The sequence below is a fragment of the Kitasatospora sp. NPDC048715 genome (assembly GCF_043198905.1).
GTDB classification, from domain to species: domain Bacteria; phylum Actinomycetota; class Actinomycetes; order Streptomycetales; family Streptomycetaceae; genus Kitasatospora; species Kitasatospora lactacystinica.
In genome coordinates this window covers 170,258-225,177 of sequence record NZ_JBICVH010000018.1, presented here as the reverse complement: position 1 = coordinate 225,177, position 54,920 = coordinate 170,258, and the positions used below count along the sequence as shown (strand labels likewise).

55 protein-coding genes, 1 other RNA gene and 1 riboswitch (2 of these 57 running past the window's edge) are annotated in these 54,920 nt (G+C 74.9%); of the genes, 24 read left to right on the top strand and 32 right to left on the bottom strand.

What is annotated here, in order from left to right:
- Positions 1–78: the end of a hypothetical protein gene (locus ACGFSC_RS31100; protein WP_359907147.1), read on the top strand. 402 nt of this gene lie to the left of the window's left edge; the window shows 78 of its 480 coding nt (coding positions 403–480); its start codon lies beyond the left edge, outside the window; it ends in the stop codon at positions 76–78.
- A 14-nt stretch (positions 79–92) separates the two neighbouring features.
- Here the strand turns inward: ACGFSC_RS31100 and ACGFSC_RS31095 are convergent, their stop codons facing one another.
- Positions 93–584: a MarR family winged helix-turn-helix transcriptional regulator gene (locus tag ACGFSC_RS31095; protein ID WP_380352564.1), complete on the bottom strand. Its 492-nt coding sequence runs from the start codon at positions 582–584 to the stop codon at positions 93–95.
- Between the two features lie 20 nt (positions 585–604).
- On the opposite strand from ACGFSC_RS31095, the gene ACGFSC_RS31090 reads away from it, so the two are divergent.
- Positions 605–1,042 (top strand): cupin, encoded by a 438-nt coding sequence (locus ACGFSC_RS31090; protein ID WP_359907142.1) that lies wholly within the window; start codon positions 605–607, stop codon positions 1,040–1,042.
- Positions 1,043–1,144: 102 nt separating this feature from the next.
- The gene (locus ACGFSC_RS31085) at positions 1,145–1,468 is read left to right on the top strand and encodes an antibiotic biosynthesis monooxygenase (protein ID WP_117487522.1); all 324 of its coding nucleotides are present in this window, start codon (positions 1,145–1,147) and stop codon (positions 1,466–1,468) included.
- A gap of 76 nt (positions 1,469–1,544) precedes the next feature.
- On the opposite strand, the gene ACGFSC_RS31080 is transcribed toward ACGFSC_RS31085, so the two are convergent.
- The 5 genes from ACGFSC_RS31080 to ACGFSC_RS31060 all read right to left on the bottom strand — a co-directional run bounded on the left by ACGFSC_RS31080 (position 1,545) and on the right by ACGFSC_RS31060 (position 6,789).
- On the bottom strand, positions 1,545–2,423 hold the full coding sequence (locus ACGFSC_RS31080; RefSeq protein ID WP_359896849.1) for a LysR family transcriptional regulator: 879 nt from the start codon (positions 2,421–2,423) through the stop codon (positions 1,545–1,547).
- A gap of 233 nt (positions 2,424–2,656) precedes the next feature.
- Positions 2,657–4,060 carry a hypothetical protein gene (locus ACGFSC_RS31075; RefSeq protein ID WP_359896851.1) on the bottom strand — a complete coding sequence of 468 codons (1,404 nt, stop codon included), beginning with the start codon at positions 4,058–4,060 and terminating at the stop codon, positions 2,657–2,659.
- Positions 4,061–4,212: 152 nt separating this feature from the next.
- Positions 4,213–4,626, bottom strand: a complete 414-nt coding sequence (locus ACGFSC_RS31070) for an NUDIX hydrolase (RefSeq protein ID WP_359896853.1) — start codon at positions 4,624–4,626, stop codon at positions 4,213–4,215.
- Between the two features lie 95 nt (positions 4,627–4,721).
- Positions 4,722–5,372, bottom strand: coding sequence for a M15 family metallopeptidase (locus tag ACGFSC_RS31065; protein ID WP_359896855.1), 651 nt, complete (start codon positions 5,370–5,372; stop codon positions 4,722–4,724).
- 94 nt (positions 5,373–5,466) lie between these two features.
- Positions 5,467–6,789 carry a helix-turn-helix transcriptional regulator gene (locus tag ACGFSC_RS31060; protein ID WP_359896857.1) on the bottom strand — a complete coding sequence of 441 codons (1,323 nt, stop codon included), beginning with the start codon at positions 6,787–6,789 and terminating at the stop codon, positions 5,467–5,469.
- A 374-nt stretch (positions 6,790–7,163) separates the two neighbouring features.
- Between ACGFSC_RS31060 and ACGFSC_RS31055 the strand changes: the two genes are divergently transcribed.
- The 3 genes from ACGFSC_RS31055 to ACGFSC_RS31045 all read left to right on the top strand — a co-directional run bounded on the left by ACGFSC_RS31055 (position 7,164) and on the right by ACGFSC_RS31045 (position 9,466).
- Positions 7,164–7,316: a hypothetical protein gene (locus ACGFSC_RS31055; RefSeq protein ID WP_359896859.1), complete on the top strand. Its 153-nt coding sequence runs from the start codon at positions 7,164–7,166 to the stop codon at positions 7,314–7,316.
- A gap of 13 nt (positions 7,317–7,329) precedes the next feature.
- Positions 7,330–8,418 carry a methyltransferase domain-containing protein gene (locus tag ACGFSC_RS31050; protein ID WP_359896861.1) on the top strand — a complete coding sequence of 363 codons (1,089 nt, stop codon included), beginning with the start codon at positions 7,330–7,332 and terminating at the stop codon, positions 8,416–8,418.
- Between the two features lie 232 nt (positions 8,419–8,650).
- Positions 8,651–9,466: a helix-turn-helix domain-containing protein gene (locus ACGFSC_RS31045; protein WP_359896863.1), complete on the top strand. Its 816-nt coding sequence runs from the start codon at positions 8,651–8,653 to the stop codon at positions 9,464–9,466.
- On the opposite strand, the gene ACGFSC_RS31040 is transcribed toward ACGFSC_RS31045, so the two are convergent.
- From ACGFSC_RS31040 to ACGFSC_RS31015, 6 genes are all read right to left on the bottom strand, one after another.
- Complete coding sequence (locus ACGFSC_RS31040; RefSeq protein WP_359896865.1) at positions 9,463–10,299, bottom strand: ECF transporter S component; 837 nt, start codon at positions 10,297–10,299, stop codon at positions 9,463–9,465. The two genes, ACGFSC_RS31045 and ACGFSC_RS31040, sit on opposite strands and share 4 nt — an antisense overlap.
- Entirely contained in the window at positions 10,296–11,897 is a 1,602-nt protein-coding gene (locus tag ACGFSC_RS31035; protein WP_359896867.1) for an ATP-binding cassette domain-containing protein, read from the bottom strand. The genes ACGFSC_RS31040 and ACGFSC_RS31035 overlap by 4 nt, the downstream gene beginning before the upstream one ends.
- The gene (locus ACGFSC_RS31030) at positions 11,894–13,000 is read right to left on the bottom strand and encodes a CbiQ family ECF transporter T component (RefSeq protein WP_359896869.1); all 1,107 of its coding nucleotides are present in this window, start codon (positions 12,998–13,000) and stop codon (positions 11,894–11,896) included. Before ACGFSC_RS31030 ends, ACGFSC_RS31035 begins: the two co-directional genes overlap by 4 nt.
- Positions 13,001–13,018: 18 nt before the next feature.
- The gene (locus ACGFSC_RS31025) at positions 13,019–13,720 is read right to left on the bottom strand and encodes an SCO2322 family protein (protein ID WP_359896870.1); all 702 of its coding nucleotides are present in this window, start codon (positions 13,718–13,720) and stop codon (positions 13,019–13,021) included.
- Positions 13,720–14,988, bottom strand: a complete 1,269-nt coding sequence (locus ACGFSC_RS31020; RefSeq protein ID WP_392864253.1) for a prenyltransferase/squalene oxidase repeat-containing protein — start codon at positions 14,986–14,988, stop codon at positions 13,720–13,722. Before ACGFSC_RS31020 ends, ACGFSC_RS31025 begins: the two co-directional genes overlap by 1 nt.
- A 106-nt stretch (positions 14,989–15,094) precedes the next feature.
- A riboswitch (cobalamin riboswitch) is annotated at positions 15,095–15,179 on the bottom strand.
- A gap of 113 nt (positions 15,180–15,292) precedes the next feature.
- Positions 15,293–15,889, bottom strand: a complete 597-nt coding sequence (locus ACGFSC_RS31015; RefSeq protein ID WP_359896874.1) for a TetR family transcriptional regulator — start codon at positions 15,887–15,889, stop codon at positions 15,293–15,295.
- Positions 15,890–16,145: 256 nt separating this feature from the next.
- Between ACGFSC_RS31015 and ACGFSC_RS31010 the strand changes: the two genes are divergently transcribed.
- The 3 genes from ACGFSC_RS31010 to ACGFSC_RS31000 all read left to right on the top strand — a co-directional run bounded on the left by ACGFSC_RS31010 (position 16,146) and on the right by ACGFSC_RS31000 (position 19,442).
- On the top strand, positions 16,146–17,456 hold the full coding sequence (locus ACGFSC_RS31010; RefSeq protein WP_359896876.1) for a glycosyltransferase family 4 protein: 1,311 nt from the start codon (positions 16,146–16,148) through the stop codon (positions 17,454–17,456).
- A gap of 184 nt (positions 17,457–17,640) precedes the next feature.
- A complete protein-coding gene (locus ACGFSC_RS31005; RefSeq protein WP_359896878.1) occupies positions 17,641–18,384 on the top strand; it encodes a methyltransferase domain-containing protein in 744 nt (247 codons plus the stop codon).
- The gene (locus ACGFSC_RS31000; RefSeq protein ID WP_359896881.1) at positions 18,381–19,442 is read left to right on the top strand and encodes a prenyltransferase; all 1,062 of its coding nucleotides are present in this window, start codon (positions 18,381–18,383) and stop codon (positions 19,440–19,442) included. Before ACGFSC_RS31005 ends, ACGFSC_RS31000 begins: the two co-directional genes overlap by 4 nt.
- Before the next feature lie 168 nt (positions 19,443–19,610).
- Here ACGFSC_RS31000 and ACGFSC_RS30995 read toward each other — a convergent pair whose 3' ends face one another.
- The 5 genes from ACGFSC_RS30995 to ACGFSC_RS30975 form a co-directional block, all read right to left on the bottom strand.
- Positions 19,611–20,516 (bottom strand): hypothetical protein, encoded by a 906-nt coding sequence (locus tag ACGFSC_RS30995; protein ID WP_359896883.1) that lies wholly within the window; start codon positions 20,514–20,516, stop codon positions 19,611–19,613.
- 187 nt (positions 20,517–20,703) lie between these two features.
- A complete protein-coding gene (locus ACGFSC_RS30990) occupies positions 20,704–21,747 on the bottom strand; it encodes an N-acetylmuramoyl-L-alanine amidase (protein ID WP_359896884.1) in 1,044 nt (347 codons plus the stop codon).
- A 7-nt stretch (positions 21,748–21,754) separates the two neighbouring features.
- Positions 21,755–22,996 (bottom strand): hypothetical protein, encoded by a 1,242-nt coding sequence (locus ACGFSC_RS30985; RefSeq protein ID WP_359896885.1) that lies wholly within the window; start codon positions 22,994–22,996, stop codon positions 21,755–21,757.
- A 137-nt stretch (positions 22,997–23,133) separates the two neighbouring features.
- On the bottom strand, positions 23,134–23,787 hold the full coding sequence (locus tag ACGFSC_RS30980) for a class I SAM-dependent methyltransferase (RefSeq protein WP_359896888.1): 654 nt from the start codon (positions 23,785–23,787) through the stop codon (positions 23,134–23,136).
- 160 nt (positions 23,788–23,947) lie between these two features.
- Complete coding sequence (locus tag ACGFSC_RS30975; RefSeq protein WP_359896890.1) at positions 23,948–25,348, bottom strand: M48 family metallopeptidase; 1,401 nt, start codon at positions 25,346–25,348, stop codon at positions 23,948–23,950.
- A 148-nt stretch (positions 25,349–25,496) separates the two neighbouring features.
- Between ACGFSC_RS30975 and ACGFSC_RS30970 the strand changes: the two genes are divergently transcribed.
- Positions 25,497–26,579 carry an alcohol dehydrogenase catalytic domain-containing protein gene (locus ACGFSC_RS30970; RefSeq protein WP_359896892.1) on the top strand — a complete coding sequence of 361 codons (1,083 nt, stop codon included), beginning with the start codon at positions 25,497–25,499 and terminating at the stop codon, positions 26,577–26,579.
- A gap of 164 nt (positions 26,580–26,743) precedes the next feature.
- Here ACGFSC_RS30970 and ACGFSC_RS30965 read toward each other — a convergent pair whose 3' ends face one another.
- The 3 genes from ACGFSC_RS30965 to ACGFSC_RS30955 all read right to left on the bottom strand — a co-directional run bounded on the left by ACGFSC_RS30965 (position 26,744) and on the right by ACGFSC_RS30955 (position 30,314).
- Complete coding sequence (locus ACGFSC_RS30965; RefSeq protein ID WP_359896893.1) at positions 26,744–26,917, bottom strand: hypothetical protein; 174 nt, start codon at positions 26,915–26,917, stop codon at positions 26,744–26,746.
- Between the two features lie 392 nt (positions 26,918–27,309).
- On the bottom strand, positions 27,310–29,301 hold the full coding sequence (locus ACGFSC_RS30960; RefSeq protein ID WP_359896895.1) for an alpha/beta fold hydrolase: 1,992 nt from the start codon (positions 29,299–29,301) through the stop codon (positions 27,310–27,312).
- Positions 29,298–30,314, bottom strand: coding sequence for a hypothetical protein (locus tag ACGFSC_RS30955; protein ID WP_359896897.1), 1,017 nt, complete (start codon positions 30,312–30,314; stop codon positions 29,298–29,300). The genes ACGFSC_RS30960 and ACGFSC_RS30955 overlap by 4 nt, the downstream gene beginning before the upstream one ends.
- Positions 30,315–31,121: 807 nt before the next feature.
- On the opposite strand from ACGFSC_RS30955, the gene ACGFSC_RS30950 reads away from it, so the two are divergent.
- From ACGFSC_RS30950 to ACGFSC_RS30940, 3 genes are read left to right on the top strand one after another with little or no spacing between them, the layout of a single operon-like run.
- On the top strand, positions 31,122–31,958 hold the full coding sequence (locus ACGFSC_RS30950) for a Nif3-like dinuclear metal center hexameric protein (RefSeq protein WP_359896898.1): 837 nt from the start codon (positions 31,122–31,124) through the stop codon (positions 31,956–31,958).
- Between the two features lie 23 nt (positions 31,959–31,981).
- Positions 31,982–32,725: a C4-type zinc ribbon domain-containing protein gene (locus ACGFSC_RS30945; protein ID WP_359896899.1), complete on the top strand. Its 744-nt coding sequence runs from the start codon at positions 31,982–31,984 to the stop codon at positions 32,723–32,725.
- Between the two features lie 4 nt (positions 32,726–32,729).
- Positions 32,730–33,863, top strand: a complete 1,134-nt coding sequence (locus tag ACGFSC_RS30940; protein ID WP_359896901.1) for a bifunctional RNase H/acid phosphatase — start codon at positions 32,730–32,732, stop codon at positions 33,861–33,863.
- A 20-nt stretch (positions 33,864–33,883) separates the two neighbouring features.
- Here the strand turns inward: ACGFSC_RS30940 and yaaA are convergent, their stop codons facing one another.
- Positions 33,884–34,669 (bottom strand): peroxide stress protein YaaA, encoded by a 786-nt coding sequence (gene yaaA / locus ACGFSC_RS30935; protein WP_359897126.1) that lies wholly within the window; start codon positions 34,667–34,669, stop codon positions 33,884–33,886.
- A gap of 183 nt (positions 34,670–34,852) precedes the next feature.
- Between yaaA and ACGFSC_RS30930 the strand changes: the two genes are divergently transcribed.
- From ACGFSC_RS30930 to rnpB, 4 genes are all read left to right on the top strand, one after another.
- Positions 34,853–35,218 (top strand): hypothetical protein, encoded by a 366-nt coding sequence (locus tag ACGFSC_RS30930; protein ID WP_359896902.1) that lies wholly within the window; start codon positions 34,853–34,855, stop codon positions 35,216–35,218.
- The gene (locus ACGFSC_RS30925; protein ID WP_359896904.1) at positions 35,215–35,586 is read left to right on the top strand and encodes a type II toxin-antitoxin system death-on-curing family toxin; all 372 of its coding nucleotides are present in this window, start codon (positions 35,215–35,217) and stop codon (positions 35,584–35,586) included. The genes ACGFSC_RS30930 and ACGFSC_RS30925 overlap by 4 nt, the downstream gene beginning before the upstream one ends.
- Positions 35,587–35,756: 170 nt before the next feature.
- Positions 35,757–37,238 (top strand): DHA2 family efflux MFS transporter permease subunit, encoded by a 1,482-nt coding sequence (locus tag ACGFSC_RS30920; RefSeq protein WP_359897128.1) that lies wholly within the window; start codon positions 35,757–35,759, stop codon positions 37,236–37,238.
- Positions 37,239–37,251: 13 nt separating this feature from the next.
- An RNA gene (gene rnpB, locus ACGFSC_RS30915) (RNase P RNA component class A) lies at positions 37,252–37,649 on the top strand.
- A 39-nt stretch (positions 37,650–37,688) separates the two neighbouring features.
- Here the strand turns inward: rnpB and ACGFSC_RS30910 are convergent.
- On the bottom strand, positions 37,689–37,946 hold the full coding sequence (locus tag ACGFSC_RS30910; RefSeq protein WP_359896907.1) for a Prokaryotic metallothionein: 258 nt from the start codon (positions 37,944–37,946) through the stop codon (positions 37,689–37,691).
- Between the two features lie 101 nt (positions 37,947–38,047).
- The gene (locus ACGFSC_RS30905; RefSeq protein ID WP_359896909.1) at positions 38,048–38,446 is read right to left on the bottom strand and encodes an ACT domain-containing protein; all 399 of its coding nucleotides are present in this window, start codon (positions 38,444–38,446) and stop codon (positions 38,048–38,050) included.
- Between the two features lie 171 nt (positions 38,447–38,617).
- Here ACGFSC_RS30905 and ACGFSC_RS30900 point away from each other — a divergent pair, with 171 nt between their 5' ends.
- Positions 38,618–39,295, top strand: coding sequence for a PadR family transcriptional regulator (locus tag ACGFSC_RS30900; protein ID WP_359896911.1), 678 nt, complete (start codon positions 38,618–38,620; stop codon positions 39,293–39,295).
- A 116-nt stretch (positions 39,296–39,411) separates the two neighbouring features.
- On the opposite strand, the gene ACGFSC_RS30895 is transcribed toward ACGFSC_RS30900, so the two are convergent.
- Positions 39,412–39,609: a hypothetical protein gene (locus ACGFSC_RS30895; protein ID WP_359896913.1), complete on the bottom strand. Its 198-nt coding sequence runs from the start codon at positions 39,607–39,609 to the stop codon at positions 39,412–39,414.
- An 81-nt stretch (positions 39,610–39,690) separates the two neighbouring features.
- Positions 39,691–39,921: a hypothetical protein gene (locus ACGFSC_RS30890; protein WP_359896915.1), complete on the bottom strand. Its 231-nt coding sequence runs from the start codon at positions 39,919–39,921 to the stop codon at positions 39,691–39,693.
- A 534-nt stretch (positions 39,922–40,455) separates the two neighbouring features.
- On the opposite strand from ACGFSC_RS30890, the gene ACGFSC_RS30885 reads away from it, so the two are divergent.
- On the top strand, positions 40,456–41,151 hold the full coding sequence (locus ACGFSC_RS30885; protein WP_359896917.1) for a bifunctional DNA primase/polymerase: 696 nt from the start codon (positions 40,456–40,458) through the stop codon (positions 41,149–41,151).
- Between the two features lie 42 nt (positions 41,152–41,193).
- On the opposite strand, the gene map is transcribed toward ACGFSC_RS30885, so the two are convergent.
- Positions 41,194–42,039, bottom strand: a complete 846-nt coding sequence (gene map / locus ACGFSC_RS30880) for a type I methionyl aminopeptidase (protein ID WP_359896918.1) — start codon at positions 42,037–42,039, stop codon at positions 41,194–41,196.
- 112 nt (positions 42,040–42,151) lie between these two features.
- Here map and ACGFSC_RS30875 point away from each other — a divergent pair, with 112 nt between their 5' ends.
- On the top strand, positions 42,152–42,379 hold the full coding sequence (locus tag ACGFSC_RS30875) for a hypothetical protein (protein ID WP_359896920.1): 228 nt from the start codon (positions 42,152–42,154) through the stop codon (positions 42,377–42,379).
- Between the two features lie 17 nt (positions 42,380–42,396).
- Here the strand turns inward: ACGFSC_RS30875 and ACGFSC_RS30870 are convergent, their stop codons facing one another.
- A complete protein-coding gene (locus ACGFSC_RS30870; protein WP_359896921.1) occupies positions 42,397–43,734 on the bottom strand; it encodes an MFS transporter in 1,338 nt (445 codons plus the stop codon).
- A 95-nt stretch (positions 43,735–43,829) separates the two neighbouring features.
- On the bottom strand, positions 43,830–44,453 hold the full coding sequence (locus tag ACGFSC_RS30865; protein WP_359896922.1) for a hypothetical protein: 624 nt from the start codon (positions 44,451–44,453) through the stop codon (positions 43,830–43,832).
- A 47-nt stretch (positions 44,454–44,500) separates the two neighbouring features.
- Here ACGFSC_RS30865 and npdG point away from each other — a divergent pair, with 47 nt between their 5' ends.
- On the top strand, positions 44,501–45,193 hold the full coding sequence (gene npdG, locus ACGFSC_RS30860; RefSeq protein WP_359896923.1) for an NADPH-dependent F420 reductase: 693 nt from the start codon (positions 44,501–44,503) through the stop codon (positions 45,191–45,193).
- 112 nt (positions 45,194–45,305) lie between these two features.
- Complete coding sequence (locus ACGFSC_RS30855) at positions 45,306–45,491, top strand: hypothetical protein (RefSeq protein WP_359896925.1); 186 nt, start codon at positions 45,306–45,308, stop codon at positions 45,489–45,491.
- Between the two features lie 32 nt (positions 45,492–45,523).
- Here the strand turns inward: ACGFSC_RS30855 and ACGFSC_RS30850 are convergent, their stop codons facing one another.
- Positions 45,524–46,339 (bottom strand): site-2 protease family protein, encoded by an 816-nt coding sequence (locus ACGFSC_RS30850; RefSeq protein ID WP_359896926.1) that lies wholly within the window; start codon positions 46,337–46,339, stop codon positions 45,524–45,526.
- Positions 46,340–46,534: 195 nt separating this feature from the next.
- On the opposite strand from ACGFSC_RS30850, the gene ACGFSC_RS30845 reads away from it, so the two are divergent.
- Positions 46,535–49,963, top strand: coding sequence for a BTAD domain-containing putative transcriptional regulator (locus ACGFSC_RS30845; RefSeq protein ID WP_359896928.1), 3,429 nt, complete (start codon positions 46,535–46,537; stop codon positions 49,961–49,963).
- Between the two features lie 202 nt (positions 49,964–50,165).
- On the opposite strand, the gene ACGFSC_RS30840 is transcribed toward ACGFSC_RS30845, so the two are convergent.
- From ACGFSC_RS30840 to panB, 3 genes are all read right to left on the bottom strand, one after another.
- On the bottom strand, positions 50,166–50,999 hold the full coding sequence (locus ACGFSC_RS30840; protein WP_359896930.1) for an ABC transporter permease: 834 nt from the start codon (positions 50,997–50,999) through the stop codon (positions 50,166–50,168).
- Positions 50,996–52,018 (bottom strand): ATP-binding cassette domain-containing protein, encoded by a 1,023-nt coding sequence (locus tag ACGFSC_RS30835; protein ID WP_359896932.1) that lies wholly within the window; start codon positions 52,016–52,018, stop codon positions 50,996–50,998. The genes ACGFSC_RS30840 and ACGFSC_RS30835 overlap by 4 nt, the downstream gene beginning before the upstream one ends.
- 243 nt (positions 52,019–52,261) lie before the next feature.
- Positions 52,262–53,131, bottom strand: a complete 870-nt coding sequence (gene panB, locus ACGFSC_RS30830) for a 3-methyl-2-oxobutanoate hydroxymethyltransferase (protein WP_359896934.1) — start codon at positions 53,129–53,131, stop codon at positions 52,262–52,264.
- A 302-nt stretch (positions 53,132–53,433) separates the two neighbouring features.
- On the opposite strand from panB, the gene ACGFSC_RS30825 reads away from it, so the two are divergent.
- Positions 53,434–54,920: the 5' portion of an MFS transporter gene (locus tag ACGFSC_RS30825; RefSeq protein ID WP_359896936.1), read on the top strand. It continues 112 nt past the right edge of the window; 1,487 of the gene's 1,599 nt are visible here — the first part of the coding sequence; it begins with the start codon at positions 53,434–53,436; the stop codon falls past the right edge of the window.

Sequence of the window (54,920 nt, the reverse complement as noted above, 5' to 3'; positions counted from 1 at the left end):
TGGTTCGGCGCCGAGATCACCGGCGTGAAGGCGTACAAGAACCAGACCCTCGCGACCCTCGGGCTCCCCGGGTCCTGACCTCGGTGCCGGGGTTACGGCGCCCCGAACCAGCGCGGGGTGTCGAGGCGGAACGGGTCGCCGGGGGCGAGCCGGCGCAGGCCGTCCTCCAGCTGCCGCAGCTGCTCCTCGCCCAGGGTCGCGGCCCACTCCTCGCGCAGCTCGTCGAAGATCCGGGCGGAGCGGACCAGGCAGTCCACCCCGCGCCCGGTGAGCCGGACCAGCTTGCGCCGGGTGTCGGAGGGGTCCGCGGCGCGCTCGACGTAGCCGAGCTGCTCCAGGTTGTCGACGGTCTTGCCCGCCGCCTGCTTGGTGACGCCGAGGCGGCGTCCGAGTTCGGAGGCGGTGGTGCCGTGCGGGCCGATCGCCTGGAAGACGAAGCCGTGCATCGGGCGCAGGTCGGGATGGCCCTCGCGGGCGATGCGCTCGTGCAGCTCGTCGATGATCGTCCGGAAGGCGAGCAGCAGGCGCAGCGGCAGCTCGAAGCCCGGCGGGGGCGCTTCACTTGACACGATAGACAACCTCATTGACCATATAGACAACTTCATTGACCATCTTAGGGGGTTCCTTCACCATGCCCGTGATCCGCCGGACCGACGCCCGCCGCACCGCGACCCCGAACGCCGTCATGACCACCTACGCCTCGCCCACCCAGGGCTCCGCCGCCCTCGCCGTCTGGCACGTCGACATGGCCGCCGACACCAAGGGCCCGCTGCACGCCATGGACACCGAGCAGGTCTGGACCCTGCTCACCGGCGCCGCCCGGGTCGACCTGGCCGGGGAGGCCTTCACCCTCGCCGCCGGCGACACCGCCGTCCTCCCCGCCGACACCGTCCGGCAGATCGCCACCACCGACGGCTTCACCGCCGTCGTCGCCTCCCCGTCCCCCGCCCACGCCTACAACCCCGACGCCCGCACCCCCGAGGGCGCCTGCGGCCTCGCCCCGCGCGACGACCAGCGCGTCCTGCCGCCGTGGATCGCCTGAGCCCGGCCCGCCCGCGCCCACGGGGGACGGCCGGAGGCCCGCCCCGGCCGTGAGGTGTAGCAGACTGCTGCCGTAAGCAGTCCCCGGAGCAGAAGGAGCCCCATGTCCGTCGTCAAGATCAACGTGCTGACGGTGCCGGCCGAGCAGCGCGAGGTGCTGGAGCAGCGCTTCGCCTCCCGCGCCGGCGCGGTGGAGAACTCGGACGGCTTCGAGTGGTTCGAGCTCCTCCGCCCCGTCGAGGGCACCGACCAGTACCTCGTCTACACCCGCTGGCGCAGCGAGGAGGACTTCAAGGCCTGGATGGAGGGCCCGATGAAGGCGGCCCACCAGAACGGCCCCTCCGGCGAGGCCCCCAAGCGCCCCGCCGCCTCCGGCTCCACCCTCTGGTCCTTCGAGGTCGTCCAGTCGGCGGGCCCCAAGGCCTGAGGTTCGTCCGGCAGCAGCGCGCCCCGGGGTTCCGCGGAACCCCGGGGCGCGCTGCTGTTCGAGGGCCCGGGGGAGTTCAGGCCGGGGTGGTGCGAAGGAGGGGGCGCAGGGCGGGGAGGGGCGCGTGGTCGGCGCGCCAGAGGAGGCGGAGATGGAGGGGCGGGGGGTCGAGGGGGAGGCGGGTGAGGACGCCGGTGGCGAGGTGGTCGTGGACGGCGTGGGTGGGGAGGAGGGCGATGCCGAGGCCCTGTGCGGCGCAGGCGCGGGTGGTGGGGACGGCGCCGGTGCGGAGGCGTTGGACGTGGTGGCCGAGGAGGCGTTCGCCGGCGAGGTGGTAGGAGCAGGCGGGGGTGTCGACGAGGAGGCGGTGGCCGCGGAGGTTCTCGGGGGCGAGGGTGGTGGCGCGGGCGAGCGGGTGGGTGGGGGCGGCGACCAGGGCGAGGTGGACGGCCTGGAGATCGAGGTGGTCGAGCGGGGCGGGCGGCAGGGGGAAGCCGAGTGCGCCGAGCGGGCCGGGGGCGTCGAGGACGAGGGCCGCTTCCAGGGCTCCGGCGGCGACGCCGTCGAGCAGGACGTCCCGGGTGGCGTCGGTGTGGAGGGATATGTCCAGACCGGGGCGGCGGTCGGTGAGGCGGGCCAGGACGGTCGGGAGGTGGGTGGCGGCGACGGCCGCCAGGACGCCGAGGCGCAGGCGGGTCCGGGTCACGACGACCTCGCGGCGGGCCTGTTCGGCCTGGTCGAGGAGCCGTCGGGACCAGGGCAGTAGTCGTTCCCCGGCCGAGGTGAGGGTCAGGTCGTGCCTGGCTCGGTCGAACAGGTCGGTGCCGAGGCTGTGTTCGAGGGTGCGGACCTGTTCGGAGACGGAGGCCGGGGCGAGTCCGAGTGCCACGGCCGCGCCGGTGACGGTGCGGTGGGTGACGACGGCGTCGAAGACGCGCAACTGACGTAGTTCCACTGGTTTCCCCGGTTCCCCCGAAGGTCCGTACCGTGCCCGTGCGAGTGCTGCGGGACAGGGTACGGGGGTGTACCGGGGGGTGGATGGGGATTCCGGCCGGTTCGGTGGCTTCGGCGGGCCGCGTGCTGCCCGGCCGCGGCCCGCAGGCCCGGCTTCGGGCTCCTGCAGCGAGCAGGGGACTCCTCCTCGCTGCCCCGGCCGGTGGGTGCCGGGCGGAGCACCGGGGGCGGTGGTCACCCGGCCGGGTTCTCCGTCCGTACGGCGAGGGCGTGGGCCTCGTGCAGGGTGCCGGTCGCCTCGGCGTGGTCGCCGTGGACGAGTTGGGCCATGGCCAGGTCGGTGAGCGCCCTGACCAGGCGCCGGGTGTCGTGGGCGGGGCCGGTCGCGTGGAGGCGGCGTTCGATCCGGACGCTCCGCCGCAGTCGGGGGAGCGTGAGGTGGGCGTAGTAGCTGGGATGGTCTCCACGGACCGCCCGGCGCAGGTCGAGCCGCCGGGTGAGGGTGCCGAGGGTGGCGAGCAGGTCGCGGTCCTCCGGCAGGGGCAGTGAGCCGTCGGCTTGCTCGGACGGGCCCTCCTCGTCGGGCAGGCGGTCGGTGGGCTCGGGCGTGCCCGTGATGGCCTCGACGGCCCGCGCGAGGGTGACCAGTCCGTCCTCGAAGGACGCGCGCAGGCTGAAGGACCAGTGGTGGAGGTCCAGGCCCAGCACCGGTTGGAGGCGCCGTCCCGGGTCGACGCCGAGCGCGAGCGGGTCCGGGGCGTCGGCCGCGGCCTGTTCGTCCCGTACGCCGGAGCGGGCGAACAAGGCGCTCCGCAGGCCCTCGTTGAAGCCGAAGTCGCCGGCGTCGCCGCGGGCGGGCAGGCGCTCGCAGGAGCGGGCGGCGTCCGCGAGCAGCCGGTGCGACTGTTCGGTGCGGCCCAGATCGGCGAACCACAGGGCGGCGCCGGCCGCCCGTAGGGCCGGGACGGGACTGCGGGCCGGTTCCGTGCGGCCCTCGCGCAGCCAGGCGAGGGCCTCGTGTTCGATGGCCACGGCCTCCTCGGTGCGGTCCGCGAGGCGGAGCAGCACGGTGAGGTCGAGCAGTCGCCACGTCAGGTCGCTCCCGCCGGCCTCGGTCACCGCCAGGGAGCGGTCGGCCACCGCGCGGGCGGCGTCCACGGCCTCGTCGAACCGTCCCGCCTCGGCGAGGCCGTGGGCGAGGTCGGCGTGCAGGACGGCGGCCTGGCCGAAGCCCTCCACCGGCTGGTCCGCTTCGGCGCGCCGGGCCAGGTCGGCCGCCTCCTGCCGGGCGGCGAGGGCGGGACCGTCGGCGTGCGCCCGGGAGTGGTGCAGGGCGAGGGAGGACAGCGCGCGGGCGGCAGCGGCCAGGTGTTCGGTGCCGCCGTCGGCGACCAGGGCGCGGTAGATGCCGGCGGACTCCTCCAGGAACGGGACGGCCTCCTCGGGCCGGGGCCGGGGCTCGCCGTAGGCCCGGCCCCTCAGCGCTGCGGCCAGCGCGGGCAGGCCCGAGGCGGGGTCGGTGCGGGCCGGGGCCCGGAGCCGGGCGACCGTCTCGTCGGTGACCGGCTCCCGCCCCGGGCGGCGGGCTCGCGGTACGGCGTGGTCGTGGTCGGGCGGGGCTCCGTGCGCGGTTGTCACGCGTTTCCTTCCGGGGCGGGGACGAGCGGTCTCCCGTCCGAACGTCCGAACGCCCCTACGGCGGGGATGAGTTCCGGACACTGGTGGTGGTGCTCGTGCATGGGAAGTCGGACGGGCCGACTTCTCGCGCGGGTTCGTCCGCCGTTCCGCGCCTACCCGGCGAGCGTGCCGTCCAGGTACTCCCGCACCGGTGGGAACAGCGGGAACGGCACGTACTCGGCCAGCTCGGCGCGGGACGCCCAGACCACCCGGTCCAGCTCGTCGGAGTCCACCACGGTGGCGGTGCCGCCGACCACCTCGCAGGCCGTGTACGCCATCCGCCGCCCGTTCTGCGGGTGCACCCGCTCGCCGAGCAGCCGGGCGGCGGCGACATGGAGGCCGGTCTCCTCGGCGGTCTCGCGGACCGCCGCCGCCTCGGGGGACTCGTTCGGCTCGACCTCCCCGGCCGGGAACTGCCAGGACAGCTCGCCCTCGGCGACCCGCCGCCGCACCATCAGTACCCGGCTGTCCTTGACGACGATCGCGACGGCGACGGCGGGGAGTTGCTCGGGGGTCTGCTCGGTCATCGCTCTGCTCCTCGGGTCTGCGCCGGTGTCGACGCCATCCTGGCCCGGGGCCGCAGGTCCGCTCGGCAGGCTCCACGGGCCGCGTGTCGTGTCGGCTACCCGTGCGCCGGCCCGTAGAGCGCGGCCGGTGCGCCGGTGGCCAGCGCCCAGTAGCGGTCCCCGTACGACCAGTGCCACCACTCGGTGGGGTAGTTGACGAGCCCGGCGCCGGTCAGGACGTCGCAGAGGAGTTGCCGGTTGGCGCGGGCCTCGGCGCCGATGCCGTCCGCGTCGGTGTAGCAGGCCCCGGCGCTCTCCTCCGGGCTGGCGTTGACCCTGGTGCCGAGGTCGAGTGCACGGCCGTCGGCGTCGACGAGGGTGAGGTCGACGGCGGCCCCGGCACTGTGCGGCGCGATCTCCGGCGGCGAGACGTAGCGGCTCGTCGCCGACCTGATCAGGTCGTCCGGCCAGTCGGGGTTCGCGGCCCGCAACTCGGCGGCGTACTCGTCGAAGTAGCGGCTCTGGAGAGCCGGTGGCCGGTAGCCCTCGACGAACAGCAGCCGCAGGTCGTCCGGCAGGGATTCCTGGGCGTCGAGCAGGCGGTCGAGCACGCCCGCCCGCAACTGCGCGAAGGCCCCGGTGCCGTCCTGCTTGCGCTCGTCCACCGGCAGCCCGCCGCTGCTCCGTACATCCGACAGTCGCTCGCCGCAGTCCTGGACGGGGACTGCGGCGACCTTCGGGTCGGACATGAGGATGATCTCGTTCAACACGCCTCCTGGCGAAGGAAGTCGGGGCTGTGCGGCCGATCAGGACGATCAAGCCCCTCCAGTCTGGCATCGCGAGCCGTGCCGCCGCATCGGTTCATGTGGCCCGCAGGCGGTCCAGGAACTCCGGGACGCCGTCGACCCGGCGGTAGGGCTTGAAGGCCGGCGCGAGTTCGCGGACCAGGGCGGCGCAGCGGGGCGCGCCGATGCGGGTGGCCAGGTCGAGGGACTTGGTGGTGACGGACAGCGCCTGCTCGATGTCCTTGGCCTTCAGGTGGCTCCGGGCCTGGTATGTCAGGAAGATGCCGCGTGTCTTGTCCCTGGCGCGGGGCAGCAGTGCCATCCCCTCTGCGATGAGGGCATGGGCCTCGCTCGACCGGTCCAGGTCGAGGAGGCACTGGCCGGAGTCCACGGCCAGGTCGGCGGGGCTCATCCAGGCGCACCACCCGGGAGCGGGGTCGGTGACGTCGACGGCGAGGGCGGATTCGGCGTCGGAGAGGTCCTGGTAGCAGGCGGAGCGGTCGCCGAGTGCCGCATGGGCCCTGGCGCGGCGGAGGAGGAGCAGGGATCGGGCGGTGGGGTGCGAGACGCCGGACAGGGCGTGTCCGAGCTGGTCGACGGAGACCTTCGCCTCGCCGAGCCAGTTGGCCTGGTAGGCGAAGTCGGACAGCACTCCGGCGCCGTGGTCACGGTCGCCGGCGGCGTTCGCGGATTGGAGAGCGGCTTCCCAGAGCTTCCCGGCCGCCCAGTGCCGGCCTCGGTCGAAGCGGTGCCAGCCGCTGGTGGTGGCGAGTGAGGCGGCCAGGCGGTGGAGGCGGCGGCCCGTCCTCTCGCCGTAATGGCCCTCCTTGATCAGGTCCGTGACGGTGGTCAGGTGGGCGTCCACCAGCCGGGCGGTGTGCTGACGCTGTTCGGTGGGCATGGCCGTCAGCGTCCTGCCCGTGCCCTCCAGCCAGTCCACGAGTGCGCCGTCCACTCGCTTGCCGCTCAGGGCCGAGGCGAGGCGTTCGGGCTCGGCGGGCTCGGCGGCGGCCCACTGGGCGGCCAGGCCGCCCAGCGAGATCGCGCTGAAGGTCATGAAGGTTCGGCGGTCCATGGCGGCCCTCTGTGCGTCGTGGAGTGCGTGAACGGTGTGAGCGGCTCCCAGTGGCAGCGGTTCGTCGCGTCCGGGTAGCCAGTAGGGCCAGCCGAACGCCTCCAGGTCCGAAAGCGGGACGTCGAAGGCCTCGGCGATGAGGAGTTGGGAGTCGGTGTTCGGCGTCTTGCGCCAGTGCTCCCACCGACTGATGGCCGTCTTGTCGGCACCGGAGAGGAGTCCGTGCCGGCGAGCGGCCTTGTTCAGCTCCGCGACGAGGTCGCTCTGCGACCAGCCGTGCAGCTCACGTGCGTAGGCGAGGGGGTGCCGGATCGGGTCGTCCACGGGGCCAATCCCATCATCGACAGTGACCGAGAGCTTACTGCCGGCGACGGCGGGACAACCCCGGGACTACGGACAATGCCTGGTCGACGGCCGCGACTTGGGCTGTACTCGATTCACGCCGACAGAGTTCCGGCACAAGCGGAAGCGTCTGTCCGTGAAACGTCGCGCTGCGGTCATCGGGCTTCGGCCGCCAGGTCCTTCCGGCCGCCTGCCCGGCGGCCCAACTCGTCCGCCTCTCGCCCCGAAAGGAGTACTGCGATGCCTTGCCAGGAGCCGAAACCGCCCCCGCCGAGGCCGGTGGGCCCGCGCACCCCCCGCCCGCCGGACCGGTAGGCCGGCGATCACGATTTCCAGCACGTCGAGAGGAGCAGAACATGGGCAAGCACGGTGGAGGGTCCGGCAGCGACGGGCCAGGTGCGGCGGGCGGAGGCAAGGGCGGCAGCCACTCCGGGAAGCCGGACACGGCGTCGCAGGACGGCAAGCGGGACGCCCCGCCCACCAACCTGCCCAAGCCGTCGAAGCCTTGAGGGGGGCGGCCGAGTGAAGTGGAACGTGCTCAGCGATGCGCTCCGGGAGTCCGGGGCGCTGTCGGCCGACTGGGAGCCGGTGTTCCGAGGCGTGCCCCGCCGACTGTTCGTTCCGGACCGGATCCGCCACGGGGGTGAGTGGATCGACCGCAATGAACGCCCGGTCGAGTGGGGCGAGCTGGTCGGCTCCGACATCCCGCTGGTGACCCGGCTGGACGAGGACGGTCGCACGCCGTCCTCGTCCAGCTCGATGCCCACCGTCGTGGCCCAGATGCTCCGGCACCTGCAAGTCTCCGACAGTATGCGGGTGATGGACATCGGTACCGGTACGGGCTGGACGGCGGCGCTGCTGGCCCGCCGGCTCGGGGTGGAGAACGTCACCACCGTCGAGCTGGACCCTGAACTGTCCGGTGCCGCACGGCGCCGTCTGGCGGCGAACCGCCTGCCGGTCAGGGCCGTGGTCGGCGATGGCATGCTCGGCCATCCGGCGGCCGCGCCGTACGACCGGGTTCATGTCACCGCCGCCGTGCAGCGTGTCCCCGGTGCGTTGATCGAGCAGACGGTTCCCGGGGGCGTGATCGTCGTCCCGTACGGCACGGCGTTCTGCAACGGCGGGCTGCTGAAGCTCACCGTCGCCGACGACGGCCGTTCCGCGAGCGGGCCGTTCGTCGAGGACGTCGCCTTCATGTGGGTGCGGGGCCAGCGCCCCGGGAGCGGCGAGTTCGAGATCGAGGACGTCCGGCACGGCCCGTCCGAACTCGACCCCGCTGTCGTGGCGGAGGACACCGACGCCGCCTTCGCGATCGGGCTGCGGTTGCCGGGGCTGTTCCGGCAGGAGGTGTCGGCGGGCTACGACCGGCTCGGTACCGGCCGGTTGGAGGTGTGGGACGGGGTCTCGTACGCCCACTGCCGCCTGGCCGACTGGGACGGCAGGCACGCCGTCGCGCAGTCCGGCCCCCGCAACCTGTGGGACGAGGTGACCGCCGCCCACGCCCGGTGGCAGGACCAGGGCGAGCCGGGCCTCGACCGGTTCGGTCTGACCGTCACGGTCGAGGGCGAGCACCGGGTGTGGCTGGACGAGCCGGGCCACGTGGTCGGTTGATGCGAGGCAGTGAGGATCGCGTCCCGGGCTCGCGAGCTCGGGACGCGCTGGGTTGTGCGCGCTCGCGCCGCCCGAACGGGTGATGAGGAAAGGAGTTTGACGGGGCGTTACGGAATTACGGTGAAGATTGCGGTGCCGGGTGCTCGGAGGGGCACTCGGTGCGTGAGCAAAAGAGTTACCCCGGCGGTGCGCCAACACCCCGGGGTCCGACACCAGGAGAAGAGACCTCCAGATGCAGATCCATCGTATCCCTCGGCATGCCCCCGGGTACACGATCCTGGACAACGGTCACGTCGTCCGCAAGCACTCGCTGAGTTGGGCCGCGCGCGGGCTGCTGAGCTACCTGCTCAGCCTGTCGGACGGGGCGCGCGAGGACGTGCGGACCCTCGCCGCGAAGAGCGTGGAAGGGCGGACGACCGTCGCGCGGGCGCTCAGGGAGCTGGAGGCGGCCGGGCACTACGTGCGGCGGACCCAGCGCGATCCGCTGACCGGGCAGGTGCGGACGGTCGTTTCCTTTCATGAGGTGCCGGTGACGGGCAAGGCGGTGCACACGGTGCCGCCGCTTCCCGTGCCCCCGGCCGCCGGTGTCCCAGCTCCGGGCCATCCAGTCGCCGGGACGGCGGGAAGCCCTTCCAAGGAATCGAGGAAGAAGGAAGCGGAACAACCTTCCGTCCGTCCCTCCGAGAAGTTGACGGCCGGGATGGCACTGCTGCTCGAACTCGGGCGCAGGGAGCCCCGGATGGCCCTGGCGGGGAAGCCGCTCAGCGACCAGGCCGCGCGGGTGGAGGGGTTGCTGGCGGGCGGGTGGAGCGGTGAGGCGCTCGCCGGGATCCTGTCGGCGCCCCTGCCGGACAAGGTCACCCGCAGTGTCGGGGCGATCGTGGCGGCGCGGATCGCCGGGCTGCCGGCCGTTCCGGCACCCCGACGGGCGGGCGACGGGCCCCGCAGGGCGGACGACGGGCCCCGCAGGCACGAGTGCCCCGGGCGCGGCGGGCTGTGCGGGCGGCCCGTGGCCGGGCCCGGGCAGGTGTGCGGGGCGTGCCGTTAGCGCTCCGGCGGCCGGAAGGTGACCGGAGCGTCGAAGGCGGCGCGGCGGGTCGTGCGGCGCAGGGCGCGCAGGACTGGGGTGCCGAGGGTGAGGCAGAGAACGACGGTCAGGGCGGCCCGGGGGAGGTCCCAACCCAGGGACGTGGTGAGGCAGTAGGCGGCGAAGCGGACCAGGTTGGCGGGCAGCGGGTCGCCGGGGTGGAAGGAGATGGAGCCGGCCAGGCCGCCGATGTACGGCCAGCCCTGGAGGTTCATGATCGTGCCGTACAGCAGGGACGCGGCGGCGCCGTACCCCGCGAGCAGCCAGAGCTCGCGGCGGCCGCGCAAGGAGGCGGGGCCCGGCAGCAGCCCCGCGCCCAGGCACACCCACCCCATCGCCAGCATCTGGAACGGCAGCCACGGCCCCACCCCGCCCGTCAGCAGCGCGGAGGCGAACATCGACAGTGAGCCGAGCACGAACCCGAAGCCCGGTCCGAGCACCCGCCCGGAGAGCACCATCAGGAAGAACATCGGCTCCAGCCCCGCCGTGCCCGCGCCGAGCGGCCGCAGTGCCGCGCCCGCCGCGGCCAGGACGCCCAGCAGGGCGACGGACTTGGCGTCCAGCCCGGGCGCCCCGCCGCCCGCCGAGCGGCCTTCGGAGATCTGGGCGATGACGACGGCGAGCAGCAGCGGCAGCAGCAGGGCGAACAGCCACGGCGCGTCCGCGGAGTGGCCGACCAGCGCCGACTTGGTGGAGGCGAGCAGCGGCCAGCCGAAGGCGGTCACGCCGACGGCCGTGACGAGGAGCAGCGCGGTGACGGACCGGCGCCCCAGGGGGACGGGACGAGTGCTCATGCGCCCAGCGCCTCCGCGACCTGCCCGACGGTGAGCCACGGCCCGGGCGCCAGCACCTTGGCGACCTGCGGGGCGAAGGCCGGGGAGGAGACCACCACCTCCGCGGTCGGCCCGTCCGCGACGATCTCGCCCTCGGCCAGGATCACCGTGCGGTGGGCGAGTTCGGCGGCCAGTTCGACGTCGTGGGTGGCGAGGAGTACGGCGTGGTCCTCGGCGGCGAGGGCGCGCAGGATCTCCACCAGCCGGGCCTTGGCGGCGTAGTCGAGGCCGCGGGTCGGCTCGTCCAGGAGCAGCAGCGGGGGCCGGGCGGTGAGCACGACGGCGAGGGCGAGGGTGAGCCGCTGGCCCTCGGAGAGGTCGCGCGGGTGGGCGTCGTCGGCGATGCCGGGCAGCAGGCGTTCCACCAGGGCGCGGCAGGTGCCGGCGGCGGCGCCCGCGTCGGTGTCGGCCGCGGCGCACTCGGCGGCGACCGACTCGCCGTACAGCAGGTCGCGCGGTTCCTGCGGGACGAGGCCGACCTCGCGGATCAGTTCGGCGGGGCGGGTGCGGTGCGGGGTGCGGCCGCCGACCCTGACGCTGCCGGAGGCCGGGGCGTGCAGGCCGACCAGGCTGCCGAGCAGGGTGGACTTGCCGGCGCCGTTGCGGCCCATCAGGGCGGTGATCTCGCCGGGGCGGAGCGCGAGGTCCACGCCGCGCAGGGCGGGGACCGGCCCGCGCCGGACGGCGAGGCGGTCGGCAACGGCGATGGGGGTGCCGGACGAAGAACCGGCAGCGGCGGGTGTCCGGCCGTCCAGTTCGGCGCGCAGCGGGGCGGCCTTGCGGCGCGCGTCGCGGACCGAGAGCGGCAGCGGCCGCCAGCCCGCGAGCCGGCCGAGGCCGACCACCGGCGGGTGCACCGGGGAGTGCGCCATCACCTCGGCGGGCCCGCCGAGGACGGGCGGGGCGCCGGGGGTGAGCAGCAGCACCTGGTCGGCGTACTGGACGACGCGTTCCAGCCGGTGCTCGGCCATCAGCACGGTGGTGCCGAGGTCGTGCACCAGCCGCTGGAGGACGGACAGCACCTCCTCGGCCGCGCCCGGGTCGAGTGCCGAGGTGGGTTCGTCCAGGATCAGTACGCGGGGGTGCACGGTGAGCACCGAGCCGATCGCGACGCGCTGCTGCTGGCCGCCGGAGAGGGTGGTCAGCGAGCGGTCGCGCAGGTCGGCGAGGCCGAGCAGGTCGAGGGTCTCCTCGACCCGGCGGCGCATCACGTCGCCCGGCAGGCCCAGGGACTCCATGCCGTAGGCGAGTTCGTCCTCCACCGTGTCGGTGACGAAGTGTGCCAGTGGGTCCTGCCCCACGGTGCCGACCAGGTCGGCGAGTTCGCGCGGCCGGTGCTCGCGGGTGTCCCGGCCGCCGACGGTGACCCGGCCGTGCAGCACCCCGCCGGTGAAGTGCGGCACCAGGCCGCTGACCGTCCCCAGCAGGGTGGACTTGCCGGAGCCGGACGGGCCCACCAGCAGGCAGAGTTCGCCCTCGGGGACGGTGAGGTCGACGCCGCTGAGCGCGGGCGCCGCGGAGTCCGCGTACCGGACGGAGACCTGCTCGAAGGTGATCACGATGCCCTCCGGGGCGGGGTCGGGGCGGCGAACGCCGGCACCAGGCCGAGCAGGACGGTCAGCACGGCGGTCAGGGGCAGCGCGGGGACGGTCGGCGGGACGACGGTGGGGGCGAAGGCGGCCGGGTCCCGCGCGGCCAGGTAGACGGTGAGGGCCGCCACGGCCGCCCCGGAACCGGCGGTCAGCCATTCCGGAAGGGCCCACGGGTCCGGCCGGTAGCGGCTTCTGACGGAGCGTCGGCCGCCGAGCAGCAGCCCGGCGAAGGCGGCGGCCAGGCCGAGCAGCAGGACGGGCGGCGCCCAGCCCGCGCCGCCGGCCGTCAGCAGCCCGTACGCGGCCAGGCAGACCCCGAGCAGCCCGGCCAGGGTGAGCGCGGCCGTCGCCCGGGCGAGCCGGCGCGGGACGTCGGCGGTGCGGCCGAAGCCCCGGGTGTCCATCGCGGCGGCCAGCGCGATGGACCGCTCCAACGCGCCCTCCAGCACCGGGATTCCGACGCTCAGCACGGCGGCGACGCCCTTGTCGGTGCGGCCGCGCAGGCGCCGTGCGGCACGCAGCCGGCGGACGTCCGCGACCAGGTTGGGTGCGAAGGTCATCGCCACGACGACGGCGACGCCCGCCTCGTAGAGCGCGCCGGGCAGGGTGCGCAACAGGCGGGCCGGGCTGGCCAGGGAGTTGGCGGCGCCGACGCAGATCAGCAGGGTGGCCAGCCGCAGCCCGTCGTACAGTGCGGCGAGCAGCCCCTCGGCGGTGACCCGGCCGCCGATCCGCACGCCCTGCGCCCAGACGGGCAGCGGGAGTTCGGGCAGGGTGAACAGCACGTGGGTGCCGGCGACCGGCGAGCCGAGGAACACGGCGAACACCAGCCGGATGCCGAGCACCAGCAGGCCCAGCCGCAGGAACGCCCCGTACGAGCGCGACCAGGGCGCATCGCCGCGCCGGGCCGCGACCACGTACCCGGCGACGGCGGCGAGCAGCAGCAGGATCGCCGGGTTGGTGGTGCGGGTGGCCGCCGCGCCCAGCCCGAGCGCCCACAACCACCAGGCCCCGGGGTGCAGTTGACGGGGGCCGGTGGGCGGCCGGGTGCTACGGGCGGTGCTGCTCACGGTGTTTCCTGGGGGGGACTAGGAGTGACGGCGGCGGCGCGCCTGCCGGACGGCACCGCCGGCGAGGACGGCGAGCAGCGCGCCACCGGCGATCAGGCCGATGTCGGGGCCGCTGCCGCTGCTGCCGCCGCCCTGGTCGGCGGTCCGGGCCGCGCCCGCCGCGCCGATCCGGTCGCCGCAACCCGCTTGCGGGTACCCGGCGATGGCGCACAGCAGCCCGTTGGTGTCGTAGCGCAGCGGCGGGGCGACGGCGGCCAGCACCTCGGCCGAGGTGGCGCGGGGCGCGACGGCGGCGCAGGCGGTCCGCTGCCCGGGCACCGGGGCGGCGGGCGAGCCGGCGTCCTCGGCGGTCCCGAAGTCCAGCACGACGGCCACCCGCTTGCGGCCCTCCTGGGCGGGTGTGTCCGCGCAGATCTCCGTGAAGCTCCCGGCGGTCCGGGGCTTCGCGGCGTCCTGCCCGCCGTCCGGGCTCAGCGCGTACCGCCACCCGTCCACCGAGCCGTCCGGCGGCACCGCGACGGCGGGCCCCTGCTGCTGGTACGTCCAGGCTCCGCCCTCGGCGCCGCGCCAGAACGACCAGTAGCGGTAGCCGGCGGCCTGCGCGGGAGCGGCGGAGGCGAGCACCAGCACCGCCCCGAGGAGGGGCAGCAGCAGCGCGGCGACGGCCCGGCGGGTGCGGACGTCGGCGCCCGCCGGGGCGGGGCGGGGTGCGGGGCGCATCAGAGGTGGGGGTTGCGCTTGCGCTGGAGGCTGAGCACGAGGCCGCCGCCGATGCCGACGAGGAGGCCGACGCCGATGAGCCAGTACTGGCCGATGCCGCCGTCCTTCTTCTCCTTCGGGGCCTCCGTCGCCGAGGCGGCGGCTTCGGCGGCCTTGGGCGCCGGGCCGAGGGCGGTGAGCTGGCCGGTCAGGGCGGCGGTGTCGCGGTGGGCGGCCTGGGCGACCAGCAGGAGGGTGGCGGTGGCGCCGGCGTCGGTGCCGCCCTTGGTCCAGGTGGCGCCCTCCTTGGTGAGCCAGTCGACGGCGCCGGCGGCCTGCTGGGGGTGGCCGCTCTGGCTGAGGGCGAGGGCGGCCCAGGCGGTGGCGGTGTAGTCGGGGGTGGGGGCGGCGCCCGGGGTGGTGAGGGTGAGGTGGTCGCCGCCGGCCGCGAGCTGGGCGGTCAGGTAGGCGCCGACGGCCTCGCCGGACTCCGCGTGCGTAACCGGGGCCGAGAAGGCCGAGGAGCCCTGGGCGGCCGGGGCGTCGGAGGCGCACGCCAGGGCCTTGGGCGCGGCGTCGGCGTGCACCGAGCCGGCGACCGGCAGGTGGCCGCCGCTCGCGGCGAGCGCGGCCTGGGCGCTGGCCAGGGCGTTCGGGGTGAGGGCGCCGACGGCCGGGTCGAACTGGTAGGCGAAGGCGCCGCGCTGGTCGGCGGGGGCGGCGCAGCCGAGCTGGAAGAGGGCGAGCCCGTCGAAGGCGGACCGGCCGGCCTTGGCGACGCCGGCCGGGTCGGTCTTGGCGGCGAACAGCGCGTTGACGGCGAGGCCGGTGGAGTCGGCGTCGCCGGGGCTGCCCGGGTTGTAGGCCCAGCTGCCGTCGGCGTTCTGGTTGGCCTTGAGCCAGCCGACGCCCTTGTCGACGGCTTCCTGGTGCCCGCCGAGGGCGGCCAGGGCCTGGACGGCGACGGCGGTGGCGTTGCTGTCCTCGGTCTTGGGGTCGCAGGCCGCGCCGGCGGCCCGGTACGACGGCCAGCCGCCGTCCTCGCACTGCTGCCCGGTGAGCCAGCCGACGGCCGAGTCGGCCGGGGTGACCTTGGCCGCCGCCAGCGCGGTGAGCGCGAGCGACTGTCGCCAGACGCCGTCGTACGTCGGGTCGCCCTTGCCGTACAGCCCGTCGGGGAGGGCGGCGGGGGTCGGCGCGGGGCTGTCGGCGAGGGCCGGGCCGGCGGCGATGCCGGTGAGCAGCGCGGCGGACAGGGCGGCGGCGCCCAGGCGGGCGGCGGTCAGCATGGTGCGGGTGTGCCTTTCGGTGAGCGGTGGTGGCCCGGGCGGGGCCGTTCCGTAGTCCTCGACGGTGCCGGGCGCGTGCGTCCGGACGGGCCGCTCGCCCCTCCCCGGGTGCTCCGACTCGTCCGGGCGGCCGAGGGCGGGCACCGGTCTCACGGCTGCGGGGTCAGCGCCGGATTCGCACCGGCTTTCCCCGGGGGAGGAGCGGGATGGAGTTGTGCCGACTGTCGACTCTAGCCGCCGCAGCACGACGAGCGGCCCGGGGCGGGCAGGAACAGGTTCCAGTCGGCGGCGGGAGGAGGACGGTTCACGGCAGGGTGAGCAGCCGGGCCGCGGTGTGCAGGTCGGCCCGTACCTCGGCGATCGAGGCGCGGCCGGAGAGCCAGGCGACCAGTGCCGAGTGCCAGGTGTGCTCGATCACCCGCACCGCCGCGCGCTGGCTCCCGGTGGGCGGTCCGGACTGGCCGATCGCGTCCAGGATGAGCTGTCCGGTGGCCACGCTGACCTGGTCCACCTCGGCCCCGACCGAGCGGTCCGCGAAGGACAGCGCCCGGACCATGGCCTCGGCCAGCAGCGGCTCGCGCTGCAGCGCGTGGAAGGCCCGGGTGAGGGTGTCGGCGACCCGCAGCGCCGGTTCGAGGTCGGTCGGCGGGTGGCGCCGGATGTGCTCGTGGAGGCCCTGCAGCTGCTCCAGCATCACCGCCACCAGCAGGTGCACCTTGGACGGGAAGTACCGGTAGAGCGTGCCGAGGGCGACCTGCGCGCTCTCCGCGACCTCCCGCATCTGCACCGCCTCGTACCCGCCGCGCACCGCCAGTGCGGTGGCGGCCCGCAGGATGCGCCGGCGCCGTTCGGCCTGGCGCGCGGTCAGCGGCGGCTCGCCCGGAGGGGAGACCGGCGGCAACGTCGAAGGAGGGGGTGGCGGCAAGGGTGCTCCCGGGCGGGCGAGAGTGGCGGCGTGCTCCACATGGTCGGCAGGATTCGGCGTGGCGGGAATCACCAGCCCTGGCTCCTGGGGAAAAGCTACGGGCCGGTATCTTCGAGGTCTCTCATTGTTCACGTGGTCGACGACGAGTTCCCCAGCCATTGAAACCTGATCTACTTTAGCGACCGGAAGCACGACCGGCAGCACCGATAGCAGCTAGAGAAGAGGGCCCAGGATGACCGCGCAGCCGCTGCGGATTGCCCTGCTGTCGTACCGCGGTGACCCCTTCTGCGGGGGTCAGGGCGTGTACGTACGACACCTCTCCCGCGAGCTGGCGCGGCTCGGCCACCACGTGGACGTGATCGGCGCCCAGCCCTACCCGGTGCTCGACGAGGTCGACGGCCCCGGCTCGGTGCGCCTGGTGGAGCTGCCCAGCCTGGACCTCTACCGCGCCGACGACCCCTTCCGCACCCCGGCCCGGGGCGAGTTCCGCGGCCCGGTGGACGTGCTGGAGTTCGCCACCATGCGCACCGGCGGCTTCCCCGAGCCGCTCACCTTCTCGCTGCGCGCCCGCCGGTACCTGGCCGCCCACAAGGGCCGCTACGACGTGGTCCACGACAACCAGACCCTCGGCTACGGCCTGCTCGGCCTGGCCCGGCACGGCTTCCCGCTGGTCACCACGATCCACCACCCGATCACCGTGGACCGGCAGCTGGAGCTGGACGCCGCCACCACCCGGGGCAAGCGGCTCTCGCTGCGCCGCTGGTACGCCTTCACCCGGATGCAGCGCCGGGTCGCCGCCCGGCTGGACCACGTGATCACCGTCTCCGGGACCTCGCAGCGCGAGATCGCCGAGCACCTGGGCGCCGCGCCGGACGCGATCTCGGTGGTGCCGATCGGTGCCGACACCCGGCTCTGGTCGCCCTCGGCGGAGATCGGGCGCGTCCCCGGCCGGATCGTCACCACCTCCAGCGCGGACGTCCCGCTGAAGGGCCTGGTCTTCCTGGTCGAGGCGCTCGCCAAGGTGCGCACCGAGCGGGACGCCCACCTGGTGGTGGTCGGCAAGCCGCAGAAGGAGGACGGGCCGGTGGCCGAGGCGGTGCGCCGCTTCGGGCTGGCCGGGCACATCGAGTTCCGCAGCGGACTGACCGACCGCGAGCTGGTCGACCTCTACCGCTCGGCCGAGGTGGCCTGCGTCCCCTCCCTGTACGAGGGCTTCTCGCTGCCCGCCGCCGAGGCGATGGCCACCGGCACCCCGCTGGTCGCCACCACCGGCGGGGCGATCCCCGAGGTGGCCGGGCCGGACGGGGAGACCTGCCTGGCGGTGCCGCCGGGGGAGGCGGACGCGCTGGCCGCCGCGCTCGGCCGGCTGCTGGACGACCCCGAGCTGCGGGCCGGACTCGGCGCGGCCGGACGGCAGCGGGTGCTCGCCCGGTTCACCTGGGAGCGGGCCGCCGAGCTGACCGCCGAGGCCTACCGCGCGGCGATCGCCACCGGCGCCGGCGCCCGGGCCCGCTCGGGGCCGGGCTGGCGGTACGTGGCCTAGGGCCCTGTCGACGCGCACGGGCGGACGGCGCCGTCCCGGTCGGCCGCCCGGCCGGTGGCGGCGGGTCGGTGACGACGGGTCGGTGACGGCGGGTCGGGGCCCGCCCGGCGCAGTGCGACGTGCTGAACGAAGGCCTGACGAGGCGTCAAGAACGCTTGGCAGCAATAGGAATGGGAGTCCAGCAGTGCTGACCGTCGATTTCTCGCGCTTCCCGCTCGCCCCTGGCGACCGGGTGCTCGACCTGGGCTGCGGCGGGGGCCGGCACGCGTTCGAGTGCTACCGCCGCGGCGCCAACGTGATCGCCCTCGACCAGAACGCCGGGGAGATCGCCGAGGTCAGGAAGTGGTTCGCGGCGATGGAGCAGGCCGGTGAGGCCCCCGAGGGGGCGTCGGCGGTCGCGATGGAGGGCAACGCGCTGGCGCTGCCGTTCGAGGACGAATCCTTCGACAAGATCATCATCTCCGAGGTGATGGAGCACATCCCGGACGACAAGGGCGTGCTCAACGAGATGTTCCGGGTCCTCAAGCCGGGCGGCCTGCTCGCCGTCACCGTGCCGCGCTGGCTGCCCGAGAAGATCTGCTGGGCCCTGTCCGACGAGTACCACGCGAACGAGGGCGGCCACATCCGGATCTACCGGGGCGACGAGCTGCTCGGCAAGCTCAAGGACGCCGGCCTGGAGCCGTACGGCACCCACCACGCGCACGCGCTGCACTCGCCGTACTGGTGGATCAAGTGCGCGGTCGGCGTCGACAACGACAAGGCGCTGCCGGTGAAGGCGTACCACCAGCTGCTGGTCTGGGACATCGTCGGCACCCCGGTGATCAGCAGCCTCACCAAGGCCGCCGAGCGGGCGCTCAACCCGGTGATCGGCAAGAGCTTCGTCGCGTACGCCTCCAAGCCCAACCGCGCGCCGGGCAGGACGGCATGACCGCCGCCGTCCCCGAGGTGCTGCTGCTCGACGGGGTGCTCGACGCCGAGCAGGCCGCCGACACCGTCCGCAGCATCCTGGCCGAGCAGCGCCCCGACGGCGCCATACCGTGGTTCGCCGGCCACCACCTCGACCCCTGGGACCACACCGAGGCCGCGATGGCCCTCGACACGGCCGGCGAGCACGCCGCCGCCGAGGCCGCCTACCGCTGGCTCGCCGCCGCCCAGAACCCGGACGGTTCCTGGTTCGCCGCCTACACCGACGGCGTGGTCACCGACCGGGCCAAGGAGAGCAACTTCTGCGCGTACGTCGCGGTCGGGGTCTGGCACCACCACCTCAGCACCGGCGACGACGCCTTCCTGGAGTGGATCTGGCCGGTCGTCCGGCGCGCCCTGGACTTCATCGTCGGACTGCGGCTGCCCGGCGGCCCGATCGCCTGGCGGGTCTCCGAGGACGGCACCGCCACCGACGAGGCGCTGCTCACCGGCTCGTCCAGCATCCTCCACGCGCTGCGCTGCGGCCTGGCCGTCGCCGAGTACCTGGAGGAGCCGCAGCCCGACTGGGAGCTCGCGGCCGGGCGGCTGGGGCACGCCGTCTCCCACCACCCCGAGCGGTTCCTGGACAAGGACCGCTACTCGATGGACTGGTACTACCCGGTGCTCGGCACCGGCCTGCGCGGCGACGCGGCGGTGGCCCGGATCGAGCGGGACTGGGAGCGCTTCGTCGTCCCCGGCCTCGGCGTGCGCTGCGTCAGCGACCGCCCGTGGGTGACCGGCGGGGAGAGCGCCGAGCTGGCGCTCGCGCTCTGGGCGATCGGCCAGTCCGACCGCGCGGTGGACATCCTGCGCTGGATCCAGAAGCACCTGCGGCACGAGGACGGCTCGTACTGGACCGGGTACGTCTTCGAGGACGACGCGATCTGGCCGGAGGAGCGCACCACCTGGACGGCCGGGGCGCTGCTGCTCGCGGTGGCCGCGCTCGGCGGGGACCCGGCGACGGTCTCGGTCTTCGGCGGGGAGCAGCTGCCGGCCGGGCTGGTGGTCGAGGACTGCTGCTGAGCCGGGCGCGCGTGCGGTAGCCGGACGCGCGTACGGGCAGCCGGGCCTGCGAGCGGGCAGTCGGACGCGTACGGCGATCGAGCGTACGGACGGAAGGCGAGCGCTCATGCGGAAGGGGCGGGACCGGAGAACCGGTCCCGCCCCTTCGCGGTACGTGCCCGCGGGCGGTCAGCCGCGCTGGATGCCCGTGGTGTCGGCCAGCACGCCCTGGCTGCCGTCCGGCAGCTGCGCGACCAGCGCGGCGCCGCGCTGCTCGACGGCCAGGTACCAGGTGCCCGGCACGACCTCGCCGACCGGGGCGCCGGCCGGGTTGTCCTTCGGGGCCAGCTGGCGCGGGGCCGGGACGGCGAACCAGAACGGCTGGAAGTCCGCCGCCGGGGCGGCCGCCTGCTGCTGCGCGGCCGGGGCCGGCTGCGGCACCGGGGTGCCGGCGTCGTGCGGCTGGACCGGCTGGCCGGGCTGCGGCTGGCCGGCGCCCGGGTAGCCGTAGCCGCCCTGGCCGCCGAACGCCGGGTCGTGGCCCTGGGCCGGGTAGCCGTACTGACCGGGCTGGCCGGGCGCACCCGGGTGACCGGGCTGGCCCGGGTAGCCGTACTGGCCGGGGACGGCCGCCGGGCGGTCGGAGACCAGCGGGGCCTTCAGCGCGGGCACCAGGGGGCTCGCGGCGGCCGCGCCGGCGAGCACGATCAGCGCGATGAAGCCGAGCCAGGCGCCGAAGCCGTGGCTGACGTTCGGGCCGTACGGGCTGGCGCCCAGGGACCAGACCGAGGTCCACAGCGCGGCGACCGCGAAGGCGATGCCCCACTGGTCCAGTCGCAGGCCGAGGACCTGTCGGTTGGCCGCGGCCTGGCCCTGGAAGCGCTGCACCAGGATCAGCGCGGCGGCGACGATGCCGAGCAGGTAGATCGAGGGCAGGACGGGGAACAGATCGGTGCTCCACGCGTTCTTTGAGGCGTCCGCACAGAGCCGACCGCTGCAGTCCGCGGCCAGATAGGGCAGGAAGGAGGCGATGAAGAGCAGGACGGCCGCGCCTGCGACGGCGGCGTCTCCCCTGGTGAGAGCGCGCAGATTCACTAACGTTCCCCTCGTTGACGTGTCGTGGACGGTGGTTCGTGCGGTCGGGCCGACCGGCCGAAACTCCCGAACGGACCAGAAGCCTAGGCCCATCCGTCCTGCCGGTGCACGGCGGGACCGGGAATGGGGCGAAGTCGTTGCAAACCGTGCGGTCCGGGCGGAGCGTCGTCCTCCGGGGGTGTGCGGTTCAACTCCCGTGTCGCTCTTCGGTCTTCTCTTGGGTCGTCAGGAACGCGGTCAGTGCGTCGGCGATCCCCTGGGCCGCCTGTTGGCGCCACTGAGGGTCCGTCATCCGCTTCGCGTCCGTCGAGTTGCGCATGTTACCGCACTCGATGAACACCTTGGGGACGGTGGAGAGGTTGAGGCCGCCCAGGTCGGAGCGGGTGTCCAGGCCGTCCTTGGCGGTGTAGTCCGCGTACGGTTCGCCGGTCGCGGCGTGGAACCGCTCGCGCAGCAGGAGGCCGAGCCGGTGCGAGGGATCGACGATGGCCGCGTTGTCCGCCTTTCCGGCCACCACCCTGGCGGGCATGATCACGTGGAATCCGCTGCCGCTCGCCGGGCCGCCGTCCCCGTGCACCGAGAGCGCGACGTCGGCGTGCGCGTCGGCGCCCGCGCGGGCGCGTTCGTCGATGCACGGGCCCCAGGGGCGGTCGCCGTCCTGCGCCAGCACCACCTTGGCGCCCCGGGCGGTCAGGATGGCGCGGGCCCGGCGGGAGACGTCCAGGGTGTACTCGGCCTCGGAGTAGCCCGCGTTGGTCTCGGTGCCGGTGGTGTCGCACTCCTTGCGGGTGTTGCCGATGTCCACCTGGCGGTTGATCTCGGCGGTGTGGGCGGAGTTGCCGGGGTTGTGGCCGGGGTCGAGCAGGACGGTGCGGCCGGCCAGGTCGGTGGCGGTGTCGGCGGGCGGGGCCGGGGTCCCGGCCGAGGGGGCGCCGCCGGTGGGGCCGCTGTCGGTGGGCGCCGGTGCGACCGGAGGGGTGAGGGGTGTGCCGGTGGCGGCCGGCTGGTCCGTGGCCGGCTGGTCCGTGGCCGTCGGAGCCGGGGGCTCGGCGGCCGGGGCCGAGCCCGGGGACGACGTGGCCGGGGCCGCCGCGGCGCCCGCCGGGCCGGAGTGGTCGAGGGCCCGCCAGCCGAACCAGCCCGCCGTGCAGAGCGGAACGGCCACGGCCGCGGCCGTGGTGGCGCGCAGCAGGGCGGAGCGGCGGGGTGGTCGGGCGGCGGAACCGGTCACTGGTCGGTCAGATCCTGTCCTGGGTGCGCGGAGTCAGACCGTAGTTCTTCGCGATCACGTTCCACTTGGTCATGAAGTCCGTCTTCGCCTGGGTGGCCTTCGGGTTGAGCTCGTCCGCGCGCTTCTTGTCAGGGGTGGCCGGGGCCCTGCCGGTGCAGCCCTGGGCGGCGACGGCGCGCGCCCAGCTCGCGTACGCCTTGTCGATGTCGGCCGACAGCTGCCAGGCGGACTTCAGCGAGTTCACCGCGTCCGCGCCGCCCGGCACGTCCGTGACGGTCAGTTGGGAGAGCTTGGCCAGCAGGGCGGCCCGCTGGCTCGCGCCGTTGTCGAAGTCCTGCGCGGCGCTCTCGATGTCGGCCTTCGGCGGGCAGCTGGTCACCTTGGCGACGGCGCTGCCGATCGGGGCCTTGGCGTTCTCGCCCTCGCTGAGCAGACTGTCCAGCGCCTGGGCCTGCGTGCCGGCGGCCGGACCGGGGCCGGTCGCGGTCGGGGACGGCGTGCCGGCGGGCGAGCCGGAGGCGCTCGCGGCGGCGCTCGGCGCGCCGTCCGTGCCCGTGGGCGCGGGGGCGGGCGGCAGGTTGTCCGGGCCGGTCGCCGGGGCGGAGGCCGGGGCGGGCACGGCCCGGTCGTCCTTGTCGCCGCCCTGGAGGGCGAACAGCAGGCCGCCGCCGATCGCCAGCACCAGCAGCAGCGCCGAGCCGATCAGCAGCGGGGTCCTGCGGTTGGTGGGCCGGTCCTCGTCGTCCCCGTGGCCGGTCGGATAGTCGGGCTGGGTGCCGTAAGGAGGCTGGGCGCCGTACGGGGACTGCGGCGGGGCGGCGGGCGGCTGCAGGAGGTAGTCGTAGCCGGCGGCCTGCTGCGGTGCCTGCTGCGGGGCGTGGGACTGCGGACCCGCATGGGAGGGGAACGGCGAGGCCGGAGGCGGGGCGGCCGGGGGCGGCGGAGCGGCGGGGAACAGCCGGGCGGTCGGCGGATCGTAGCCGGGCGAGGCGGCCAGGTACGGGCGGGCGCCCAGCGGCGGGCCCTGGTCGCCGACGGCGCCGGGCACGGACGGCGGGGCCGTCGGGCCGGGGTGGGCGGCGGCCTGCGGAGCCGCGGACTGCGGGGCCGCGGGAGGCTGGGGGGCGGCGGGAGCCCCGGGGGCGGACTGGGCTTCGGCCGGGCGCTGCGGGCCGCGCACCCAGCCGCCGGCACCGCCGCGCGCGGTGGGGTCCCAGACCGCCGGAGCGCTGTTCTGCTGGTCCGTCATGTCGCTGCTGGCCCCCACCGTCCGCCGATGATCTGCGCTCTGCCTGGTGCTGCGCGGCCACCGTACCGTTCGAACCCCCGCCCGACAGCCCCGGCACGACGTTAGAGCATCGGTGCGGGGACGCGGGAAGGAACGCGCTACCGGGCGGCTCGGCGCAGGACCCGCAGGGAGCCCGTCACCGAGACCTCCTCGAAGCCCTCGGCCAGCGCCCGCAGGTACACCCGGTACGGGGCCTGGCCGCCGTCCGCCGGATCCGGGAAGACGTCGTGCACCACCAGCAGGCCCTCCGGCGCCAGGTGCGGCACCCAGCCCTCGTAGTCGCCGGTCGCGTGCTCGTCGGTGTGCCCGCCGTCGATGAACACCAGGCCCAGCGGGCGCCCCCACAGCGCGGCGATCCGCGGCGAACGGCCGACCAGCGCCACCACGTGCTCCTCCAGCCCGGCGGCGTGCAGGGTGCGGCGGAACCTCGGCAGGGTGTCCATCAGCCCGACCTCGGGGTCGACCAGCGTCGAGTCGTGGTACTCCCAGCCGGGCTGCTGCTCCTCCGAACCGCGGTGGTGGTCGACGGTCAGCGCGACCGTCCCGGCCTCCCGCGCCGCCGCCGCGAGCAGGATCGCCGAGCGGCCGCAGTAGGTGCCGATCTCCAGCACCGGCAGCCCGGTGCCGCGTGCCACCGCCACCGCCGCCGCGTACAGTGCGAGCCCCTCGTCCACCGGCATGAACCCGGTGGCCTCCTCGAACGCCGCCAGCACCTCGGGCGCCGGCTCGGCGCTCAGCAGCAGGTCGGACATGCGGTGCTCCTCGGGGGTCGGGACGCGGGCGGACGTGCACGGACCCTACTCGACGGTAGCGGCGGCGACGGCGCCGGGGCGGCCGGGGCGGCCGGGGCCGCGCGGGCTCACGGTGCCCGGCCCGCGAGCAGTCGGTGCCCGCCCAGTGCCCGTCCGGTGCTCAACCGGCGAGCAGCTCGGCGGCGATCCGGCCGCGGTGCGGGGCCAGCTCGGCGGCGATCGCCCCGGCCTCGGCGGGGGCGGCGGTGACGGCGGCCGGCCGGGCCTCCGCGCGCTCGACCAGCGCGATCCGCAGATGGGTCGGCGGGTGGGTGGAGTCCACGGCGACGCGGTCACGGGCGCTGAGCCGCAGCAGGCGCTCGCGCTCGGTGGCGGGGACGGAGCCGAGGTGCTCGCGCAGGCGCTCCCAGAGCAGGTCCGGGGCGGGCGGCTTCGGCGGCTCCGGCTGCTCGGCCGTCCGGCCCCGGCCGCGGCGGACCGTCCGGGGACGCCGGCGCTCCTCGGCGCGGATCCGGTCCACGGCCGTGCACACCGGGCCGAACAGCAGGAAGGTCGAGAGCATGCCACCGGCCGCCTCGCTGCCGCCGACCCGGACGGCGAGGGCGTCCGCTCGGTACTCGGCCTGCTGTCCGGCGCGGGAGGTGAGCCGGTCGAACAGGTACAGGCCCTGGAGCAGCAGCCAGGCGACGGCCCGCAGGGCGACCGCGCCGACCATCGCGCCGATCCGGATCAGCAGCGAGACCTCGTCGCCGGGCCGGCGGCCCGGACGGTCGGGCCGGACCATGTCGTACCAGGCCGCGAGCGCCACGATCGCGCTGTGCAGCCAGAACGAGCGCCGGTGGTCGCCGTTGACGTGATGGCCGAACTCGTGGCCGAGCAGGGCGATCCGCTGCCGGTCGTCCAGCACCTCCCAGAGCGGCAGACCCAGCCGGAGGACGGGACGGCGGCGCAGCCCCACCAGCCCGTAGGAGGCGTTGAACTCGTCGGTGACCTGGATGGCGGCCACCGGCGCGGCACCGAGCTCGGCGGCAACCCGGTCCGCCAGCCCGTACAGCGCCGGAGCCGAGGCCCGGTCGAGGACGTTCTCGCGCGGCAAGCGGCCGAGCCGGGGGCGCAGCGCGACCGCGATCACCAGCGCCACCGCGCCCGCGCAGCGCTGCACCGTGTTCCCGGTGACGAGCAGCCAGAGCGCCAGGAAGAACAGGCCGACGGTGACCAGGTGGATCGGAACGGCGGCGGCGGAGGCCAGCAGCCAGTCGCGGCGGGCGGTGGGGGAGTCGCCGCCCGCGGCCTGCTCCTCGAACAGCCGGTCGGTGCGGTCGGCCGCCGCCCGCTCGCGCCGGGTGGGCGCGGCGGTGCCGTCCTGACCGGGGGACAGGTTCCAGTCGCAGGCCGGGCACCAGGCGGTGAAGCGCCGGTCGGCGGTCAGCGCGGCGTCGCAGCGGGGGCAGGGCCCGCCGTGGGCGGCCGGCTCGGCGGAGATCGGCGGCGACGTCAGTGGGGACGTCGGTGGGGACGTCGGTGGGGACGTCTGCGGGGGTATCGACACGGTGGTGATCATGGCGTGTTCCGGTGGTGGAAGGACAGTGGATCCGCACAGTTCCGCCGGCCGCTTGTTGTGGAACGCGTTCTCGTCGCGCCGCGCCGCCCGTGCCAGAATCGGCGCGACCGCCGATCCGAGGAACACCAGGCACCCCGGGAGCAGCACCATGCGCGCAGCCGTCCTGCACAAGACCGGCCAGGAGACCCTCGACGTCCGCGAGGACGTGACGGCCGTGGGCTTCGGGCCGGGCACCGTACGGGTCCGGATGCGCGCCGCCAGCCTCTGCCACTCGGACCTCTCCGCGATGAGCGGCGTGCTGCCGCAGCCCGCGCCGTTCGTCCCCGGGCACGAGGGCGCCGGGGACGTGGTGGAGGTGGGCGAGGGCGTCACCGGCCTCGCCGCCGGTGACCGGGTGGTGCTCTGCTGGATGGCCCCGTGCGGCCGCTGCGACCACTGCCGCCAGGACCGCGGCCACCTGTGCATCGCCAGCCTGCGCGGCCTCGGCGCCCCGGGCTTCCGGATCGCCGAGGGCGAGCTGAACGCCTCAGGCTTCTACGGCACCGGGGCCTTCGCCGAGGAGGTCGTGGTCGCGGCGAACGCCGTCATCAAGGTGCCCGCCGACCTCCCCTACGAGGCCGCCGCGCTGATCGGCTGCGGAGTGACCACGGGCATCGGCGCCGCCGTGAACACCGCCCGGGTCGAGCCCGGCGCCTCCGTCGCGGTGATCGGGGCGGGCGGGGTCGGCGTGGCCACCGTGCAGGGCGCCCGGGTCTGCGGCGCCGGCCGGATCACCGTCGTCGACCCGGTGGCCTCGCGCCGCGAGCGCGCCCTGGCCTTCGGCGCCACCGAGGCGATCGCGCCCGAGGAACTGAAGGCGGCGGCCAAGAAGCTGCCCGGCGGCGGCTTCGACTACGTCTTCGAGGCGGTCGGCCGCGCGGCCACCGTCCGGGCCGGCTACGAGGCCGCCCGGCGCGGCGGCGCGGTGGTGGTCATCGGCGCGGGCGCGCAGGACGACCTCGCGCAGTTCACCATGGGCGAGCTGTTCTTCAACGAGAAGCGCCTGCTGCCCTCGCTGTACGGCGGGGCGACGGTGACGCGCACCATCGGGCTGGTCGTGGACCTCTGGCGGGCCGGGCGGATCGACCTCGACGGGATGGTCACCCACCGGGTGGGGCTCGCGGACGTCAACGAGGCGATCGCGCAGATGCGCAGCGGCGAGGCGCTGCGGACGGTCGTCACGATGGACTGAGGGCCGGGCCGGGGGCGGGACGCGGGGACGGCCGGGCGGGGCCCGGGGAAGAGCGAGGGCCCGCCGGGGGAGTCCGTGCTCTCCCGGCGGGCCCTCGGGCGCGGCACCGCCGTGCGGTGCTGCTGCGCGGTGCCCTTGGTGCCGACGCCCTGGTGGTGGTGCGGTCAGCCCCGCGCGCCGGCCGCGCGGTGGCGGCCGTGCGGGTCGGTCTCCGGGCTGTCGTCGTCGGCGGAGCCACCGCGGTGGCGGCCGTGCGACCCGGCGTCCTTGGCCGTCTTCTCGTCGGCGTCGGTCCCGGTAACCGCGGGTCCGGTGGTGTCGGTGAGGGTGTCGGACATGAGATTCGTCTTTTCCGTGCGGAGGGTGCGGGTCATCGGCGCCCGGCCGGCGCCGGTGGCGCACGGTCGGGTCCCCGATCGGGTGCTCGGTACGCGCCCGTAGCCGGTGATCACGGCCCGTGCCCCGGCCACCATAACGGCCGGGACGGGCGAGATCCTATCGAGATCCTGACGCGAGTCCCGTGCTGGTCCGGGGCCCGGGGCCGGGCCGGCGGCGCACCGGCTCGCGGTGGACCGGGGGCGGTGCCCGGAGGTCGCCGGGCCGGGCCGACGGCCCGCGCTCACCTGCGCAGTTCACTCGGATCGCCCAGCGCGGCGTCGGGGCCGCCCGGCCGTGCGGGAGGGTCCGGGAAGGTCCGGGAGTTCGTGATCTTCGGCGGGCGGAGGGCGGATCAGCCCGGACGGCCGGTCCGCAGGAACGTGGCCAGCAACTCGTGCAGGACGGCGGCGCCCTCGTCGGCGAGCACCTCGTGCCCGGAGCCCGCCGCCTCGACGTACCGGAAGTCCTCGCCCTCGACCCGGCCGATCCGCAGCAGTTCGTGCCGCAGCGACCGGGACTGGCTCACCGGCACGACCTCGTCCCGGTTGCCGTGCACCATCAGCAGCGGCGCGCTCAGCCGGTGTGCGAGTTGCAGGACGTCGCGCGGTCCGCGGGCGTCGGAGATCGGCTCGCCACCGCCCAGGCGGGTGGCCAACGCCCCCACGGGGGGCGCCGCTTCGGCCAGCAGCCGGGCGCCGGACAGGAACGGTGCGACCACCGCGCAGCGGGCGACCTGCCCGGCCGGCGCGTGCGCGGCCGCCAGCAGCGCGAGGAAGGCGCCGTAGCTGACCCCGAAGAGGGCGGGCGGCTCCAGGCCCAGGGCGGCGCGCTGGCCGGCGATGCCGTCCAGCAGGTACAGGACGTCGTCCAGGTCGGGGCCGCCCCAGGCGCCCCGGATGGCCAGCGCGTGCGCCACGCCGTAGCCGGTGGAGCCGCGCTGGTTGGGCGCGACCACCGCCAGGCCCTCGGCGGCCATCCGCTGCAGCGCCGGGTCGAACTCCAGCCGCCAGGCGTCCGCCGGGCCGCCGTGCAGCGCCAGCACCAGGTGCGGGCTGCTCAGCCAGCTGTCCCCGCCGTACACCACGGCCTCCAACGGGCCTGCCGGGCCCGCCAGTTCGAGGCTCTGCGCGGGCTGCCAGCCGCCGCCGTCGCCGGGTGGGGTGCTGCCGTCCAGCCGCCAGCCGGGCGGTGTGGTCCGTACCGGGCGCATCCCGCCGGGCTGCCAGGGCAGGACGGTGTCCCGCCACGGGCCGGGCAACCCCGAGGCCAGCGGCGCGAGTTGAAGCGGCAGCGGTACCGGGGCGGAGGCGGCCGGGAGCGGGCCGTGCGCCAGCAGCGCGTCGACGTCCAGGGTGGCCAGCGCCGTCGGACGGTCGGGCGAGGAGTACGGCAGCCGAAGCCCGGCCTCGCCCCAGTGGCCGACCGCGCCGAGTCGCCCGGGCGGCGCCGGCAGCGGGTCCAGTCGTCCGGTGGCGGGCCGCCACAGCGCGAGTGTCGAGCCCGCGCCGTGGTCGATCTGCACCGCGACCCGGGGGCCGTCCGCCGCCACCCGCAGGGCCACCGGCCGCAGGAGCATGCCCGCGACGTGCAGGCACTCCGGGAACCGCAGCGGCTCCCCGGTGCCGAGGAGGCCCCAGCCGAGCCGGTCGGTGCCGGGCGCGTCGCTGCGCACCATCGCGAACCGGCTTTCCGGGTCGAACAGGACGAGGCGGTCGTTGCTGTGCGGGCCGATCTCCAGCAGCGGGGTGGTGCGGCCGGTGCGCAGGTCGAGCACCACGCTGCGGACCAGGCCGTCGTTCACCCGGTCCAGCGCGAGCAGTGTGCCCGTACGGTCGAGCCAGGTGCCGCCGCCGTGCAACCCGGGGATCTCGGCGACCTGTTCGGGCTCGCTGCCGTCCGTCCGCACCAGCCAGGCGGTGGTCGCCGGGCGGGTGTCGCTGCCGAGGGCGACCGCCACCGGCGTCCGCGGCCCGGCCCCGGCCGCCGCCGGGAGCGGCAGCGCCCGCAGTCCGGCCATCCTGAGCGCACCCGACCGCTCTTCCACGGCGGAGCTTTCGCCCGGCGTCAGGCGGGACAGGTCGTGCCGGTCGCCGTCGTGCCGACAGATCAGCACCGAGCCGTCCGGCAGGGCGACCAGCTGCGAGCGCAGGCTCTCCGAGCGGTTGCCGGGCAGTGCCAGTGCGGTCGGCGCGGCCGGCCCGCCGTCCTGCGGAAGCCGCCAGCTCTCCACGTACCAGCCGCTGTCGGCCGAGGAGGCGAGGCAGGCGGCGTGGCTGCCGTCGGCGGCGAAGGCGAAGTTCAGCCGGCGCAGGGCCTGGGTCACGGTCCGGGTGGCCACGTTCATGCTCCGCTCACCCCGGTGGTGCCGGCCGGGCGCGCGGCGCCGGACGGGCCTGTCGTGTCCGGCCGGAGCCGGGGGCCGCCGTGGCGCAGCCGCGGCCGGAAGGCCGGCGGGCCTGCCGCGCCGGTGCCGTAGCCGGCAGCGCGGCGGGCCCCGGTCCCGTCCGGGGGCACCAGGAGGTCGTCGCGCAGCGCCGCCCGCACCCGGGCCACTCCCCACCGCTGCCGCGGATGCTCGGCGCGCAGCCCGAGGATCGCCGGCGCCAGCCGACGGGCCGTCCCGCCGGTCCTGGCCGCGAGGGCGAGCCAGCGGCCGAGGCGTTCGGCGACCGGGCGGGCCCGCGGGAGGTCCTCGGACAGCAGCGGGTCGTGGCCGGTGGCCAGTAGGAAGAGGAGTCCGCCGAGGGCGTACAGGTCGACGGCCGGATCGGCGACGCGGCCGCGGTCGGCGGCGGCGAGCCGGCCGGGCCCGTGCTCGGGGGCGCGGTAGCCGGGGGCGCCGGCCGAGCCCGCGGGGCGTCCGGTTTCGGCGGCGAGTTCGAGGTGGGCCAGCCGCAGCGTGCCGTCCGGGCGGACCATGACGTTGCCGGGGGAGAGGTCGCGCAGCACCAGCCTCTGGGCGTGCACCTGTTCGACCAGATCGAGCAGTCCGTGCGCCACCGGCCCGGCCTCGGCCCAGTCGACGTCGGGGCGGCCGTCGCGCCGCAGCCGCGCGGCCACCCAGTCGTCCAGGGGCTGCCCGGCGATTCGTTCCTGCACCAGGAAGACGGAGTCCTCCTGCTCGATCAGTTCGACGGCGAGCGGCGCCAGGCCCTGCCCCGCCAGTCGGGCGAGCAGCGCGGCCTCGTGCCGCAGCGCGTCGCGGGCGTCGGTGCCGGCCCGGTCCACCCCCGTGTGCGCCCGGGCCTGCTTGACCACGACCTCGGCACCGCTCGACACCTCCCGGCCGAGGAACACCCCGCCCTCCGCGTCGTGCCGGACGGCGGCGGTCAGCGCGTACCGCCCGGCCAGCAGCACCCCGCCCCGGCGCTTCGCCCCGGCCGAAGGGGCCGCGGCGGAAGCGGAGGAAGGGGCAGGCGCGGAGGGAAGCGCCTTGCCGGAAGGGGCGGCGCCGGGAGAAGGGGCAGGAACGCGCGGCGAGGACACGGGCGGCCTGGCCGCGCGCCGGAAGCCGCCGGCGGTGACGTCCCGGTCACCGCCGCCTCCCCGGCCTCCGGCACCGGTCAGTGCCGCCCGTGTCGTCTCCGGCCACGAACCCGCCGCATCCGGTCCGCGCTCCACCGATCCCCTGTCCCCGGCCGCACGCAGCGATGTGCCCGCCCTCATTCGCCACCACATCCCTTCGTCTCCGCCGCCGCGCCGGGTGCCCACTGCTCGCGGCACCCGGGGCGGCGGCCCGGCCCGATCGGTTTCCCCGGAGGGGGCGGCGGTGCCGCCCCGGCACGGGAGTGCTCACCCGGATCCCGTCCGGCCCGCGCGGCATCCGCCCGACTCCGGGTCGTGGCTGCCGCCGGTGCAACTCCCGTTCGCAGGAGTGAAGTTACTTTCGAGCCGGCCGAAGCCTCAACGCAGAGCCGGTCACTTCACTCGTAAGGGTGATCAAGGCGTGGTTTCGAATTCGTACGAGAACCCTGCTGTGAGTAACGGGCGCCCGGCGCGCGGCCGCGTACGGAGCGCGCGGGCCCCGCCGGGCGCCTCCCGTCACAGATTGACGCGCACCCGTACGCCCACAGCTCCCGCGTCCGAACAGCCGCCGCGACTCCCCCGGCAGCCCGCCGAACGGCCGAGGCCCGACCGCGCCCGCGCGCACGGTAGTCTCGACAGGTGCCGAAACTGTCCGACGTCATCACCGCGCTCGAAGAGGTCTACCCGCCGCAGTGGGCGGAGTCCTGGGACGCCGTCGGCCTGGTCTGCGGGGACCCTCAGGCCGAGGTCAACCGCGTGCTCTTCGCCGTCGACCCCGTCCAGGCGGTCGTCGACGAGGCCGTGCAGTGGGGCGCCGACCTCGTGGTCACCCACCACCCCCTCTACCTGCGCGGCACCACCAGCGTCGCCGCCACCACCTTCAAGGGCCGGGTGGTGCACACGCTGATCACCAACGGCATCGCCCTGCACGTCGCCCACACCAACGCCGACCACGCCGACCCCGGCGTCTCGGACGCGCTCGCCGAGGCGGTGGGCCTGCGGGTCACCGGCCCGCTGGTACCGGACCCGACCGACCCGCTGGGCCGCCGCGGCACCGGCCGGATCGGCCTGCTGGAGCCCCCGCTGCCCCTCTCCGCCTTCGCCGCGCAGGTGGCGAAGGGCCTGCCCGCCACCGCCGCCGGCGTCCGCGTCTCCGGCGACCCGAACCGGCTGGTCAGCCGGGTCGCGGTGTGCGGCGGCTCGGGCGACAGCCTCTTCGCCGACGTCCGGGCGGCCGGCGTGGACGCCTACCTGACCGCCGACCTGCGTCACCACCCGGCCTCCGAGGCCGCCGAGGCGGCGCCCGTCGCGCTGCTCGACGCCGCCCACTGGGCCACCGAGTGGCCCTGGCTCACCCTGGCCGAGCGGGCCCTGCTGGCCGTCGCCGACAAGCGCGGCTGGGCCGTGGAGACCAAGGTCTCCCACCGGGTCACCGACCCGTGGACCGCGCACGCCCCCATGTCCTTCACCGCCTGACCCGATTCACAGGAGCTCTCCGCTTGAACGCCGCGCCCGCCGACCAGATCCGCCTGCTCGACCTCCAGGCCATCGACTCGAAGCTCGACCAGCTGGCCCACCGGCGCCGGAGCCTGCCCGAGCACGCCGAGATCGACAAGGCCACCGCCGACCACACCGCGCTCAAGGACCTCGTCGTCGCCGCCGAGGCCCAGAGGGGCGACACCGCCCGCGAGCTGACCAAGGCCGAGCAGGACGTCGAGCAGGTCCGCTCCCGTGCCGCCCGCAACCAGCAGCGCCTGGACTCCGGCGCGATCACCTCGCCGAAGGACCTGGAGAACCTCCAGCACGAGATCGGCTCGCTCGCCAAGCGCCAGGGCGACCTGGAGGAGGTCGTGCTGGAGATCATGGAGCGCCAGGAGAGCGCCAACACCCGGGTCGAGGAGCTGTCCGCCCGCCTGGAGCACTCCACCATCGTGCTCAAGGAGGCCGAGGGCCGCCGCGACGCCTCCTTCGCCGAGATCGACGGCGAGGCCGACAAGGTCAAGCGCGACCGCGAGACCGTCGCCACCGTCATCCCCGCCGACCTGCTGAAGGTGTACGCCAAGCTGCGCGAGACCCAGGGCGGCGTCGGCGCGGCCCGCCTCTACCAGCGCCGCTGCGAGGGCTGCCGCACCGAGTTCTCCATCACCGAGCTGAACGCCATCAAGGCCGAGCCGGCCGACAAGGTGGTCCGTTGCGAGAACTGCTCGCGGATCCTGGTCCGCACCTCCGACTCGGGCGTCTGAGCCGGTGGCGGCGCGTTTCGTCGTCGAGGCTGACGGCGGGTCCCGGGGCAACCCGGGGCCGGCCGGCTACGGCGCGGTGGTCCGTGACGGGGACACCGGGCAGATCGTCGCCGAGGCCGCCGAGTTCATCGGCCACGCCACCAACAACGTGGCCGAGTACAAGGGCCTGATCGCCGGGCTCAAGGCGGCCCGCGAGCTGGACCCGGACGCCTCGGTGGACGTCCGGATGGACTCCAAGCTGGTCGTCGAGCAGATGTCCGGGCGCTGGAAGATCAAGCACCCCGACATGCAGCCGCTCGCCGCCGAGGCGCGCACCGTCTTCCCGCGCGCCCGGGTCACGTACACCTGGATCCCGCGCGAGCGGAACAAGGACGCCGACCGGCTGGCCAACGAGGCGATGGACGCGGGCAAGGCCGGGCGCCAGTGGGAGCCCCGCAAGCCGGCGGCCGCCGTCGAGGAACCCCCGCTGGAGACCGCCGCGCCCAAGGCCGGCTGGGCGGCCCCGGCCGACCTCGGCACCCCCACCACCTTCGTCCTGCTGCGCCACGGCGAGACCCCGCTCACCCCGGAGAAGCGCTTCTCCGGCAGCGGCGGCAGCGACCCGGAGCTCTCCGACAAGGGCCGCTGGCAGGCCGAGCGGGCCGCCGAGGCGCTGGCCGCGCGCGGCAGCGTCCAGGCGGTCGTCGCCTCCCCGATGCGCCGCACCCGGCAGACCGCCGAGACCGTCGCCGCCCGGCTCGGCCTGGAGGTCCGGTACGAGGACGGGCTGCGCGAGGTCGACTTCGGCGACTGGGAGGGCCTGACCTTCGCCGAGGTGCGGGAGCGGTACCCGGACGACCTGACCGCCTGGCTCGGCTCCGCCAAGGCCAGGCCGACCGGCAGCGGCGAGAGCTTCACCACGCTCACCCACCGGGCCGGCGTCGCCCGGGACAAGATCCTCGCCCGGTACGCGGGGAAGACGGTCCTGGTGGTCTCGCACGTCAGCCCGATCAAGACCCTGGTCCGGCTGGCGCTCGGCGCCCCGCCGGACTCCATGTACCGGATGGAGCTGTCCGCCGCCTCGATCTGCGCCGTCCAGTACTACGCGGACGGCAACGCCTCGCTGCGGCTGCTCAACGACACCTCGCACCTGCGCTGACCGGCCGGTCACGGACGTGCTCAGTGCACGTCCGTGACCACCACGTCCAGCTGCCACGGCTTGCGCGCCGTGCCCTCCGCCGCGAGCTCGACCTGGTGGCCCAGCTCCAGCAGCGCGTCCATCAGCTCGCCGGGGGTCTTCGGCTCGGCCCCGGCGAGCAGCAGGTCCCGGACGATCCGGCCCTTGGTCGCCTTGTTGAAGTGGCTGACCACGGTGCGCTTGCCGTCGCGCTCCTGGAGCACCCGGACGGTCGCGGTCCGGGAGGCCACCTCGCCGGCCGGCTTCCACGCCGCCGCGTACGCGGAGCTGCGCAGGTCCAGCACCAGCCCGTCCGCGACCTCCGGGAGCACGGGGGCCGTCACGCTCCGCCAGTACGTGCCGAGCGCCCCCAGCTCCGGGAGCTTCACGCCCATCGAGCAGCGGTAGGACGGGATCCGGTCGGAGATCCGCACGGCGCCCCAGAGGCCGGAGAAGACCAGCAGCGAGCGCTCGGCCCGGTCGTACGCGGCGGCGTCCAGGGTGGCCAGGCCGAGGTTGTCGAACAGCACCCCGGTGTACACCTCGCCCGCCGGGCGGGCCCCGGCCGTCGGCAGTCCGGCGTTCTTGGCGATCTCGCCGCGCAGGCCGGGGGAGAGACCGAGCACCTCGGCGGCGGTGTCCTCGTCGCCCCGGCACAGGCGCACCAGCGCGTCCAGTACCGCGCCGCGCGCCGCCGTCAGCCCGGGCAGCGACAGCCGCTCCAGCGCCACCGGCCCGCCGTCCCCGGATCCGGCCTTGCCCTCCGAGGGCGGCAACAGCACCAGCACAGCGGACTCCTCGACGATCTGTGGCACACGAACCCCGCAACCCTACTGCGCCCGCCGTACGGACCCCGCCCTCGCGACCGCCCCCTTGCCCCGGCCCCGCAGCGGGCGGGCGGGCGCGGCCGGCAATTCGGTGGGGCACCCGGGCGTTCACCAGTACGGTGAGCGGCGAGGAGAGTGAGTGCGATGACCCTGCGACCCCTGGACCTGGTGCCCGGCGACGACGACGCCGTGGAGGAGTCCCTGTCCGTGCGCCTGCCCGCCGGCCTGCCGGCCGAGACCCGGACCGCGCTGGAGTTCGCGCTGCGGGCGGCCGCGCAGGCGGTGATGGCCGGGCGGGTGCGGGTGACCGGGGCGCCGGACGGCGCGGACACCGCCGAACTCGCCTTCGAGGTCCGCCAGTCCGACGTCCCCAGGGCGCTCACCGGGCCGACCGCTCCGGAGGCCGGTCGGGAGGCCGGTCGGGAGAGCAGGGCCGAGCGCCGGGCGGCCATGGTGGCCCGGATCCGCACCGCCAACGCGGAGACGCTGGAGAGGCTCAAGGACCTGTGACCGAGTACCTGGACCTCGACGACGTCACCTACCTCGCCGGCGGTCCGGAGACCGTCCGCGACCTCGGCGGCCTGCTCTCGGCGATCGCCCGCCCGCAGGCGAGCCTGTTCGGCGAGGACGCCTACCCGGACCTCTGGTCCAAGGCGGCGGCCCTCGGCCAGAGCCTGGCCCGCAACCACCCCCTGATCGACCGCAACAAGCGCACCGCCTTCGAGGCGATGCTGCTGTTCCTGGACTACAACGGCGAGCCGTACACCGACCCGCACCCGGACGACGCCGTGGCCTTCATGCTCCGGCTCGCCACCGGGGGCTACGACGACGCGGTCGCGCTCGCCGCCAAGGACCTGAAGTCCCTGCTGGGGCGCTGAGCCCCGCCGGGGCCGCCGGGCCGTGCCACCCCCTCCGGCCGGGGGCGGCGAGGCCCGGGCGTCGCCACCCGGACGCGCCACCCGGACGCGCCGCCAACCCGCCCCGGGCCGCCCCGCGGTGGGAGGATCGGTCCGTGCCCGCCCCCCAGCCCCGCGCCGCCGCCGCGCCCGTGCCTGCCCCCGGGCCCGCGCCCGGCCCCCGCCGCCGTCTGCTCGTCCTGGCGATCTGCTGCCTGAGCCTGTTCATCGTCGGCCTCGACAACACCGTGGTGAACATCGCCCTGCCGGTGATCCAGCGGGACCTGGGCGCCCCGGCGTCCGGGCTGCAGTGGATCATCGACGCCTACACCCTGGTGCTGGCCTCGCTGCTGATGCTGTTCGGCTCGGTGGCCGACCGCTTCGGTCGCCGCCGGGTGTTCCAGACCGGGCTGGTCTGCTTCGCGCTCGGCTCGCTGCTGTGCAGCCAGGCGACGAGCCTGGGCTGGCTGGTGGCGTTCCGGGCGCTCCAGGCGGTGGGCGGTTCGATGCTCAACCCGGTGGCGATGTCGATCATCACCAACACCTTCACCGACCCGAAGGAGCGGGCCCGGGCGATCGGTGTCTGGGGCGGCGTGGTCGGCATCTCGATGGCGCTCGGCCCGCTGCTCGGCGGCTTCCTGGTGGACGGCGCGGGCTGGCCGTCGATCTTCCTGATCAACGTCCCGGTGGCGCTCGCCGCCATCGCGCTGACCGCCCGCTTCGTGCCCGAGTCCCGGGCGCCCCGGCCGCGCCGGCTGGACCCGGTCGGGCAGCTGCTGATGATCGTGCTGCTCGGCTGCGGCACCGCCGCGATCATCGAGGGGCCGGCCAACGGCTGGACGTCCCCGCTGATCCTCGCGCTGGCCTCCACCGCCGGGGCCGCGCTGATCGCCTTCCCGCTCTGGGAGCGCCGGGTGGCCGAGCCGCTGGTGGACCCCCGGTTCTTCGCCAGCGCGCCGTTCACCGGCGCCACCGTCACCGCGGTCTGCGCCTTCGCCGCGCTCGGCGGCTTCCTCTTCCTCAACACCCTCTACCTCCAGGACGTCCGCCACTACGGCCCGGTCGAGGCCGGCCTGTGGACGCTCCCGATGGCCGGGATGATGCTGGTCTGCGCGCCGCTGTCCGGGCGGATCGTCGCGAGCCGGGGCCCGCGCCTGCCGCTGGTCGCGGCCGGTCTCGGCCTCGCCGCGAGCGGGCTGCTGCTGACCCGGCTCGCCGCCGACTCCCCGCCCGCCCTGCTGCTGGCCGCGTACGGGCTGTTCGGCTTCGGCTTCGGCATGGTCAACGCGCCGATCACCAACGCCGCGGTGTCCGGCATGCCGCGCGCCCAGGCGGGCGTGGCGGCCGCGGTCGCCTCGACCAGCCGTCAGATCGGCCAGTCGCTGGGCGTGGCGGTGATCGGCACGGTCGTCGCCTCGGCCGTGGTCGGGCCGGTCGCGACCGGCTTCGCCCGGGCCAGCCACGCCGGCTGGTGGATCCTGGTCGGCCTCGGCGGCGCCGTCCTCGTCCTGGGCCTGGTCACCACCACGGCCTGGGCGAGCGCGACGGCCGCCCGGGTGGCCGCCCGCCTCGGCGCCGAGCCGCCGGCCGTCCGGTCCGGTGTACGGGAGGCGCCGCCCGAGCGGCTACCATGACCACTACGGCGGAAGAGCCGGCCGGGCGGTCGCGACGGGTCCCAGACCCGCCGAGGAACGTCCGGGCTCCACAGAGCAGGGTGGTGGGTAACGCCCACCCGGGGTGACCCGCGGGACAGTGCCACAGAAAACAGACCGCCCACCGCTTTTCGTGGTGGGTAAGGGTGAAACGGTGGTGTAAGAGACCACCAGCGACCGGGGTGACCCGGCCGGCTAGGTAAACCCCACCTGGAGCAAGGTCAAGATCGGTGCCCTCGGGCACCGTGCGCGGACGTTTGAAGGCTGCTCGCCCGAGTCCGCGGGTGGACCGCACGAGGCTGTCGGCAACGGCAGCCCTAGATGGATGGCCGCCTCCCCGGGCCGCGCAAGCAACCCGGGAGACAGAACCCGGCGTACAGGCCGACTCTTCCGCCCCTTTCCCTCCCCGCCGTCCGGCGGGGCCCCGCCGGGTCAGGCGGGGCGGGCGCCGACGGCGTCGCGGATCTGGTCGCCGAGGCCGCCGTTGACGCGGGCGCAGTTGGCGCAGCAGAAGAACATGCCGGCGACTTCGACGCCGTGGCCGACGATGCGCACGTCGCACTGTTCGCAGCGCGGGGCGAGCTTCTCCATCGCGCACTCGAAGCTGTCGAAGGTGTAGGTGTCGCCGGTGACCGTCTTGATCTCGAAGGCCAGCCAGTAGTCGTTGCCGCAGGTGACGCAGATGGCCATGGCGGCCGTCTCCTTCCGGTGGGGCCGTCCCGGCGGGGCGGCTCGACTCCCAGTGTCGAAGGCCCGGTCGGCGGCGGCCACCCGGGGCGAGCGGCGGGGGCTCAGGCGGAGCGGGCGGAGAGGTCCTCCAGGGCGCGGACGGCGCGGTCGGCGTCGTCGGCGGCGACGAACAGGTGGTCGTGGTGGAAACCGGCCACCACGTTGCAGCTGATGCCCTCCTCGGCGAGCCGGCCGGACACCGCGGCGGTCAGCCCGACGGCCTCCAGCGCCGAGTGGATCCGCAGGGTGATCCAGGCCGCCACGTACTCGTAGCGCAGCCCGAGCGCGTCCGCCTCCTCCTGGGCGACCACCATCGTCACCCCCTCGGGTTCGGCGACGGTCACCACCGGCCGCATGCCGGCGGGCACCCGGGCGGGGAGCGTGCAGTAGACGTACCGCCCCGGGTTGAGCTGCGGGCTCATTGCGCGCAGCAGCGTCGCGAGGTCTCGTTCTGCGGCCATGCCCGCCACCGTAGCGGCTGGACGGGGGATGCGTCGTGCTCCGTGGGCGTGTCGAAATCCGTTGACGAGCGACAGTCACCGATATATCGTCGAGCTATCGAGACAGTAACTCGACTGCCTCGTCGAACCGTGGAGACGGAGGTGGGCGCGATGCGCTCGGAAGGTCAAGGAATGCGATTCCGCTGGGAAGGCCCGCGCGGAGGCGGCCCGGGCGGCGGCCGGCGCCGCGGCCCGGGCCCCGAGTTCCGGGGGATGCCCGGGGAGGGCGTCGAGGGCCGGGAGGCGTTCGGCGGGTTCGGCCCGCCGTTCGGCGGCGGCGGCCCCGGCCGGCCGATGGGCGGCCCGTTCGGGCACGGCTTCGGCGGCCACGGCGGCCGGCGCGGAGGTCCGCACGGCCGGCGCGGAGGCCGGGCCCGGCGCGGTGACGTCCGGGCCTCGCTGCTGGCGCTGCTCAAGGAGCGGCCGATGCACGGCTACGAGATGATCGCCGAGATCACCGAGCGGACCGGAGGGGCCTGGCGGCCCAGCCCGGGATCGATCTACCCCAACCTCCAGCTGCTGGAGGAGGAGGGCCTGATCACCGCGCAGGAGGTCGGCGGCAAGCGGCTGGTCTCGCTCACCGACGCGGGCCGGGCCGAGGCCGACGCCGGGCCGGCCGAACCGTGGGCGGAGGCTGGCCGGGAGGTCGACTGGGAGGCCGTCCAGGAGGTCGGCCAGGCACTCGCCGCCGTCGACCAGGCGATCCGGCAGGTCATGGCCACCGGCACCGAGGCGCAGCGCGCCAAGGGCCTGACCGTACTGACCGAGGCCCGCAAGAAGCTGTACCTCATCCTCGCCGAGGACGACTGACCGGCCCGGGGGAAGAACCCGCGGGAGAAGGGGGCGGGCGGTGCCGCTGCCCGGGCGGTCCGGGGGAGGGCCGTACGGGCCTCGCGGGGTTCATGGGCCTCGGGCGCTCACGGCCTTCACGGCCGGACCGTGAACAGCGCCACGGACACCAGCAGCAGCACCGCCCAGCCGAACCAGAGCCAGGCGTTCGGCCCGATGGCCACGCTGTAGAGGCACACCACCAGGAGCAGCACCCCGGTGACGCCCGCGACCTGCCGGTTGTGGTGCTCCACCGCCCGGGAGCGGCTCCTCGGGTGCCGTACCGTCCTCGCCATGCCGACCTCCCCGGGAGGCGAACGAAGGGCAACGCAGGGCAACACGGAGCAACGCAGGGCGACGGCGAAGCGCGCGGCCCGTCAGCCGGAGGCGCGGACGGTGGCCGCCTCGTCGTACTCGTAGCGCCAGAACCAGCTCAGGCCCCGAACCTGCTTGCTCCGGACGTACACCAGTGTGCGCGCGGCGGCCTCGCCGTGCGCGGGGACCGGAACCTTGTACTTCTTGGGCACGCCGAGCATCGGCCCCAGGGGGATGGGCAGGATCGTCCCGTCCAGGGGCCCGCCGACGAATTCGGTGTCCGCGCTCTTCATCCCCCCAGGGTCTCACCTCCGCGCCGGACCGGGACCGGGACCAGGGCCGGGGCCGTGCCCGGGGCGCCGGACGGGGTGCCTGCGGGGGAGCGCCGGGACGACCGGGGGCTCCCGGACGGGAGGGCGGGCGGGACGTCGCGTGCGGGCGGCGTGCCGGGAGTGTGCCCGGGGTGCGCCCGTGGGCGTCACCGCGAGTGTGACCGGAGAGGCACCGCCCCCGGTCATCCGGAGGCCCTCCGCACCCTTATCCTTCCTGTTACGCCCTCGGGGTCCACCCGGGTCAGCGGGCCCGTACGGGCCGGGCGAGGCGCGAATCCGCGCGCCCTCCGGCCGATTTGGCGCGGACAGCGTGCTGCCGCGACTGCGTACCGTGACCCGGGCGTCGGCCGCCCGGTGACCCCGGTCCACGGCCGACAGGGCGCGGACGTCAGGGCCGAGCACCCCGGGAAGCAGTCGGGGGCGCCGTGCGTTGCGTCGAGTGGTACGTCGAACGCTGTGTCGCACCAGGCACGGCAGTTGCGCGGAAGGGGCCCGATGGAAGCCGGCAGCAGGTGGACGACCTGGTGGCAGAAGCGTGAACGCCAGCGGGCGGGGGGCGCCGACGACCCGGCCGCCGGACTCGATCAGCTGCTCGGCGCCGCGCGCGCCGGATTCCCGCTCGCGCCCGCCGCCCACCCGGCCGGCTACCGGTGCTCCTGCGACCGGGTGGCCTGCCCGGCCCCCGCCCAGCACCCGGTCTCCTTCGCCTGGCAGACCCAGGCCACCACCGACCCCGAGCAGCTCTCCCGCTGGCTCGCCCGCGACCCGCAGGCCAACTTCATCACCGCCACCGGCCGGGTGCACGACGTGCTGGACGTCCCGGCGGAGGCCGGCCGGCTGGCGCTGGAGCGGCTGACCGCACTGGGCGTCGAGGGCCCGGTCGCCGCCGTCGGCGAGGACCGCTACCTGTTCTTCACCGCCACCCGCGGCACCCCCCAGGACGAGGACGAGTGGTGGCCGAGTGCGCTCGACTCCACCCCGGACACCATGTCCGAGCACCCCGGCCTGCGCTGGCACTGCCGCGGCTCGTACACCCTGCTGCCGCCGGCCGCGCTGCCGGACGGCTCCCACGTGAGGTGGCTGCGCGGGCCCGAGCAGCCGCTGCCGGACCCGCTGCGGGTACTGGACGTGCTCACCGACGCCTGCACCGAGGTGGGCGCCGTCGCCGAGGAGCAGTGGCTGATCGGCTAGGGCGCCCACCGGGCGGCGCGGGTCACGCCGGCCGTGCCCCGGTCACGGCAGGGTGAGGATCTCCGCGCCGTCCGCCGTGACCACCAGGGTGTGCTCGAACTGGGCGGTGCGCTTGCGGTCCTTGGTGACGACCGTCCAGCCGTCCTCCCAGATCTCGTAGTCGTAGGTGCCCAGGGTCAGCATCGGCTCGATGGTGAAGGTCATGCCCGGCTTGATCACCTCGGTGGCCCGCTCGCTGTCGTAGTGCGGGATGATCAGGCCGGAGTGGAACGACGTGTTGATGCCGTGTCCGGTGAAGTCCCGCACCACGCCGTACCCGAAGCGCTTGGCGTAGGACTCGATGACCCGCCCGATGACGTTGATCTGACGACCCGGCTTGACCGCCTTGATCGCCCGGGCGAGGGATTCCCGGGTGCGCTCGACCAGCAGCCGGGACTCCTCGTCCACGTCACCGACCAGGTAGGTGGCGTTGAGGTCGCCGTGCACCCCGTGGATGTACGCGGTGGCGTCGATGTTGACGATGTCGCCGTCCTGGAGCACCGTCGAGTCCGGGATGCCGTGGCAGATCACCTCGTTGATCGAGGTGCAGACGGACTTGGGGAAGCCCCGGTAGCCGAGGTCGGACGGGTAGGCGCCGTGGTCGCACATGTAGGCGTGGGCGACGGCGTCCAGCGCGTCGGTGGTGACGCCGGGGGCGATCAGCTTGGCCGCCTCCTCCATCGCCCGGGCGGCGATCCCGCTCGCGATCCGCATCTTCTCGATCGTCTCGGCGGTCTGCACCTCGGGCCCGGTGTACGGCGTCGGCGCGGACTTGCCGACGTACTCGGGGCGCGCGATGTGCGCCGGGACCTTGCGGGTGGGGGACTGGATGCCGGGTACGAGAGCCATGCCGCGAGTCTAGTCGCCGGTCCCCGGGGCCCCGGGGGGTGTGCGGCCCGGGCCGGGGCGGGGAATGATCGGTACCGACCCATCCTTCTGGCCTTCTGAACGGGAGAGCGCCATGCCCCTCGGATTCAACCGCAAGCCGACCGGCAAACCCGGCGAGTGGTTCTACTGCATCAAGCACAACAAGGTCGAAGAGGGCCCGGAGTGCCCGGCGAAGGACCGCCTGGGCCCGTACGCCACCCCCGAGGAGGCCGCCCAGGCACTGCGCATCGCCGACGAGCGCAACCGCGAGTGGCAGAACGACCCGCGCTGGAGCGACAAGCCGAAGGACGACGCCGAATAGCCCGCCCGGCGGGCTCGTCACGCCGTCGGGGCGGCCTCCCGTTCGGTGCGTTCGTGCTCGGCGCGGACGGCGGCGGCGTGGGGGTCGGTGCGGTCGTCGTAGCCGAGCAGCTTCGGGAGGGCGGCGGCGACCGCGAGCACGGCGACCACGCAGGCGACACCGCCGGCCCAGACGGCGGCGCGCACGCCGATCAGCCCGGCCATGGTGCCGGCCCGGACCTGGCCGAGCTGCGGGCCGACGGAGTAGCTGAGCAGTTCGACGCCGGCCATCCGCCCGCGCAACTCGTCGGGGATGGACTGGTTCCACATGGTCGAGCGGGCGAGCCCGCTGATCTCGTCGGCGCCGCCGGCCAGCGCCAGGCCGAGCAGCACCAGCCCGATGTGCTCGGTCAGTCCGGCGAGCGCCATCGCCGCGCCCCAGCCGACGGCGGCGGCCACCAGCAGCCGCCCGTGCCGGTGGACGCGGGAGGTCCAGCCGCTGGTGGCGCCGACCAGCAGGGCGCCCAGGGCGGAGGCGGCGTACATCGGGCCGAGCGCCCAGTCCGCCCCCAACTCCGAGGCCAGGAACGGGAAGACGGCCACCGGGTAGGCGAACAGCATGGCGCAGAGGTCGATCGCGTAGGTGCCGAGCAGGTCCTTGCGGCTCCACGCGTAGCGGACGCCGGTCAGCACCGCCCGGACGGACGGCCGTTCGGCGCCGGTGGGCGGCGGCACCGCCTTGATCCGGACGAGCAGCAGCAGCGAGACCGCGAAGGTGAGGACGTCCAGCGCGTACGCGGTCTGCACCCCGGCGAAGGCCACCACGACCCCGGCCAGCGCCGGACCGGCCACCGAAGCGGCGTTGTGGTACAGCGACCTGAGGGCGAACGCGGCGGTCAGGTGCTGGTGCGGGACGAGCCGGGGCAGGAGCGAGTCCAGTGCCGGGCGCTGGATGCCGTCGGCGGCCGCGACCAGTGCGGCGACCAGGTAGATCGGCCAGAGCAGCGGGTGCGGCAGCAGGGCGTTGACCAGCAGCAGCCCGGCCAGCAGGCCGAGCGCGACCTCCGCCCGCAGCACCAGCTTCCGGCGGTCCAGGGCGTCGGCGAGGGCGCCGCCCCAGAGACCGAAGACGATCAGCGGGACGAGTTCGACGGCGCCGATCAGGCCGACCGCGAAGGAGGAGCCGGTGAGCTCCTTGATCTGCATCGGTACGGCGACGAGGGTCAGGAAGCCGCCGAAGCTGGTGACGCAGCCGGAGGTCCACAGGTAGCGGAAGTCGCGGGAGGCACGCCAGGGTGCCAGGTCGGGTGCCAGCGATCGCAGCAGCCTCCGGGCGCGCCCGGGCACGGCGGGATGCGGGGGTTCGTCGACGTTCACGAACCGTCATCCTCGGACGGCGGTCACCGCTTCCGCAAAGGGTTTTCGGTCCGTCGGCGGTCGGAGCACGCGCACCGGCGGCTCGGGCGCCCGGTTCACCAGCGGCTGATCGCGGGCGTCGAGGTCAGCCGTTCGGCGAGTCGGGCGAGCCGGTCCCGGACGGAGCGGCGGTGGGTCCGCTGCCCGGCGGCGACGCTGACCAGGTGCTGGGCGAGGTCGAAGGGCCCCTCGGCGGCGGTGCCGACGGCCAGCCGCTCGTGCGCGAGCTCGCCGAGGCCGCCGGGGCCGCCGGCCGTCCCGGGCCCGGCCGGGGCGCCGCCGTCCAGCGCGAGCACGGTCGCGCCGCGCCGCCGGGCGTCCTGCACCCGCTCCAGCAGCGGGGCGCCGGCCGCCTCCGGGACCACCACCAGCACGGTGTCGCCGCGCCCGGCCCCGGTGAGCCGTCGCAGGTCGTGCAGCAGGTGGGCGGGGGCGCCGGCCGGCGGGCTGTGCCGCAGCAGGGTGGGCGCCAGCCGGGGGACGTCCGACCACGCGGCCTCGTCGTCCAGGTGGGCGGCCAGGTGCCAGGGCTCGTACGCCTCGGTGCCGACCAGCAGCAGCCCGCTCGCCCCGCGCCGTTCCACCGAGCGGCGCAGCGCCCCGGCGAAGCCGCCGACCGCCTCCAGCCAGCCCGTTCCCGTCAGCCGTTCCCGGAGTGCCGAAACTCTCACCGCGTCCATGCGGGCCAGGATGTCCCGCCGGGCCGGGGATTTGGCAGGATCGGCCCATGACTTCCCTCGATTCAGCGACAAACCCGGCCCACGAGGTGCCGGACGTCTCGCAGCTGGTGGTCGGTGTCCTCGGCGGCACCGGCGACCAGGGGCGGGGACTGGCCCTGCGGCTGGCCAAGGCCGGCCAGCAGGTGCTCATCGGCTCCCGTGACGCCGCCCGCGCGGAGGCCTCGGCGGCCGAGCTGGGCCTCGGCGTGCGCGGCGCCGACAACGCCGCCGTCGCCCGGGAGAGCGACGTGGTGATCATCGCGGTCCCGTGGGACGGCCACGCCGCCACCCTGACCGCGTTGCGCGAGGAGCTCACGGGCAAGATCGTCGTCGACTGCGTCAACCCGCTGGGCTTCGACAAGCAGGGCGCGTACGCGCTGAAGCCGGAGGAGGGCAGCGCCGCCGAGCAGGCCGCCGCCCTGCTGCCGGACTCCCGGGTCACCGCCGCGTTCCACCACCTCTCGGCGGTGCTGCTCCAGGACGAGTCGGTGGAGAGCATCGACACCGACGTCATGGTGCTCGGCGACGACCGGGACGCCACCGACGTCGTGCGGGGCCTGGCCGGCCGCATCCCCGGGATGCGCGGCATCTACGCGGGCCGGCTGCGCAACGCCCACCAGGTGGAGTCGCTGGTCGCCAATCTGATCTCGGTCAACCGCCGCTACAAGGCCCACGCGGGCCTGCGGATCACCGACGTCTGACCGGCACGGGCCGTGTCGACCTCACCCCTGGACCGGCTCCGGAGGTGAGGTCGGCGACAATGGGTGGCGGCCGTGACCCGGCCGCCCGCACCCGTTCTAGGAGCCTCCCGCCATGCCTCGCACGTCCCTCTTCGCCCTGGCCGCCGTCGTCCTCGCGCTCGTGGCCCTGGTGGTCTCGCTGGTCCAGGGCTTCTGGCTGGGCCTGATCTGGCTGCCGCTGGCCGGCGTGGCCAGCAACGTGCTGTGGATGGACCGCCGCCGGGCCCGGATCGCCGCGGCGGCCGCCGAGCAGGGCTGAGGCCCTGCCCCGCCCGCGGTCCGCCGGAGGAGCTAGTTCTTCCAGAAGCTGAACAGGTACCGGCCGAGCGTGGCGTAGTCCTGGTCCACGCCGAACAGGTTCATCAGGCCGTGGACGATCCCGAAGAAGAACTGGTTCACCTGGGGCTGCCACAGCAGCGCGAACACCGCGAGCATCCCGTACGGCGCGAACGGCTCGACCGCGCGCCGGGTCTTGTAGGACAGCCAGGGTTCGACGATCCCGTAGCCGTCCAGTCCGGGCACCGGCAGCAGGTTCAGCACGGCGGCGCTCAGCTGGAGGAAGCCGAGGAAGCCCAGCGCGCCGGAGAACGGCGAGATGGTCAGCTCGTAGCCGTTCCAGAACGCGTGCACGGTCGGGTCGTCCAGCCAGCCCGCGCCGATCGGGATCAGCAGCGCCGCCGCGATGAGCAGGTTGACCAGCGGGCCGGCCGCCGAGATCAGGCTGTGCTTGAGCCGGCCCTGGACGCGGTGCCGCTCGATCCAGACCGAGCCGCCGGGCAGGCCGATGCCGCCGAGGATCACGAAGACGATCGGCAGCACGAAGCTGAGCAGCACGTTGGCGTACTTCAGCGGGTTGAGCGTGAGGTAGCCCTTGGCCCCGACGGTGATGTCGCCGCCGTGCAGCGCGGTGCGCGCGTGGGCGTACTCGTGCAGGCAGAGGGAGACCATCCAGCCCGCGACCACGAACAGGAACACCCCGAACGAGGCGTTGCCGTAACCCTGGTACACCGCCCAGCCGGAGGTGCCGAGGACGGCGAGGAGCGCCCAGAACACCGGGCTGATCCGGCGGTCCTCGCTGCGGGAGCGCGGCGTGGCGGCGAAGGTCATGGTCTGGGTGCTCCGTGGGGAGGGGAAGGCGGGCGGGCGCGGGCGGGTCGATCATGCCGGGCGGGCCGGTGACCGGACAAGCCGTCCCGGGTGAACGTCCGGGCGCGCGGTGGCGTTCCACCCTACGTGCCGGGGCCGGGAGGGGCCCAGCACAATTGTGCGGCCCTTCCCCCGGGCATCGACCAGAATGGTGCGGTGCACTACGGCATCCTCGGGACGACGACGGCCCACCACGACGACGGCACGCCGGTAGCGATCGGCGGCGCCCGGCTGCGGGCCCTGCTCACCGCCCTGGCCCTGCGGCAGGGCCGGCCGGTGCCGGCCGACCTGCTGGTGGACGAGGTGTGGGAGGCCGAGCCGCCGCAGGACTCCTCCGCCGCGCTCCAGACCCTGGTCGGCCGGCTGCGCCGCACCATCGGCCGGGACGAGGTCGGCTCCGGCCCGGCCGGGTACTGGCTGACCGGCCCGGCCACCGACCTCGCCGACTTCCAGCGGCTGACCGGTGAGGGCCGCCGCGCCCTGGACGCCGGGGACCACGCGCTCGCGGCCGAGCGGCTGTGCGCCGCCCTGGCCCTGTGGCGCGGCCCCGCGCTCGCCGACCTGCCGGACCGCACCGGCCCGGCCGTCCGGCTGGAGGCCCAGCACGAGGAGGCCCGGCGCCACCGGATCACCGCGGACCTCGGCCTCGGCCGGGCCGCCGAGCTGATCGCCGAGCTGGCCGAGCTGTGCGAACGGCAGCCGCTGGACGAGCCGTTGCAGCTGCTGATGATCCGGGCGCTGCACGAGAGCGGGCGGACGGCCGAGGCGCTGCGCCACTACGAGCGGACCAGGCGCGCCCTGGCCGACGAGCTCGGCGTCGACCCGGGGCGCGGACTCCGTTCCCTGTACGCCGAGTTGCTCGCTCCGACGGACCCGACGGAGCTGACGGGCCCGGTGGCCCCGACGGCCCCGACGGCCCCGACGACCCCGAAGGCCCCGGCGGCCCAGGGGGAGCGGAACCCGGATCCCGCCCCCGTCACCGCCTCCGCCCCCGCGGCGCCCCAACTCCCGCGCCCCGGCGGCAACCTGCGCGGCCGGCTGACCAGCTTCGTCGGCCGCGAGGACGATCTCGCCGCGCTGTGCGCGATGCTGACGGACCGTCGGCTGGTGACCCTGACCGGCCCCGGCGGCTCCGGCAAGACCAGCCTCTCGACCGAGGCCGGCCGCGCCGAGCAGTCCGCCGGGGGCTGGCCGGACGGCGTCTGGGTGGCCGAACTCGCCCCGCTGGAGAGCCCGGACGCGGTGCCCGCCGCCGTGGTCTCGGCGCTCGGCCTGCGCGAGATCGTGCTGCACAGCACCAGCATGGTCGCCGAGGTGATCGAGAAGCGGGCCGAGGACCCGGTGCGCCGGCTGGTCGAGCACTGCGGCCACCGCCGGATGCTGCTCGTCCTGGACAACTGCGAGCACCTGATCCAGGCGGCCGCCGACCTCGCCGACGTCCTGCTCGCCGAGTGCCCCGGGCTGACGGTGCTCGCCACCAGCCGCGAGCCGCTGGGAGTGCCGGGGGAGACGGTGCTGCCGGTGGAGCCGCTGCCCGACCCGGTCGCGCTGCGGCTGTTCGTCGAGCGCGCGGCCGCCGCCCGTCCCGGCTTCGACCCGCAGGGCGACCCGGAGGCCTGCGCCGAGATCTGCCGCCGGCTGGACGGACTGCCGCTGGCCATCGAACTGGCCGCCGCCCGGCTGCGGGTGATGACGGCGCGCCAGATAGCCGACCGGCTGGACGGCCGGTTCGCGCTGCTCACCGCGGGCAGCCGCACCCTGCTGCCGCGCCAGCAGACGCTGCGCGCGGTGGTGGACTGGAGCTGGGACCTGCTGGGCAAGCGGGAGCGGGCGGTGCTGCGCCGGCTCGCGGTGTTCGCGGGCGGCTGGCAGCTGGAGGACGCCGAGGCGGTCTGCGCCGACGGCGTCGAGGTGGCCACCGGCGACGTCGCGGACCTGCTGCTGTCGCTGGTCGACAAGTCCCTGCTGGTGGCCGACCTGGACGGGGCCAGCCTGCCGCGCTACCGGATGCTGGAGACCATCCACGAGTACGCGACCGAGCGCCTGGCCGCGTCCGCCGCCGAGCGCGCCGCCACCGAGGCCCGTCACCTGGCGCACTTCCGCACCATGATCGCGGTCGCGGAAGCGCAGATCCACGGCCCCCGGCAGCTGCACTGGCTGGCGGTGCTGGAGCGCGAGCAGGACAACATCCGCGCGGCGCTGCGCCGGGCGATCGACCTGCGGGACGAGGACCAGGCGCTGCTGCTCGCCCTCGGCATGAGCTGGTACTGGTCGCTGCGCGGCTACAGCATGGAGGCGCGCACCTGGTACACCGCGGTCGGCGCGCTCGGCCCGGACCCGTTCGGCCCGGACGCCCCGCGGGCGGTGCCGCTGGAGCACAGCGTGTTCGCGTACGAGCTGCCGCTGTCCGCGCCGGTGGTCGAGGAGGCCCGCCGGCTGCTCGCGATGTTCCGGCTGATCGGGCTGTTCGAGGGCAACCTGGACGTCCTCGGCGACCCGGAGGCGGTCGAGGTCGCCCAGCGGCTGATGGACGCCTACACCCCGGACCTGCCGCAGTCCTACCGTTTCCCGGCGCTGATGCGGGTGTTCGGCGCGTTCCTGGCCGGCCGCCTGGAGGTGATGAAGGACCTGCTGGACGACGCCGTGCTCGGCTGCGAGCGGTACGGCGGGCCGAGCGACCTGGCGTTCATCCTGCAGGTGCGGGCCAGGATGCTGAACGACTGGCCGAGCGGCGCGGAGCAGAGCATCGTGGACGGCAAGCGCTCGCTGGAGCTGTACGAGCAGGCGGGCGACCTCTGGGGGATCTCCCAGGCGCTGGCGGCGCACGGCGAGTCGCTGGCCAACCGGGGCGATTCCGCGGCCGCCGCGGAGGCGTACGAGCGGGCGATCGGGCTGGTCGAGGAGCTGGGGGCGCCGCTGGAGGTGCCGATCCTGCGGGTGAACCTGGGCACCGCCCTGCTGGAGCACGACATGGACCGCGGCGAGCGGGTCGTCCGGGAGGCGCTGGCCTCGATCGAGACCCCGGGCCTCAACCAGTCCACCACCGGGGCCCTGATGTTCGGCCACCTGACGCTCTGCGGCCTGCACGCCCAGCGCGGCGAGTTCGAGCTGGCGCTGGCCGAGCTGGACGAGCTGGACACGGTCCGGGTCGGCGGCTTCGCGCCGAGCCTGGTGACCGGGATGCTGCTGAGCGCCCGGGGCTGGATCACGGCCCGGGCCGGCGATCCGGAGGCGGGGTTCGAGCTGCTGCGCGACGGCTGGCGGCAGCTGCGGGCGGTGACGGCGGCGAGCGGCTTCGCCGAGCACATGACGGTCATGGTGGTGCCCGCGGTGACGGCGGTGCTGTGCAGCTTCGCCCGGCGCGACGGGGACCTGGAGCGGGCCCGGGCGGCGGCGGTGCTGATCGGCGCGCACGGCGGGCTGAACGGCCCCAAGGGCGGCTACCTGGACCGGTCCGAGCGGGCGCGCACGGAGGCCGTCCTGCGGGAGCTGATGGGCGACGCCGAGTACGAGGAGGCCCGGGACGGCGGGGTCGGGACGTCCCAGGAGCAGGCCTTCGAGCTGCTGGAGGGGCTGATCGGCTAGCCCCGGACTCCCCGGACTCCCCGGGCTCCCCGGACTCCGCGGACGCCCCGCACTTCCCGGGCCCGTGCGGCCGGCGCCCGTCCCCCGGTCACCGGCCGCACGGGCCCGTTCCGCGGCTGGCGCCCGTCCCGGGCGGCCGGCCGTTCTCGTCCGCCGGCCCTCCCCGGCGGGAGTCGAGGGGGAGCCGACGGCGGTCGTGGGGTCAGGTCCGCTTGCGGAACCGGGCGACCGCCAGCGGGGCGAAGATCGCGGTGACGGCGGCCGACCAGACCAGCACGATCGTCACCGGGTGGGCCACCGGGCCCTCGCCGTTGAGCAGGGCGCGGGAGGCGTCGGCCAGTGCCGACAGCGGGTTGACCTCGGTGAAGGACTTCAGCCAGCCGGGCATGGTGTCGGGCCTGGCGAAGATCGAGCTGCCGAACTGCATCGGCATCAGGACCAGCATGGCCACGCCCTGGACGGCCTGGGCGCTGCGCAGGGCCATGCCCAGCAGCATCGAGATCCAGACGATCGACATGCCGAACACCAGGGCCAGGCCGATGGTGGCCAGCACCTCCAGCGGTCCGGTCCGCACCTCGAAGCCGATGCACATCGCGAAGCCGATCAGGATCGCGAAGGAGAGCAGTCCGCGCAGGGTCTCGGCGACGATCTTGGACAGCAGGACCGAGGCCCGGCCGATCGGCAGGGTGCGGAAGCGGTCCATCACGCCGGTCTGGAAGTCGCTGTTGAGGCCGGTGCCGACGGCCATCGCGAGGGTGAGGCCGGTCTGTCCGAGCAGGCCGGGGATCAGGTACTGCTTGTAGTCGTCCTGGTTGCCGGCCATCGCGCCGCCGAAGACGTAGACGAACAGCACGGTGAAGACGATCGGCATCAGCACGGCGTCGAACATCGACTCCGGGTCGGCCTTGATCCGCATCAGGTTGCGCCGGGTCAGCGCGCCGACGTGGCGCAGGGTGCCGGCCAGGCCGATCCGGGAGTCCTCCGCCGGCGGCCGGGTGTCCCGGGCCCGGGAGGGGGTGAGCGTGGCGGTGGTCATGCGACGGGCTCCTTGGCGAGGCTGGGGGCGGGTACCGCGGCGGAGGCGGGCTTGCCGGTGATGGCGAGGAAGACCTCGTCCAGGCTGGGCACCTTGGTGTCGATGCCGGCGACGGCGAAGCCGCGGGTGCCGAGCACCCCGATCACCGCGGTCAGCTGCTCCTCGCCGGTGATCGGCACCGCGAGCAGGCCGGTGTCGGCGGAGAAGGTGGCGTTGAGGATGCCGCTCCCGTGCAGGCAGCGGGCCATCTCCGGCAGCTCGGCCGGGTCGGCCGGGCGGACCTGGAGGGTCTGGCCGCCGACCTTGGCCTTGAGCTCGGAGACGGCGCCGTTGGCGATCACCCGGCCGCGGTCGATGACGGTCAGCTCGTTCGCGAGCTGCTCCGCCTCCTCCATGTACTGGGTGGTCAGCAGCACGGTGCTGCCCTCGGCGACCATGCGCTGCACCTCGTCCCAGACCTCGTTGCGGGTGCGCGGGTCCAGGCCGGTGGTGGGCTCGTCCAGGTAGAGCACCCGGGGGCGGCCCATCATGCTGGCGGCCAGGTCGAGGCGGCGGCGCATGCCGCCGGAGTAGGTCTTGGCGGTCCGCTTGGCGGCCTCGGTGAGCGAGAAGCGCTCCAGCAGCTCGGTGGCCCGGGCCTTGGCCTTTTTGCGGGGGAGGTCGAGCAGCCGGCCGATGAGGTAGAGGTTCTCGTACCCGGAGAGCAGCTCGTCCACGGAGGCGTACTGGCCGGTGAGGCCGATCGTGCGGCGCAGCTGCTTGGGCTGGCGCAGCACGTCGTAGCCGCCGACGAACGCGGTGCCGGCGTCCGGCTTGATCAGGGTGGAGAGGACGCGCACCAGGGTGGTCTTGCCCGCGCCGTTGGGGCCGAGCAGGGCGAGGACGGTGCCTTCCTCGACGGTGAGGTCGACCCCGTCGAGGGCCTTGGTCTCGCCGTAGTGCTTGACGATGCCGTGCACCTCCACGGCGTTCCGAGAGGTGGTTCCCCGGTCGTTCGGGGCTGTCGCGATTCGTGTCATGCCCCCAGGGTGTCGGCCCGCGCTGTCAGCTCCCTGTCGGCCGGCGCCGTGCGCTGTCAGGCCGCTGTCACCGGCCGCCGCAGGCGCTCCCCGGGCGCCGGACGCCGCCCCGGGTACGGCGGCGGCCGGGGGTACGACAGCGGCCCCCGCCCGGGTACGGCGGCGGCCCCCGGGTACGGCAGCGGCCCCCGGGTACGGCAGCGGCCCCGCTCCGAACCGGAACGGGGCCGCGAGGAGCGGGCGTCAGCGGAAGCTGTGCTCCGCCGCCGGGAAGGCGCCGGAGCGCACGTCCTCGGCGTACGCGCGAGCGGCGTCGCCGAGGACGGTCCGCAGGTCGGCGTACTGCTTGACGAACTTGGGCACCCGGCCGGCCGTCATGCCGGCCATGTCGGTCCAGACCAGCACCTGGGCGTCGGTGTCCGGTCCGCCGCCGATGCCGACGGTCGGGATCGCCAGCTGCTCGGTGGCCTGGGCGGCCAGCTCGGCCGGGACGGCCTCCAGCACCACGGCGAAGGCGCCCGCCTGCTGGACGGCCTTGGCGTCGCGCAGCAGCTGGTGCGCCGCCTCGTCGCCGCGGCCCTGGACGGGGTAGCCGCCGAGGGCGTGCACGGACTGCGGGGTGAGGCCGATGTGGGCCATCACCGGGACGCCGGCCTCGACCAGCAGCTCGATCGAGCGGGCGCTGCGCTCCCCGCCCTCCAGCTTGACCGCGCCGACCCCGGCCTCCTTCATCAGCCGGGCCGCGTTGTGCATGGCCTGCGCGGGGGACTCCTGGTACGAGCCGAACGGCAGGTCGGCGACGATCATCGCCCGTTCGGTGCCGCGGACGACGGCGGCGGAGAGCATCACCATCTGATCCATGGTCACCGGGACGGTGGTCTCGTAGCCGAGGTGGCAGTTGCCCGCCGAGTCGCCGACCAGCAGCACCGGGATGCCGGCCTCGTCGAACACGCCTGCGGTGAGGGCGTCGTAGGCGGTGAGCATCGACCACTTCTCGCCGCGCTGCTTGGCGGCGGCGAGGTCGCGGACGGTGACACGGCGGTTGGTGACCCCGCCGTAGAGGGTGGCGGTCGACGCCTGGTTCTGGGCAGGCGAAGGCGTAGAAGCGTTCATCGAACGGACTCCTGAAGGGTTGTCGTCTCGTGGCGCCGTACGGCGTCCCCGGATCACCTCCATGCTTGCACGCCCCGGCGCCCGCGCAAAGAGGGGTGCGGGCGTCCCGGTGCGATCCAGGACACACCGGGCGCGCGGGTCGTCCCCTGCCGGGGTGCGCGGTCGGCCGCCGAATTTGCCCGCTCTTTACGAAACGGATTCGTCTCGTATCGTATCGCCCGTTACTCTGGTGCGGGGGGTTACGAGACGTATGCGGCTCGGAATGCCCGCCAGTGCCACACCACCACGGACGGGAAACACCCATGACCACCGCAGCCGCGCCACCCCGCGTGCCGGAAGCCATCCACCGTCGGCGCTGGGCGATCCTCGGCACCCTGCTGCTCGCCCTGCTCGTCGTCGTGCTCGACAACTCGATCCTCAACGTCGCGATGAAGACCATCGCGACGCCCGCGCCGGTCGGACTCGGGGCCACCCAGAGCGACCTGGAATGGTCGATCAACTCCTACACCCTGGTCTTCGCCGGGCTGCTGTTCACCTCCGGCCTGCTCGGCGACCGGTTCGGCCGCAAGCGCGCGCTGCTGGCCGGCATGGTGGTCTTCGGCATCGCCTCGCTGCTGTCCGCGCTGGCCGCCTCGCCCGGTGAACTCATCGGCTACCGCGCCCTGATGGGCGTCGGCGGTGCGCTCGCGATGCCCGCCACGCTGGCGATCATCATGAACGTCTTCGAGCGCTCCGAGCAGCCCAAGGCGATCGGGATCTGGGCCGGCGCGGTCGGCCTGGCCATCGCCATCGGCCCGATCACCGGCGGCCTGCTGATCGAGCACTTCTGGTGGGGCTCGGTCTTCCTGATCAACGTCCCGATCGTGGTCGTCGCGGTGATCGCGATGGTGATCCTGGTCCCCGAGTCCAAGGACCCCAGCCCGGGCCGGATGGACCCGATCGGCGTACTGCTGTCGATCGTCGGCCTGGTCGCGCTGATCTACGGCATCATCAAGGGCGGCGAGCTGGCCGACTTCACCGCGGTCGAGGCCTGGGCGCCGACCCTGGTCGGCGTGGTCGCGCTGGTCGCCTTCGTCTGGTTCGAGCGCCGCACCGCGTTCCCCGCGCTGGACGTCACCTGGTTCCGCAACAAGGTGTTCAGCGCGTCCGTGGTGGTCGTCGGCGTGATCTTCTTCGCGCTGATGGGCGTCTCGTTCTTCGGCGTCTTCTACATCCAGAGCGTGCGCGGCTACAGCGCCCTCCAGGCCGGTGTGCTGATGCTGCCGCTGGCCGCCGCCCAGCTGGTGTTCGCCCCGCGGGCCCGGCTGGTGGTCGACCGCTTCGGCGTCGCCGCCACCGCGACCTGCGGCATGCTGCTGGTCGCGGTCGGCTTCGTCGGCTACGTCGTGCTGACCGCCACCACCCCGATCTGGGTGCTGGTCGTGCTCGGCCTGGTGATGGGCGCCGGCATGGCGCACGTCATGCCGCCGGTCACCGTCGCGATCATGGCCTCGCTGCCCCGGGAGAAGGCCGGTGCCGGCTCGGCCGTCAACAACACCTTCCGCCAGGTCGGCGGCTCGCTCGGGGTCGCCGTGCTCGGCGCGGTGCTCTCCACCGTCTACCGCGACGGGATGGCCGACACCCTGACCCACCTGCCCGAGGGCCTGCGCGACAAGGCCGGCGAGTCGCTGGAGGCCACCCTGGCCATCGCCGACCGCATCCCCGGCGGCCAGGCGCTGATCGCCCCGGCGAACGACGCCTTCGTCCACGCCATGCACGTGGTGGCCTCGCTCTCGGCGGGCGTCTCGGT

Coding starts and splice junctions, on each gene's coding strand:
- ACGFSC_RS31045 (WP_359896863.1), top strand. CDS start 8,651: ATGCAGATCCATCGTATCCCTCGGCATGCCCCCGGGTACACGATCCTG.
- ACGFSC_RS31070 (WP_359896853.1), bottom strand. CDS start 4,626: ATGACCGAGCAGACCCCCGAGCAACTCCCCGCCGTCGCCGTCGCGATC.
- ACGFSC_RS30895 (WP_359896913.1), bottom strand. CDS start 39,609: ATGGCGAGGACGGTACGGCACCCGAGGAGCCGCTCCCGGGCGGTGGAG.
- ACGFSC_RS31025 (WP_359896870.1), bottom strand. CDS start 13,720: ATGCGCCCCGCACCCCGCCCCGCCCCGGCGGGCGCCGACGTCCGCACC.
- ACGFSC_RS30890 (WP_359896915.1), bottom strand. CDS start 39,921: ATGAAGAGCGCGGACACCGAATTCGTCGGCGGGCCCCTGGACGGGACG.
- ACGFSC_RS31000 (WP_359896881.1), top strand. CDS start 18,381: ATGACCGCCGCCGTCCCCGAGGTGCTGCTGCTCGACGGGGTGCTCGAC.
- ACGFSC_RS30865 (WP_359896922.1), bottom strand. CDS start 44,453: ATGGACGCGGTGAGAGTTTCGGCACTCCGGGAACGGCTGACGGGAACG.
- ACGFSC_RS31020 (WP_392864253.1), bottom strand. CDS start 14,988: ATGCTGACCGCCGCCCGCCTGGGCGCCGCCGCCCTGTCCGCCGCGCTG.
- panB (WP_359896934.1), bottom strand. CDS start 53,131: ATGAACGCTTCTACGCCTTCGCCTGCCCAGAACCAGGCGTCGACCGCC.
- ACGFSC_RS30875 (WP_359896920.1), top strand. CDS start 42,152: ATGCCCCTCGGATTCAACCGCAAGCCGACCGGCAAACCCGGCGAGTGG.
- ACGFSC_RS30885 (WP_359896917.1), top strand. CDS start 40,456: ATGGAAGCCGGCAGCAGGTGGACGACCTGGTGGCAGAAGCGTGAACGC.
- ACGFSC_RS30965 (WP_359896893.1), bottom strand. CDS start 26,917: ATGTCCGACACCCTCACCGACACCACCGGACCCGCGGTTACCGGGACC.
- ACGFSC_RS30835 (WP_359896932.1), bottom strand. CDS start 52,018: ATGACACGAATCGCGACAGCCCCGAACGACCGGGGAACCACCTCTCGG.
- ACGFSC_RS30900 (WP_359896911.1), top strand. CDS start 38,618: ATGCGATTCCGCTGGGAAGGCCCGCGCGGAGGCGGCCCGGGCGGCGGC.
- ACGFSC_RS31040 (WP_359896865.1), bottom strand. CDS start 10,299: ATGAGCACTCGTCCCGTCCCCCTGGGGCGCCGGTCCGTCACCGCGCTG.
- npdG (WP_359896923.1), top strand. CDS start 44,501: ATGACTTCCCTCGATTCAGCGACAAACCCGGCCCACGAGGTGCCGGAC.
- ACGFSC_RS30960 (WP_359896895.1), bottom strand. CDS start 29,301: ATGAACGTGGCCACCCGGACCGTGACCCAGGCCCTGCGCCGGCTGAAC.
- ACGFSC_RS31055 (WP_359896859.1), top strand. CDS start 7,164: ATGGGCAAGCACGGTGGAGGGTCCGGCAGCGACGGGCCAGGTGCGGCG.
- ACGFSC_RS30985 (WP_359896885.1), bottom strand. CDS start 22,996: ATGACGGACCAGCAGAACAGCGCTCCGGCGGTCTGGGACCCCACCGCG.
- ACGFSC_RS30855 (WP_359896925.1), top strand. CDS start 45,306: ATGCCTCGCACGTCCCTCTTCGCCCTGGCCGCCGTCGTCCTCGCGCTC.
- ACGFSC_RS30840 (WP_359896930.1), bottom strand. CDS start 50,999: ATGACCACCGCCACGCTCACCCCCTCCCGGGCCCGGGACACCCGGCCG.
- ACGFSC_RS30910 (WP_359896907.1), bottom strand. CDS start 37,946: ATGGCCATCTGCGTCACCTGCGGCAACGACTACTGGCTGGCCTTCGAG.
- ACGFSC_RS30850 (WP_359896926.1), bottom strand. CDS start 46,339: ATGACCTTCGCCGCCACGCCGCGCTCCCGCAGCGAGGACCGCCGGATC.
- ACGFSC_RS30930 (WP_359896902.1), top strand. CDS start 34,853: ATGACCCTGCGACCCCTGGACCTGGTGCCCGGCGACGACGACGCCGTG.
- ACGFSC_RS31010 (WP_359896876.1), top strand. CDS start 16,146: ATGACCGCGCAGCCGCTGCGGATTGCCCTGCTGTCGTACCGCGGTGAC.
- ACGFSC_RS30905 (WP_359896909.1), bottom strand. CDS start 38,446: ATGGCCGCAGAACGAGACCTCGCGACGCTGCTGCGCGCAATGAGCCCG.
- ACGFSC_RS30970 (WP_359896892.1), top strand. CDS start 25,497: ATGCGCGCAGCCGTCCTGCACAAGACCGGCCAGGAGACCCTCGACGTC.
- map (WP_359896918.1), bottom strand. CDS start 42,039: ATGGCTCTCGTACCCGGCATCCAGTCCCCCACCCGCAAGGTCCCGGCG.
- ACGFSC_RS31095 (WP_380352564.1), bottom strand. CDS start 584: ATGAGGTTGTCTATCGTGTCAAGTGAAGCGCCCCCGCCGGGCTTCGAG.
- ACGFSC_RS31085 (WP_117487522.1), top strand. CDS start 1,145: ATGTCCGTCGTCAAGATCAACGTGCTGACGGTGCCGGCCGAGCAGCGC.
- ACGFSC_RS30975 (WP_359896890.1), bottom strand. CDS start 25,348: ATGATCACCACCGTGTCGATACCCCCGCAGACGTCCCCACCGACGTCC.
- ACGFSC_RS30980 (WP_359896888.1), bottom strand. CDS start 23,787: ATGTCCGACCTGCTGCTGAGCGCCGAGCCGGCGCCCGAGGTGCTGGCG.